The following is a 56,946-nucleotide window of genomic DNA, read 5'->3' on the forward strand; positions in this document are numbered from 1 at the left end:
TGGTGTCCTTTTTGTTTACTTTAATATCAGAAAATTGCGTGCAAAAAATAATAAGCATGGTCCTTACCGTTAAAACGTTGGTAAGGACCATGCTTATATTAATTTACTGGGGTTTTGTCCCAGCCTCCATTACCTATCAAAAACCACTCTCGTACTGGCAATCATATCATGTAATCCTTGTTTCTCTTCGGTAAACCCAACAATAATATAGAGAACCATTAGGATGGAAAACACACGATAAATAAATCGTCCAATGACCTCCCTGAAAAAGACGTCGCTCCATTTGAGAGATTGTTCATCCTCACGAATTACTCTAATTCCTAAGATCATCTTTCCTAATGTTTGCCCAAAAAATTTCGTCATGAAAAGAAAATAGGCAAAGTAGACAATTGACGCGATTACCCCTGTTACAGTCCATAATCCAATGCTAATGGCAATTCCATCATTCACAAATTTAAAGGGAGACAGCAAAATACCATTCAAACTGGAGATAACCACTATATCTAAGACATATGCCCAAAATCGCATCCAAAAGCCGGCAAAACGTTGCTCCGAACTGGATGCAGCATGTTGATAACTTAAACTTGCTTCGCTCATCGTTGGCCCTCCTTAATTTGAGTATAGGTACATTGCTCTTGGTGTATTTGATTCTTGGACTATCTGTAGCATATTAACCAATTCCTGATCTTTACCAAATAAGCTTTGAACAGACATTCCTAAAAATTGCTCAAAACCAACAGCATTATTATATCGAACCACTTTTGCATTCGTTAGCCCTAGATCTTCCTTCATGATTTCAATTGTATCCTCTAATGTTCCAAGCTCATCAACTAATCCATTTTCTTTTGCCTGGCTACCAGTGTATACCCGACCATCACCAAGCTCCCGAACTTGATTTTCTGACATATCCCTACCATCCACAATCACCTGAACAAAGTCGGCATACATATCATCAATCATTGCCTGCAATAGTTCTCTTTCATCATCCGTCATTTCACGGAAAGTAGACATGATATCCTTGTACTCACCACTTTTAATAGTATTAAATTCAATGCCAAGTTTATCTGTTAATCCAGACAGATCATAGCCTTGCATAATGACACCAATTGAACCAGTCAAAGTCGCTGGATGAGCAAAGATTTTATCTGCAGGGGCTGAAATGTAATAGCCACCAGATGCAGCCGTATTACCCATTGATACATATACAGGCTTTTCCGTTTCTTCTTGGACCTCTACGATTTTATCATGTATTTCCGCGCTCTCTACGACTCCACCACCAGGTGTATTGACTCGAAGAATGATACCATCGACACTTGGGTCACTGCCAGCCTCTTCAATCATCTCTAAAAATTTTCGATGGTTATAGGATGTAGTATTTAAAAGCGTACTTGGTGTTGTATCTTGAATCACACCATCCAGCTGTAATACTACAATTTTTCCATTTGTTCCTGTTTCCACTACCTCTTCTTTAAATTTACTTTCTGGAAAAGCAAACAACTGTTCAAAATTTGTACTTGCAACACTTGTTACGAGCTGAAACCCTGTGGAAAGGATAAATAATACTACTGCCACAAGTAGCGCAAACCAGCGTTTCTTATTCATGAAAAAACCTCCTGTTATTACCAAATTATGTTTAACAAAAGAATACACTATTTGAGTTTGGATATCTAATTATTGTGCAATGAATAAGGTTAAAATTTCACTTAATAAAAAGAAGATACAGCGACTGTTTAGCTGTATCTCCCCTAGTAGTTGATCTAAAAATATAAGGTAGTAGGTTTTTTCTTTTGTGTCCGTTTCACTTTCGGTGGGTAATATCCTCGCTCAAAAATTCTACCCTTTGTAATCTGACATTGCTTCAAAAAGGCATCAATCGAATCGGATTCTACGGATTCCATTGCTTTTTGCATTACCTTTGCCGCAACACGTGCATCCTCTAATGCATTATGGTGATTTAAAGCGAAGCCATGATGAGCTGCCAGTGTGTTTAACTTATGATTTTCTAGCTCTGGCCAGACGTGCTTGGCAATGTTGGCTGTACAAAGATAATCTAATTCCGGATATGTCATGCTGCCTCTATCCAATGATTGACGAATGACACTCATATCAAAGCTTGCATTATGCGCGACAACCAGATTACCTGATAAGTAGGTTTCTAATGTTGGCCAAATCTCAGAGAACGTCCTAGCATCCAATACATCTTCTTCTACAATACCGTGTACACGTACATTAAATGGATTAAAATAAGTTTCCGGATTGATTAAACTATAATATTCATCTAGTATTTCCTTCTCATCGGCAATCACAATCCCGACGGCACAAGGACTATGACGCTTTTCATTCGCTGTCTCAAAATCGATCGAAACAAAATTCATATTAGACATTCCTTTATTTATAACGTTACACCTATCATAACATGGCAAGCATCTTACTGTAATATAAAATGATAAGCACTATCCCTTATAACAATCCTACCATTTTCAACCCATGTAGAATTCCATCTTCATCAACAGACTTGGTCACAAATTTAGCAGCGTTCTTGGCTTCTTCCACTCCATTTCCCATCGCGACACTATTAGGAATTTTGGTAAGCATTTCTACATCATTTAACCCATCACCAAATGCATATCTGTTTTCCTCAGGAATATGTAATTTCTCCATTACTTTTTCAATTCCATATGCTTTCGATCCACCTTTCGGCAATATATCGGTACTTAAGCGATGCCAGCGGACAAAGTCAAACTCTGGGAATGCATCTATGTACTGCTGCTCTTCCTCTTCCACACAAAATAAAAGCGACTGGAAAATAGCATTATCCTCATAGTAATGTGGATTATAGCTAGGCAAGCCAATTTTTAATTCACTAATACTTTCCGTTATATGTGGATGTTCTGATACATTAGCATTCATACCGTCAGGATCCATAAAGAGAACTGGATGCCCATTAGCTAAAGCTTGATCGGTCAGGTTCTTTAATGTGGGCATCTGTAAAGAGTTCGTGTAGACTTCCTCTTCTTCAACTACGACATATTGCCCGTTATAGCTAACATACGTGTTGATCCCTAATTCTTTCAATAGATTTTTAAACATAAATGGTCCACGCCCTGTTGCAATGGCGACAATATGCCCTTTTCTTTGTAACTCCTGAATTGCTTCCTTCGTCGAACGTGGTAATTTCTTCTCGTGATCTAATAATGTACCGTCTATATCAAAAAATACAATACTTTGTTGGGACATGGTGATAGATCTCCTTTTAAGTGAATTTTATTCTACTTTCATTCTAACCATTGAAAGGCTTTACAAGTCAACAAATATAGAGAAGCTTGTGGGTTTGGTAATTTTGTGTGGGGGGGGGGCGCGGTTTCCGGGGGCTTTTGCGCGACTTCTTGGAGTTTTGTGCGCGGCTTCTGGGTTCTCGCGCGATTTTTTGGGATTCCCACGCGATTTCTTGGCATTCTCGCGCGAATTTCGGGGATTCCCGCGCGATTCTGGGTTTCCGCGCGACCTCTCGGGATTTTCGCGCGACTTCTTGGGTTTTTCGCGCGACCTCTTGGGATTTTCGCGCGACCTCTTGGGTTTTTCGCGCGACCTCTGGGTTCTCGCGCGATTTCTCGACTTCCCCGCGCGAATTTCAGGGATTCCCGCGCGAACTCCGGAATTCCCGCGCGATTTCTCACCTTCCTCGCGCGACTTCCAAACATTCCCGCGCGAACTCCGCACCCACTCCCCAACAACCAACACTCCCTCATTCACCTCTAAAACAAATTAATCCCACTTCTTCATCCGCTCGATCACATGCTTTTTAAATTTTGTTACGAGTGTCTTTTTTCCTTCTGATGATTTCTGCTTTTGCCATTCATTGTAGCTAGCTATCGTTATTAAAATTGATCCAGCGATTAATAGATAACCCCACCATGGTAGGTTACCCCAGTATGGTCTTGTTTGCATTAGCACGTTGAATAAGAGTACGCCTGCGCCTACAAAGAAAAAGGACTTTATTTGATAGATCATACCTGCAATGAGTGATGCCAAGGATAGTGCCCCGATGATTAAGGCATCATATATTGTGTTGCTCGCTAAGCCGTCCTGTACTAGTAAAAGTGCTACGATGACTAGTACGGCCCACTGAATATAGTTCGCTACTTCTTTCTTTTCCTTCAGGACGGATTTTCTTAGAACAATAACGACTAAGATCCAAGGTAGTACATAGCATTCTCTTTCGAATAATGGCGCGATTTCTATGTGACCTAGCAGTGCATAATATGGTTGTAGTGCAAAGACAAAAGCAGCAAATGTGATCCATGTTGCAGAAATGTCTGCCACACGGTTTCGATTAAGTAGTAATCCAGTGACGATTAAGACACCTGGAAGAAGCTTGAAAGCTAACTGATCCGTGAAAATGCTGAACTGATATACATTAAGGCATGCAAGAAATCCTATGAACGTATACCAATCTAGTTTAAATTGTTTTGTCTCTAATTGATAAAGCGTTGGATAGATTATCCGGCCGACTATTAATCCCACCACAGCAAATGAAGCATAAATGTATGGCTTATATGCTAGCATCTCGGGTGTATTTCCGAAATTTATCGTCCCTACGTATAGCAATAATAATGGGAGAATGGTTAATATATCCCATTTCATACGGTGTAACACGTACATGACAAGTGCTCCAAATAAGAGGGTTATTCCAAACGAGATAGCATCATGGGAATAGCTCATCACAAAGCCGAAGATACCGATACTAGAGAACGGAATAAAATAATAGGCAATTCGTTTTTTCCATTCGCTATCTCCAATCATCCAACCTACAAACAACAACAGACTAACGATGAAATACGTGTAAATATAGTCAAGATTCCAGTCCCATTTGGAAAGGGCTAATGGAAGGGAAATCCAGAATGTCGTCCAGCCTGCATAGAAAAATGTTTTCCGTTGCCATTCCTTCTTAACCAATGTAACGGTAATCCCATAGATAGCCGTTGCTAGTAGAAATGCCCATAATGCATCTGCTCCATTAATAATGCTCGTAAGAATTAACGCTAATGGCAAGTAAATTTGCCCCACCCAGTGAAAAGCTCGTTGCATTAGGAAATCCTTTTTACCGCTAACGAATCCAACACCTAGTAGCAATATCGTTCCTAATATCCATTCGAACCATTCGAACACTTCTGGAATTGTGGCTATCCTCTCATGAATAATATGCAGAAGATGGAAATAGAAAAATAGAGAAAAGCTGGCAAGGACATAGGGAATAGCAGTCCAGCTTGTTTTCCGGTATAGCAAATAAGCCATTGCTATTCCACCCAATGTAATCAACGCACTAGTCACTGGCTCCAGTGTTAAGCTCCCTAGCATACCAATTCCATAGAACAATTGGGCAAGATAAAAACTACTCTCTGCGAACTTCTTCTGATTCATCGTTTTCCAACTATAGCTACCGGCTAAAACGACTATACTACCGAGTACGATTCCCATAGTTAGAAAAGCATCCTCAAGGTATGGTGCATCTTGTCGTGCAACATGACTATATAAAACGGTAACGGCTAATCCTAATGCTACCCCATGCAACCATGGTGCCATCTGTAGCAAATGCGTACGTGTTTCATACGTATTCATGACAATCGCCAATCCAGCAAGGAAGAATAGCATAATACTTAGCTCAAGGCTTTCGAACATAACAAAGCTTGCGAATAAACAAAAAATCATCGCAATACTACTCACATCACGCGTACTATTCTTCATTGGCTGCCAAAGTGATATGTTTATGAGACAACCACCTAGCATATAAAAAAGATAGGCCAATATAAATCCAGGAAGAATAATAGATTCATAACCAATCCACTCTTGACCTAGTAAAGTAAGCTGATACAAAGCACTTACTAAGAAAATAGGACTTAAATAATGGAATAGCTTATTCGTAACAAGTGAAGCAAGGTAAGCAAAATGAAGTGCCATAATAACATAGGCAAGAAATAAAACAAGTGAGCCCTCGCCTGCTCTTATCATTAGCCCTTCAAAGGTAATATATATAAATGCTAGAACTGAGACGACCGCACTCGTAACTTGAAATATTTTCTGTAAAGATCCTGCATCCTTCATCAGCTTTGGTAAAACGATGAAAAATACCCCTAACAATGCATAAGCTATCTCGCCAACACCTGCCAATATTGAGTTTTCCACTAGCTGGTAGCCACCATAAACGACCATAGCTGTAAACACGAAATGATAGGATTGGTGCTTGGTAACAAATATCATCGAAAAGTAGATAACTGCAGTTACTAATAAATTAAAGCTATACATCCATGCTTGATCATAGAACATGAGCATGAATAAGGTAGATAGGATGAGATTTGCTTGTATAAATGGAATGAATTCCGTAATAAAAGGCTTTAATCGCTTCTTCTCCTTTAGCAACCGATAACCGATGATTAAAGCAGCATTGTATACCATGATCCCTAGATAAAAAACATCTACCGGTACGTATAACGCTGCTAGCAAAAGACCGACGAACACACTAATTGCTATATACGAAAACCAGACAAAAAGACGGGATGATTGCGTAAAAGCAAAGTAAGTATATATAGGGAGAATGAATAAAGTTCCGATTGCCCCCAATAAAAATTTCCCCTCTCCAGAAAAGGAGAAATAACTTCCAAATAGCTCAAAATAGCCGACAGATACAACGATAATTGGTAAAAACAAGCTACCTAACACAAGAAATGCAAATGCTGTTTTCGTTATTTGGAGAATTCTGCTAGTTAAGCCTGCCAATCCATAAAACAAAATAGCAACCGTTGAGATTAGTCCTGTTTTCGCCCAAGCACCAAGTGTATCCCATGTACTCGTCGCAAGAACTAATCCCCCTAAAAGTAATAGGATTACACCGAGATTCAAGCCCCAGGTAATATTCCGATCCCTCACCTGTTTTTCTGATAACGTCTTCTTCTCTTTCGTAATCGGCTTCGATTGAACGGCTTCGTTTTTCGGCGCTAAGCTTGTAGGTTGAGGGGTGATGGTGACTGTTGGTTCTTTCTTTGGCTGTCCCTGCTTTACCGTTTCCTGCCTGATTTGGTTCACTCGTGATATAGTTTGATAATATTTTGTATGTGCCTGGACAATTTTGGCTGCGACATTCATATTGATGTATCGCGCCTTCACTAATTGATGAAGTTCCTCGCGAACGATTTCTCTCTTTTCATCCGGACTAAGTTGTGTCATAGAACACCCACCTTTTGGTTTCGATATACTCATCATACCAATAACGACTAATGGAATCATTATAATTTTTTAATATATAGAAAATTATAGCTTGACATACTCTTTGGAGCGATGTAGAGTGAATAGTAACAATTAAATGACCGATTCTTATCCAGAGAGGTGGAGGGACTGGCCCTTTGAAGCCTCGGCAGCGGACTCATTTTGAGTACTGTGCCAATTCCAGTAGCATTTGCTAGAAGATAAGAAGAGCACCTAACCTAAATTTGTTTAGCCTCTTCTTATTTATGAGAAGAGGTTTTTTGATTGTTTACTAAATAAATGAGGTGAGGAAATGACAAACGAAATCCGGAACAACACGAATGACGTATTAAAAGCAATGGAACAATTAAAGGAAAAAGAGTGGGTGGACCTAACGCATGCCTTTGGTCCCGATTCACCACACTTTTCTGCATTTGAAGCAGCGGAATTTAAAACCTTATTTACCCATGATGATGGTTTCTTTGCGCAAAGCTTTACCTTCCCCGGGCAATATGGTACACACCTGGATGCACCAATCCATTTTGTACGGGATAGAAGATATCTAGCGGATTTAGACTTAAAAGAGCTTGTGTTACCTCTTGTAGTCATTGATAAATCAAAGGAAGCAGCTACGGATAACGACTTTACGCTATCTACAAGCGACATTCTAGCTTTTGAAGCAGAGCATGGTCTAATTGAAGCAGGAAGCTTTGTCGCGCTGAGAACCGATTGGAGTAAACGTTGGCCTGATCACGCTTTATTCGAAAATAAAGATGAAGATGGCAATGCCCATGCACCAGGTTGGGGACTAAATGCCCTGAAATTCCTATTTGAAGAACGTCAAATCAAAGCTATCGGCCATGAAACGTTTGATACAGATTCTGCGGTCGATTACCGAAAAAATGGAGCACTAGTAGGCGAATATTATGTGCTGGACCAGGATACTTACCAAATAGAGCTGCTTACTAATCTAGATAAGGTACCTGCTAAGGGCGCCGTTATCTTTAACATCGTTCCAAAAGCAAAAGGAGCATCCGGATTCCCCGTACGATCTTTTGCGTTATTACCATAGAAAATTTAAAGTAATAAAACTAGAAGCAAATCCCACTATAATCAAAAAGAAAGAAGGAATTAACATGACTACGAAAACATTTCAAGCGCCATTTCGAGCTGACCATGTAGGGAGCTTACTACGCCCGGAAAATCTATTAAAAGCAAGAGAAGACTATAAGAATGGCAATATTTCCAAAGCAGAACTAAGAGAAGTAGAGAATAAGGAACTACAGCGTATCGTGGATAAACAAATTGAAGTCGGGCTGGAGCTAGTGACCGATGGAGAATTTCGTCGCTCATGGTGGCATATTGATTTTCTTGAAAATCTAAATGGATTTGAAGGCTATGTGCCGGAAAGAGGCATTAAGTTTCAAGGCGTGGAAACAGAACCATATGATGTTCGCAATATCGGCAAGATCTCCTTTAATGAGGATCATCCATTCCTTGAAGACTTTAAATTATTTAATGAAATAGTAGCTGGACGTGCCGTTGCCAAGCAAACCATTCCTAGTCCTAACCAATTATTCCATCGTGGTATTCGAAACACGGCGGTTTATCCTACTGTCGAGGAATATGCGAAGGATGTTATCCAAGCCTACCGGGATGCGTTAAAGGCCTTTTACGATATCGGTGTCCGATATATACAATTAGACGATGTTTATATTACTGGTCTGAATGCAGATAGTCTAGTAGCATATGAGCCTGAACTCTCCCGTGAGGAATTAATTGAGCTATCCCTTCATGTCGTCAACAGTGTATTAGAGGATAAACCAGATGATTTATATGTTACCACCCATCTCTGTCGGGGAAACTATGAATCTAGATGGGCATTTGAAGGTAGCTATGCACAGATTGCACCAACATTATTTGCAAAAGAAAAGGTGAATGGATTTTTCCTAGAGTATGATGACGAGCGGTCTGGTGATTTCAAGCCATTAAATTACATCCCTAAAGGTGGCGCATGTGTTGTATTAGGTCTTGTTACTTCAAAGTTTGGTGAATTGGAAGATAAAGAAGAAATTAAGCGTCGTATTCAAGAAGCCAGTCGCTATGTGCCGCTGGATCAGCTTGCATTAAGTCCACAGTGTGGCTTTTCTTCTACTCATCATGGAAATAAGTTAACGGAAGAACAGCAATGGGCGAAATTGAAGTTTATTGTGGATATTACGAAAGAGGTATGGGGATAAAATAGGGGGACTCTCCCCCCTATTTATTCTTCTGCATAAACTCCAATACTTGCTCACTTGTCGGCATACCAGCTTGTGCTCCTATTTTTGTAACGGATAATCCGGCAGCCGCATTGGCAAATTGGATAGCTGCTTCTCGGGTTGCTCCCCCGCCGATTAGAACGGCAAGTGCACCATTAAAGGTATCCCCTGCTCCAGTTGTATCCTGTACGGAAACCGAATAGGCCGGCACTAGTATTTCTTCCTTCTGATCAACATATAGCGTTCCCTCTGAACCTTTCGTGATGATGAGCTTGTCCTGAAGTCCTTCAGGTGAAATCTCGGAGAACATCTCCTTTGCTTCCCCTTCATTCGGTGTAATAAAAGTAGCCGCTTGATATACTTCTTCCGGCAGCTGTTGATAAGGAGCTGGATTGACAATAACCGGAACTTCGAATCGGTGTGCTAAGCTTGTAACATAAAAAATGGTTTCTATTGGAATTTCTAACTGTAGCAGTACCACATCACTATTCTTAATTTGTTCCTCATATTTCGCTACCATATCTTTGGTTACATGTGAATTTGCTCCTGGTGCCACGATAATCCGATTATCTTGCTCTGCTAATATAATTGTTGCTGTACCGGTAGCAATTCCTTCTTTTATCTCAACACCTGTTGTATCAATTCCTTCTCTCTGCAGATTCTCTCGTAAGCTTTTTCCAAAGGTGTCATCTCCCACCGCTCCAATTAATTGCACGGTAGCGCCTAGTCTTGCAGCTGCGACTGCCTGATTGGCTCCCTTACCACCAGGGTAGGTGGCAAAGTTTTTCCCCATTACGGTTTCTCCCTTTTCTGGTACTCGATCAGTGGTAACCGTTAGATCCATATTAATGCTTCCCACTACTGTAACGATTGTTGATTTATTCATGGTAATCCCCCTTGATTTGTTGAAATAAATAAAAAACTATAAAATATTTTCTAGAACTTTGGTAAAATGTAAGAAAATGAATTAGATATTTTTTCAGGAGGCGCCTCTATGTGGTTTTGGATTATTTTGATTATCGTGCTATTAATTGTACTTGAAGAGGGCTTATATTTTCTTTCTAATCGCCTTGCCTTTACTAAACAACCGAAGGAACAATTAAATGATAACCCAGAAGAGAACGTAACAGCAAGAATCCGCCGACGTTTTAGAAGAAAGCATTAGGTTCATCCTGATGTTTTTTTAGCAAATAGGAAAGCATACGAAAGGAGTAGTTTATGTTAAACGATTATCAACTAATGCGCATCCCCGGTCCAACCCCAATCCCACCAAGTGTTCAACGAGCTATGACAAAACCGATGATCGGCCATCGTGACCAAGAGACAAAAGATTTACTGAAGCATATCAAGCCGAAATTAAGGAAGTTATTTGGTACTAAGGAAGACGTAGCTATCGTTGCTGGTTCTGGTACATCAGGTATGGAAGCTGCAGTCGTTAATACCGTAACTCCTGGTGATGAAGTCCTTGTCGTGGTTACTGGGGCTTTCGGTGACCGCTTTGTCAAAATTTGTGAAGCTTATAACCTGCACGTACATAGGTTGGATTACCCTTGGGGAGTGGCGCTTCACCCTGAAGAGATTCAAGACTATCTACTGCACCACCCGTTTATTAAAGCTGTTTTTGCCACTCACTGTGAAACGTCTACAGGTGTTTTAAATCCTATCCAAGAACTCGCTGCTTCTATAAAGGAAGTCACAGATGCCCTATTCATTGTAGACGGTGTATCTAGTATTGGCGGAGTGGAAATGAACATGGACGAATGGCAAATCGATGTATGTGTAACAGGCTCCCAAAAAGCATTGATGCTCCCACCAGGACTCGTATTCATAGCAGCCAGTAAGAATGCTTGGAACAAGATCGAACATAATCAGCACCCACGCTTTTATCTAGACCTTAGAAAATACCGAGATAACCAGCAACTTGACTCCACACCATTCACACCCGCGATTTCCTTATTATATGGTCTAGAACAATCACTTCAATTACTTGAATCAGAAGGTCTTGCTAATGTTTGGAAAAGACATCAGCTCATGAAACAGATGACTCGAGCTGCTTTTGAAGCGCACGGAATTCCATTGTTGACTAATGATACAGATGCTTCCCCAACCGTAACAGCAATTCAGCCATTTAACTTTCACCCAGATAACGTAAGACAATTGGTCAAAAAGGAGTTCGGCCTTGTGCTTGCAGGTGGACAACAGCAGTTAAAAGGGAAGATTTTTCGCATTGGCCATATGGGCTACTGTACACCAGCAGATATTTTACAGACGATTAGCTGTATCGAATTAGGATTGGCTAAGCTTGGTATCCTATACAATGTCGGAATTGGAGTCAATGCCGCTCAACTTGTATACTTAAGAGGAGGAAGCCCATGAAGAAATATAATCTATTAATCTCTGATCCTTTAAGTGAAGATGGCATAAGACCACTCCAAGAAGCTTCCCATATTCATATGGTGATGAATCCAAACTGGAATACAGAACAGCTGCTAGAAAACATCGGCGCATTTGATGCCCTTATCGTTCGAAGCCAAACCCAAGTAACGAGGGAGTTAATGGAGCGTGCTAGCAATCTCAAAATTATCGGTCGTGCAGGTGTCGGTGTGGATAATATTGCGATGGAAGCCGCCACTGAACATGGCATTATAGTTGTCAATGCACCAAATGGCAATACGAATTCGGCTGCTGAGCATACGATGGCTATGTTAATGGCACTAGCACGAAAGATCCCCCAAGCCTACCTTGCTTTAAAACAGCAAAAGTGGGATCGTAAATCCTATATTGGCGTCGAGCTTAAAAATAAAACACTTGGCATTATTGGACTAGGACGCATTGGAGCAGAAGTTGCTTACCGTGCAAGAGGACAACGAATGAATGTTATCGCATATGACCCTTTTCTAACGAAAGAAAAAGCAGAGAAAATGGGGATTGAGTATGGCAGCCTCGATGATGTCCTACGAATTGCGGATTTCATTACTGTTCATACCCCATTATTAAAAGAGACTAGGCATCTACTAAATAAGGAAGCCTTTCACAAAATGAAACCTGGCGTGCAAATTATTAATTGTGCCCGTGGTGGGATTATTGATGAGGACGCATTATATGATGCGATAGTTTCCAAAAAAGTAGCAGGTGCTGCCTTAGACGTGCTGGAGGAAGAGCCCTTCTTGAACCATAAATTACTGGAGCTAAATGAGGTTATTGCTACACCACATCTTGGAGCAAGTACAATCGAAGCACAAGAAAATGTCGCCATCGATGTTAGTCAAGATATCTTACGGTACTTTAATGGCGACCCTGTCAGAAATCCTGTCAACATGCCATCCCTTGACAATGAGCTACTGCGAAAGGTGGAACCGTATTTTCCAATCTGTGAAAAGCTTGGAGAATTTCTTATTTATTTGACCGATGAAGTAGTCGAGGAAATAACTATTACCTATACCGGAGACCTTATAAAGCATGACCTCTCCCCACTAAGCAGGAAAGTCGTAAAAGGTATGCTGAAGCGCCATCTTGGAACCCATGTTAATGAAGTTAACGCCCTTTATCTCGCGAAGAAAAGAGGCATTGAAATTCACGAAAGTAAAACCTATACGAAAAAAGGATTTTCCAACTTGATTACGGTAAAGATGAAAACTAAAAACGGAACTCGCAGTGTCGCTGGAACTGTACTTAGTGGGTTAGGTCCGCGTATTGTTAAAGTCGATCATTACCGTGTCGATATCACCCCTTTAGGTCATATCATTGTTATCTACCATACGGACCAGCCTGGTGTCATTGGAAAGATGGGTAGCCTATTAGCCAAGCATGAGGTCAATATCGCTACTATGCAGGTGGATCGGTCTAATATAGGCGGGGATGCGATCATGATGCTAACAGTGGATAAACATGTCCATGATCAGGTGTTGCAAGAGCTCCTGCAGCTTCGGGAGATTCACCAAGTTAGAATAATCGATTTATAACGATATGTAAGCTTGGTTTAGACAAAATGATGTAAAAAGACAAAATAGTGTATAGATAACTGGGTGAGCCTCCTTTTTCCACTACATAGGCTCACCCATGTTTAATTTCTGCTAGATTCCGAGCAATATTTTAGATCTAGCAGCATGCTTGCCTCATCATACATCGGCACGAGCTTTTCCTTTGGATATGCTGTCCATAAGTGGAATAAGCTCTGTAAGATTCTTAATCTCATAGGTTGGTAGAATATCTGTCGCCTCCAGTCCGTTCCGGTTAATCCATACATTCCTCATTCCTACTCGATTTGCCCCTAGTATATCCGTGTTCAAATTATCCCCAACCATGATGGCATCATCACTTGTTATTCCAATACTTTCTAGTACATATGTAAAGATGGACGGATCTGGCTTGCCAATACCGAAGTCTCCTGAGATAAACACACGAGTAACGTATTGCTCTAATTGTGGTGATAACGCAAGCTTAGTTCGTTGTAGAGAAGGTGCACCGTTTGTTAGCATGTACAACTCGTAATTAGCTTTTAACGCTTCCAAGACCGCATAGGTATCCGCATAAACAAAGGGCACATTCTTCCGGTGCTCTGGGAAGGCCTTTGCTAATTCCCTTGCGAACTCCTCATCCTTTATACCAATAGACTGTAAAGCCTTTGTCCACACTTGAAACTGGTATTCGGGTGCGATATGATGTAAAGTTTGAAACTCTTCAAAGGGATCATCAAATGTTCCCCAAAGCCCCTCAAACGGATTAATTCCTATTTTTTTCGCGAAGGCATATGTCTCATATGCCTTGTAACGCTCCCGTGCAATGTCACGTACTTTCGCTTCCAATGCTTCCGGATTGATGTCGTATTTCTCGGCAGCTTGTTCACATGTTGCCCGCATCGCTTCCTGAATACTTCTTTTATCATCTAATAACGTATCATCCAAATCGAAAATAATCGCTTTTACCACTGGCACACCTACTCCTTTTCTTTTAAGTTTAACATAATGGGAAGAACGAGGGATTATGGGATCTGTTACCTTTTTTCCTCATCCTTTGTTAATAAGGGCATTGAGGCGTGGCGTCGGTTACCTTCTTACACTGTTTCTTTCAATTAAGGGAACTGATCCGCCTTCTCTGTTACCTTTTTAACTGTTTCTTCCGCATTTAGGGCACTGAGCGGATCCCTCTGTTACCTTTTTGGCTGCTCCTTCCGCATTTAGGTCACCGAGGAGCGCTCTCTGTTACCTTTTTCACTGCTTCCTCCGCATTTAGGTCACTGAGCGGATCCCTCTATTACCTTTTTTTGCTGCTTCTTACCCATTTAGGTCACTGAGCGGATCCCTCTGTTACCTTTTTCAGGGCTTCCTTCGCATTTAGGTCACTGAGGTAGGCTCTCAGTTACCTTTTTGGCTGTTTCTTCCATATTTAGGTCACTGAGAGATGCTCTCTGTTACCTTTTTCACTGCTTCCTCCACATTTCGGTCACTGAGGGACTCTCTCTGTTACCTTTTTGGCTGCTTCGTGTACTGATCCGTCTACTAAAAAACGCCAAGACAGGCTTTCTTGTCTTGACGTTATCTTTTATTGATAAATCTCGTAATTTCGCCCGGTTTGTGCGCCTTCCACACTTTTCCGGTAAAAAGTTGCAACTTTACTAGCTGGTACTGGTGTAAAGCCTACAAAGAATTTCTCTAGTCTCGAAAATGATTCTTCTACAATGGTTGGACTGACACTGTTGATGCGAATTCCTCTTGGCATTTCAATCGCTGCTGCTTTTACGAAGGCTTTTACTCCGCCATTAGCCATGGCAGCGGATGCTCCCATGCGAATCGGGTCATCCATCATTACACCTGTAGTTAATGTGAAGCTACCACCATCATTTACATAATCTAAACCTAGTAGGACTAAATTAATTTGCCCTTTTAATTTACTTTCTAACCCGCGTTCATTCAGCTCAGGAGTTAGCTCCGATACAGAAGCGAAATTGGCGCCTCCAGCGGCATTCACGACTGCATCGACTTTTCCGATTTTTTCATACATAGCTTTAATACTGTCTGGCGATGTATTATCCACTGATACATCTAACCCATTTCGTCCAGCACGAATTAGATCATGATGTTCTAACGCCTTACAAATCTCACTCCCAATTGTTCCACTGGCACCAACTACTAAAATCCTCATCGGCATATCCCCTTTTTGGACTTTAAAAATCTCCATACTTATTACTATGATGGACAGTTTGTAAACTATTCCACTCCATTTTCAACGATGGAAAATCGAACACGCTCACAGTCTATTTCTGCCATTGCACCATATGGTAAAATAAACCTTGGTTCTGTGTGACCGAAGCTAAGGTTATATAGTACAGGTAAATCCTCTCGATTATACTCCTTCAAGACCGTCTGGATTACTTCCTGATATTCGGTATAGAATCTTTCATCCTTGGGCTTTGCTATGATCATACCATTTATACTAGCTAAAATTCCTTGCGCCCCATAATTTCGAAGCCAGTAACGTAACAGGTTCGGATCAGGTTTTTCTTCTGAGGTTTCTAAGAATAGAATACTGTTGTCAAAATTGTCTAAGCCTGGCCAAATGCTCGTACCTTTCGCAAATTCCAATACTTCTACACATCCACCTATTAACCGGCCTTGAACGACTCCTTCTCCTTGTAAAACCTCATAGCCGGAATTCGGATGCATCTTCCGTTTCCTCTCGTTATGCCCTTCCTCCCAAGCAAGAAACTCACTCGTCCATTCCGGCGGAGGTAAAATCTCACCTATAGGCGCACTAGAAAATAATGTACGCTGTACCATTTCGATCGTATAAGAATGCATTTCTACATTTTCTGCAAAGTCTGTTAAAATAGCTGGTCCGTAGAATGAGGAAATTCCCGCTTTATAACAGAATAAATGAGTAATCGTTGAATCAGAATATCCCATGAAAATCTTCGGGTTCTGGCGAATTAGCTCAAAATCAATATAAGGTAATAACCGAATACTATCATCTCCACCAATATTCGAAATAATTCCTTTAATCTCTTTATGCTGAAATGCGGTCATCAAATCTTCTGCCCGTGCTTCTGGGTTTTCATAAATATATTGGCTTCCCTTTAAACTATTTGGCATCGGTACCACCTCAAGACCAAATATCTCCTCTAATCGTTTCACACCTTGCTCGTATCGCCAGGCTATAGCTTGGTCCCCGGCACCACCCCAGGATAAGCTCACGGTGGCGATTTTATCTCCTTTTTGTAGCTTTTTAGGTTTTATGACCATACTTCCACCTCCCTACTCTCTACTATTCGCCGTGAAGTAGCCATACTCCTTCTAAACAAACAAAAACCCCAGAGGATTCAATTCCCCTGGGGTAGAATTATTCACCTGCTTTAGCTCTTCCTGGGTGATGATACTTGATAAAGAAAGTTAGAACTAATCCTACTGCCGCTATAATTCCAGCTACAGAAAACGCCACATTAACCCCATGAATCACGCCATTGACCCCCTCTTCTGGGATGGCGCTACTTGTCATAATTGTAACAAGTAATGCGGTACCAATAGCACCTGCCATTTGACGAAGTGTATTATTCATTGCGGTACCATGTGGTAGCATTTCACTAGAAAGCTGGTTTAATCCTGCTGTTGTAACTGGCATCATCACCATCGCTATTCCAAGCATGCGAACCGCTTGAACGGATGCGATGTACGTGAAGGTTGTTTCTGAATTTAATACAGCTAGCATAAATGTGGTTACCGTAATGAGCAATAGACCGATTAAGGATAACCACTTTGCACCAAAACGGTCAAACAATCGTCCTGTAACAGGGTTCATTACCCCCATAATGAGGGCACCTGGTAAAATAGCCAATCCAGATTGCATAGGGGAGAATCCTAACATATCCTGCATTAATAATGGTAGAATAACGGCTCCACCGATCATGGCAAGAAATACGGTCATCCCAAGCACGGTTGTTAGAGTAAAGATTTTCTCTTTAAAAATCCGGAATTCTAAAATTGGCGTATCTAGCTTAAGCTGTCGTAAAATAAACCAAGTCAGGATAGCCGCGCCAAGAACTATCGATAACAATACTTCAGCGCTATGCCAACCACTCGAACCGGCAGTACTAAATCCGTATAATAAACCACCAAACCCGAGTGTTGATAATACGATTGATAAGATGTCGACCTTAGGAAATGTTTGCTTCGTCACACTCACTAGTACAAAATACGCTAACACAATATCAATAATCACAATAGGAAGTACAACATAAAATAAACTTCGCCAAGGGTAATGCTCAATTAAATATCCAGATAAAGTTGGTCCAATTGCCGGAGCAAAGGAAATGATTAACCCGAACAAGCCCATCGCTGAACCTCTTTTTTCAATAGGAAAAATGAGAAACATGATGGTTTGCATGAGTGGCATCATAATACCTGCCCCTGCTGCTTGAAGCACCCTTCCGACCAGTAATGTGAGGAACTCCGGCGCAATCGTACAAATTAACGTACCTAAAGCAAAGGAACCCATTGCTAAAAGAAATAAGGTTCTCGTTGAAAACCGAGCAATTAAAAACGCCGTAATGGGAATCATAATTCCATTCACCAATAAAAAAATGGACTGTAACCACTGAACGGTATTATCATCGATATTTAAATCCTCTTTGATGACAGGCAATGCTGTAACTAACAAGGTCTGATTTAAAATAGCAACAAATGTCCCTGTTAATAAAACAATTAGTAGTGGACCCTTTCGTATATTCTCTACCGAATCCACTTCATGGTGATGATGAACCATTTGGCAGCCTTCTTTCTCACTAATCTCTTATTATTGATACCACAAGTTCGGATTTTTATGTCCACTTCTCTCGTTAGATTTATTTCCATATCCTTCTACATGTTCGTAGCCATCATTATAACAAATAATACTTCTGGTTACGAATTAATTTTATTCAGAGAAGATTCCAATTATAATAAAAGAAAAAAAGAGGGGACTTTATTTAACAATGTGTCTAATCCTTTTCCAATTACAAGAACACCCAACCTATAAGCTAGTTCTAGCAGCAAACCGGGATGAGTCCTATGAGCGTCCTACGTTACCCGCACATTTTTGGGAAGACCAACCAGATGTTTTAGCCGGTAGAGATTTAGTACAGATGGGAACATGGCTCGGCATTTCTCGGAATGGTCGAATTGCAGCCCTTACTAATTATCGTGACCCGGCACATATGAATCCGGGAAAAACATCACGAGGTCATATCGTATCCAATTATTTAACAGGCGATGAATCCTCCCATGACTATATCCACCAACTACGTCATAAAAAGGAGGCTTTTGTTGGCTTTAATGTGCTTGTCGGAGATGGGGATCATCTAGCGTATTATAACAATATTGAAGATCAAATCACGTCACTTTCACCTGGTGTACATGGTTTAAGCAATCATTTTCTCAATACACCTTGGCCGAAAGTAGAAAATGGTAAGAAGCGATTACATCATTATTTGCAACAAACAGAAGTCGTGCAGACAAATGACTTATTTCAGATTCTTACTGATGCCGAAGAAGCAGAGGAATCCTTGCTTCCAGATACCGGTATTGGGCTGGAATTAGAGAAGAAGCTATCACCTATGTTTATTAACATGCCAGGATATGGTACGCGTTGTTCGACTGTGCTTACAATTGATTACGATAATCGGGTTTCCTTTTCAGAAAGAACATTTGAAGCGGGAGAATTTATAGATGAGGTTCATGTTCAATTTCAACTAAATAGCTAGAGAATTTCATTTTCTCGTTACCTTACACTCATTTCCGGAATAAGATACATTAAAGGCTTTATAATGGGTAGGTATAGCCAATGAATGACAACAATCAGGAATTATTTGGTACATGGATACAGGCGATAGGCACATTAATTGATGCAAGTAGTAGTACTCCCTACTATGAATTAAATGAAAAGTCCCAATCCGATCTCATTATCATTGGAAATGTCATGCAAGCAACCGGAAATGGCTTGATTATTGATACGGGAGAAGAATTTAGTATAGAACAGATTGGTGGAGTGATTGAATCCCTAGGGAACATAATCGTTGTTGCGGCAATTTTATTCGAATTAGATGATAAAGCAGAGATAGAATTGTCGATTAAGGGTCATCTACTTCAAGCTTTAGGAAGCCTTTTATCACCTTTTTATCTAACAGGGGATGACAAGGCATTCGATAAGGATGAAGTGCTTGTCAATTTTGATGCTATTCTCCAAGCAATCGGTAGTATCATGCAAGCCTGGGCCGGATTTCAAGCCCTTCATGCTAAAGAAGGTGAAAAGATTGATTCACTTGGCGGTTGGATACAAGCTAGTGGAGCAGTTCTTCAGGCTTTAGTCGTTAGTAAAAATCAATTTGAATTGGATAGCGAGAGAAAGTAATGCAAAAGCCCAGGACTTCACCCCGGGCTTTTACTATTCCTACTGCACTCCCATCATATCCCATGCCGTTATAATGCCAATTAATTTCTCACTTCTCTCCCCATTCTCTGTAATGAGCAGGGCATCCACTCGATTTCCTTTTTCCATATTATCCTTAAATAACTCAATGGCTTCATATATAGTCGCATGCTTTGCAATAAACTCATGATTGTTATCCTTCTGATAAGGCATAATTTGTTCGATTGCCACTTCTGTAATCGGTGTCTCATTATTTTCCGCTAACCATTTCGTTATCCCATTTTCTGTGACTAAGCCTATAAAATTCGCCCCATCGTAGATTGGAAATTTCGAATATCCCTTCTCCTTAACTGCCTGTAATAAACTGGATAAGGAATCTTCTTTATCAAACGTATGTACCTCTTTTTTAAACTGAGGAATGACAAGCTTTGGCTTCGTAATCTCCGCTTCTATCCTCTCGATTTGTTCCACTATGGAATCATGTGGCTCTGCTATTACCTGAACCGCGTCCACTCGATTATGAACAATCGCATTTCTTAGCTCCGCAAACTCTAATAAATCATCTTTATATCGCCTGATAACGGCATTATACTTTGTCAACATGCGGACAGCCTTGGAAAACCCAATCCCTTTATGACTATCTAGCTCACTATCTAATGCCTTATCTATTCTATTAAATGAGGTAATAAATCGATCTGAGTTTCTTGGCATAATACAATCTCCTTTATATCAAAGAAAATAAGCAATGCGGTTTAGGATATTTTCGTTCCATTTGCAACAGTTTCATCAGGAGCAAGTAGAATAACATCATCCTCGGTAGGGACGCCACCAAGCACTAATACTTCTGATTTAAATCCCGCAATCCTTCTCGGGGGAAAATTAACTACCGCAACAACTTGGCGCCCGACAAGCTTTTCAGGACTGTAGCGCTTGGTAATTTGTGCGGAGGATTGTTTCATTCCTAGTTCACCAAAATCAATTTCAAGCTTAATCGCTGGTTTCCTTGCTTCTGGGAAGTCCTCTGCCTTTAAAATAGTTCCTACTCGTAAATCAAGCTTCATAAAATCTTCTATTGTAGCCATATTCAAACCCCCATAAACTAATAATCCCCCATGTCATTACACGTGTACATGGAGGCTTTTTCTCGAGTTGCAGTATCATCTATTATGACTATTTTACAAGAGCTTATACTTTTGTCAAAGTAATTTATACTATTTAAGGGAATCGTAAGCATGTATTCTTTATTTTACGTTAAAAATATTATATCCTAGTAGTTGTGTAGGTTTAATTTCAAGGGGGATTTATTATGACATTAAATAAAGCATTAACCCTAGCAGGTTCTGATACAAGTGGTGGAGCAGGAATTCAAGCAGATCTTAAAACATTCCAAGAACATGGTGTGTATGGAATGAATGCTTTAACATCGATCGTAACGATGGAACCGAATGGATGGAATCATAATGTAACCACAATTGATGTAGATGTGGTGGAAAAACAATTAGAAACCGTACTATCAGTCGGAATCGATGCCATGAAGTCAGGCATGCTCGGTACGGTTGATATTATAGAGCTTGGTGCGAAGAAAATTAATGAGCACCAAATTGATAAATATGTACTGGACCCAGTTATGGTATGTAAAGGTGAGGATGAGCTTCTTCTTCCGGAAAATACCGATGCAATGCGTGAAGTATTACTTCCAGTATCTTTAGTGACAACACCTAACCTATTTGAAGCTTGGCAGTTAGCACAAACTTCTGGTCCGATTAAAACAATTGATGATATGAAGGAAGCTGCGACTAAGATTTATGAGCTTGGTGCGAAGAATGTTGTCATTAAAGGTGGACGTGCAATTCAACACGAAAATGCAGTGGATCTATTCTTTGATGGAAAAGATTTCACACTACTTGAAAGTGAAAAAATTGATACGACGTATAACCATGGTGCTGGTTGTACATTTGCAGCTGCGATTACAGCTAATTTAGCAAATGGTCAATCGGTAAAAGATGCGGTTACAAATGCGAAGAAATTTGTTTCTGCTGCAATTAAACATGGCTGGAGATTAAATGAGTATGTTGGCCCTGTCATGCATGGTGCGTATCATAAGTTTGAGGCGAATAATTAATAAGCCATATTTTATTTGGCTAAAAATGAAAGAGATTGGGACAAAAGAAATTATCTTAAAGTAAAAACCGAATGATGAGCAAAGACCACGCTCCGGAAATATACTTCGCTTTCACTTCCAGTACAGGGGCGACATCTGCTCGATAAAACCATCGCAGTGTCTACCTTGTACTTTATCACAGCATAAGTGCGACATCTGCTCGAAAAAACCTCGCAGTGTCTACTTTACCGCCGGGCGGCTGGTGAGCCTCCTCGTGCTACTTCTTTAGGGGTCTCAACCGTGCCCTTTCCTCCCGCAGGAGTCTACGTATATTTCCGGAGCTAGTATGGTGTATCATTCGGTTTTACATTTAATTCTTTTCGTTATGTCCCAATCTCTTATTTTTTCACTTCACTAATCCCTCGATGATTACCAGCGCTTCTAAGCTTCTTTCTCCATCATGATTGGTACTGGTTTCTTTGATGGTAGCATGTTAAAAAGAATGTTTAATACGATTGCGGTAATACTTCCTGCTACAATCCCATTACTAGTAATAATTTGGATACTTTCTGGTAATTTTGCAAATAATTCTGGTACTACCGTAACACCAAGTCCCATTCCTATGGAACAAGCCACGATCATAGAATTACCAGTTGATTTCGAGATTTCTTTACTTATCATGTTAATTCCTTGAGAAATAACCATGCCAAACATCGCAATACTTGCCCCACCTAATACAGCATTTGGAATAATAGTAGCCAATGCTGCAATCTTCGGTACTAGTCCTAAAGCAATTAAAATAACGCCAGCTACTACAATAACTTTTCTTGTCTTAACCCCAGTAATTTGCACGAGCCCTACGTTTTGTGAAAATGTCGTATACTGTAGTGCATTAAACAAACCACCAAGGAAAATAGCTAATCCTTCCGCACGATACCCTTTAGATAGATCTTTTTCTGTAATTTTTTTCTCTGTAATATCACTTAATGCAAAATAGACTCCTGTAGATTCTACTAGCGAAACTAACGCCACTAATGTGAGGGTTAGAATTGGTGCCCATTCGAATGATGGTGTACCGAAATAGAATAGCTCTGGTAAATGATAATAGGACGCTTCTTTTACCACTGTAAAATCTACTTTCCCCAGCATAGCCGCGATTATCGTTCCACCGACTAAACCGATTAAAATAGAAATAGAGCGCAGATAGCCTTTTGTAAAACGATACATGAGGATAATAAAAACTAATGTGCCAAATCCTAATGCAATGTTAAGCATGGAACCAAAATCTTCTGCATCCTGCCCTCCACCAAGGTTGTTTATCGCAACTGGAATTAACGTGACCCCAATAATCGTTACAACGGTTCCTGTTACAATTGGTGGGAATAAACGCACAAGCTTCCCAAAAATTCCACTGACTAATACAACAATCAAACCGGAGGCGATAATAGCGCCATACATCGCATTAATCCCATACTGACTCCCAATCGCAATCATTGGTCCCACTGCAGTAAACGTACACCCAAGAACAACCGGTAAGCCAATCCCGAAGAACCGGTTCGAGGCGACCTGAAATAAGGTTGCTACCCCACACATTAAAATATCAATCGCAACTAAATAGGTGAGCTGCTCTGGTGTTAGACCAAGTGACGAACCGACAATAAGTGGAACTAAAATTGCCCCCGCATACATTGCTAATACATGTTGAATACCTAGTGTTGCTGTCTTCATCCACTATTCCTCCCGAAAGGTAATTTGCTTATTTGCTAATGAATCAATGATAGCTAACGATTCAACACGAATACCCTGTTCTCTTAGCATATCACCACCAGGCTGAAACCCTTTTTCAATCACACTACCGATCCCTGCTAGTGTGCTTCCTGCTTGCTTAACAATGTCCACTAATCCTAGCGCTGCTTGTCCATTCGCAAGAAAGTCATCCAATACCAATACCACATCCTCATCGAGTAAATAATCCTTGGAAACTGAAATTTCATTCGTTTCCCCTTTGGTGAAAGAATGTACTTTGGCGATTAGTAAATTATCTACTAAGGTTAATGACTTTCGCTTTCGTGCAAACACAACCGGAACATGTAACTGAAGGCCTGCCATCACAGCAGGTGCAATCCCTGATGACTCAATGGTTAAGATTTTCGTAATCCCTTCTCCTTGAAATCGCTCCGCAAATTCTTTACCAATTTGCTCCATTAAGAAAGGGTCAATTTGATGATTTAAGAACGCATCTACTTTTAATACCTCATCGGACAATGCCTTCCCTTTTTCTATAATGGCTTGTTTCAGTAGATTCATAGACTTCTTTCCTTTCTGTTTAAAGCTAATGAAAAGTATTTTCCTATCAAAAAAGCTCGAAAACATTACTATGAAAAAAGTAATGTTTTCGAGCTAAAGGCTTGTCGAAAAATAGAATAAATATCCATTCATGTCCTGAATGCATATCATCCGGCTACTTTTCATAGTCAGCTCATTTACGGTAAGCTGGTAGAAACTTGCGAGCCATATCCCCGCGATTATATGAAAATAATATGAAATTGTTTATTAGTATACGAACAATTTTCGACAAAATCAATAGTAAATTTAAAATTAAAAGATTCAGATTTTAACAGATGACTTCAATGATAATGCTTGCATGGCTAGCAAAGCCTTTACTATCACACTTTCTCCTTATTCATCATTAACTATAGGTAAGAAAAGGAGAGGTCGTAATATGATTAGTGTTGACGTGATCATCTCTGGAATTATCGCTTTTGCATCGACCAACTTAGATGACTTAATCGTCCTGATGTCTTTATATTCCATGAGAAATAGTACCTTTAAAACTCATCATATCGTGATTGGTCAATATTTAGGGATTGGTCTATTAACATGCGTTAGTATCATCGCTGCTTTTGGTCTCCTACTGTTTCCCGAACACTGGATTGGTCTATTAGGACTTATTCCCATATTCATCGGAGTTCATATGTTCATGAATAATTTTCGGAATGCTAAATCAAGCGTAGTTGAAGGAGAAAAAGCAGTATTAAAGCTTCACCTAAGGAACTCTTTTTTTAATAATACTTTTCTAGTAGCGAGCATTACCATTGCAAATGGTGGGGACAATATTGGTATATATATCCCTTTCTTTGCGTTGTATTCTCTCTCCCAAATACTCGTCATTGTCGTTATCTTCAGTATCCTTATTGCGGTTTGGTGTTATATTGGCTTCAGATTAGCAACACTACCTATGATTAAAAAAGCCGTTGAAGAATACGGTGGCATCGTTATCCCATTTGTGTTTATCGGGATTGGAATTCATGTGATTGTCTCAAGCGGGACTTGGGAACACTTTCTTAGCAGATTGTAAACCGTAGGCATAAGAAAAAACTCCCACATTCGCTAACACTCTAGTGAATGTGGGAGTTTTCGAAACAGCCGTCTACTATCCATACCGCTTCCACACTTTCCGATAATCTACCCGACCATGATGATCCAACTCCAAATGGACATATTCACTATTCTTTGGCTGGTAGATCGTGTGCGAGCGATGTGTTAGAAAATAGAGAATGTGGGCTTCTTTTAAATATTCTTCAAGCTCAACATATACTTTCCAGCGAGAGAGATCATCAGGAAGCATCCTAATCCTCTCAATATACGAATGTACGGTTCTCTTTGTTTCCTCATCCAAAGAAGGGAAAACCGCTAATTCATTCGATTGCATCAACATGATTAAGGATAGTAATTTATCTTCAGATAGTGCAATGCCACCTACCACAACATCATATTTCATTAAAACATCCGGTTTGCATAGGTCTTTCACATTTAGAATATCAATGGTTGAAGCAATCCCTACACGTTTCAATTGTTCCTGAAAAATCAGTGCCTCCCTTTCATGATTTACCCCATCCCGGATTTCTTGAGCCGCAATGGTAAGGGTGATTTTCCCGTTAACATTAGTGGAGCAAGGTAGGCTTTCATCCTCGTCTTTTGCCATGCTCCGATAAGATAGAAAGCTATGTGCTACCATTTCATTCTCGAGACAAAACTCAGTTGGATTGATTAACTGACAAATCTGTTTTCTAACATGAATTTCCTTCATCAATGCACGGTTACAGTTTAATATAATAAAATCTGCTCCTTCTTCCACTTCCGTGTGTTCTTGCCATGATTCATCTGGTGCTCGTAAAAGAAGTGGATGAGGTGCTTCAGGTTGGAAATCATTTGTTTTAATCATTTCAATTCGATCAAGCCAAGGTCGTTCACGGTAATAGTCTGGAAATATATCGAGGCGTACCAGATTCTCGTCATGAACGGTCAATCGGTATGGACCAGAGCCTATTGGGTTCGTACGAAAATGGGATTCATCATCTAAAATCAATTCCATTGGAACGATCGATAGCTTCATCCCCGATAAATAACGAGGGAATAAATAGTCTACTTGATCTAAATGGAAAATAACGACATACGGATTAGGTGTATGAATCTCCTTGATTACCCTCATAATGACATGATTTTGAGGCAATCTTCCAATCGTATCCATTACATCTTTGCTAGTCAGCTCCCGACCATGGTGAAAACGGACACCCTTATTTAGATAAAATGTCCACCTTTTCCCATCATCTGACTCCCAATTCCTTGCAATTCTTGGTAGTAATGTTTCTGATTGAGCATCATATTCTACCAATCTATCAAATATTTGTTGGACTATATGGCTATCATGCCTGGAAAAAATATTCAATGGATCTAATGATAGATTGGTTTCGTAAAAAGGATAGCGTAATACATCTAGTTCTTCTTTTTCCTCTGTTTTCTTGAGGATTCCTAAATCTGCTTCAAACCATTGATTAAATAAATCTTGATACGTATGTAATGACCTCGCAAGTTCAAAGGCTGCACGATACTTTCCATCAACGGCGAGCTTTTTAGCCTCCTGAAATAATAACTGCTCTTCAGACAGGAGAATGGTGAGCTGAGGCTTCTTACCTCTCCCCTTATGGACATCCCACTTGATATCTCCCTGCTCCTGAAGTGACTTCATAACCGTTTTCGTATGTCTTTCACTACAATTTAACAAGTTAGCTAGATCCGCTATTGTCGTTTCCACTGGTGTAGCTAGCTTAAAATAGTTCATTAACACTTTTAAATGGTCCCGATATTTCATCCGTACCTCCTGGAAATCCTTCCCTTTTCTACCACTATAGCATTCTAACCAAAAAAGGTGAACTAATATTATTCTTTTTCTCACTTTTTATTCACCTTTTAAGAAGTTACGATTGTTTTTATGAAAGGGGTATGTAAATGGAAGCTCAAGCAATAAAACAACCAAAAGAACAAGCCTCACTTTGGCGTAATAGAAATTTCTTACTGATTTGGGGAGGCAATGCAATTTCTCACTTCGGCTTACAAATGTATACGCTAGCCATTCCACTATTAATCTATCAGCTTACACAATCTGCACTAGCTATGAGTACCATGCGAGCAATCGAGTTCTTTCCCAATATTATTATCGGCATGATCGCTGGGGTGTTAGTGGACCGATTTAATCGAAAAAGAATGCTTCAGTGGACAAGTCTCATTCAAGTTATGGCAATGGCCTTTATTGTTATCTTACTTTTTACAAACACGATTATGGTATGGCATTTATATGTATTTGGTTTTGTCCTTTCGTGTGCTGGGTATACATTTGGGAATGCGAATCATTCCACGATCCCGCAAATCGTCTCTAGGGAGCAGCTAACTTCTGCGAATGCAAAGCTCACCTTTGTTAGTACCTTAATAAGTATTATTGGTCCAGGTATCGCAGGAGCATTACTCGTTTTATTTTCCTTTACTTCCACATTAGCCATCTATACTTGCTGTTTATTGATTCTTTTTGCTTGCATGTGCTTCATGCAGATACCGATTAACCCGCAAAATACGGAACAAAGTAAAAGCTTTGGGAAGGAGATGAAGGAAGGCATTGATGAGTTGATACGGAATAAAATATTGTTAACACCGACCATTACCGTTTTGTTTATCAATTTTGCCTCAAGCCTTGTAATTGGGGTGCTAGTCTTTTATGTCACCGATCAGTTAGGTGCAACAGAAGATCAGATTGGACTTATGTTCTCCATTTCTGCCATCGGTGGGTTACTTGGTGCATCCGTTGTTAGCTGGGTTCGGAAAAAATGGGGTCGGGGTAATATTTACACGTTTTGTTTAGTATTTGATATTGTCAGCATGTTCAGCTTAATTATAGCACCCTCCTGGTGGACCATCGGTATTGCGTTAGGTATACGTACGTTTTCCACAACAATTTCTAATATTGTATACTTTACGATACGCCAGGAATTCACTCCGAATCATTTATTAGGTCGAGTTGCTGGAACATCGTCCATGCTAATGAAGCTAACCTTACCGCTCGGTTTAACGATTTCTGGATTATGGGCAGAATGGCTACCGATACCGATTTTATTTGCTATTTCTGGAACAATTATCTTGATTCTATTTGTTCGATTGTATTTTCATCCATTTCGAAAGTTGGTATAGAGTCAAGTTTGGAATCATAACTATCTAGCAAAAAAACGTCCAAGCGTAACATAGACCTTCCCTCTTGAACCGAAGAAGTTTGCAAGTAAACTTCTTCAGTTCAACCTACTTATCTACCAAAGGAAAGGAACATAACTTCAGCGATACACTGCACTAAGTTGTTTCAAAGGTGACTACTTTCCCAACGTGGTCTACTGAATCTTTGTTACCGAATGATTCAGGAAGCCCCTACCTCTTGTAGCTTCTCATTAATTTGTTTCAAATGATGGACATCATGCCGTAAAAATATCTTGGTAAAACTTTCTGTAGTAAATTGTCTTTTTCCTTTTCCAATGGTAAATTTCACATCTTCTCCAATGTCTAACATGCTTTTGATGAGTTGTTTGCGAGTGATAACAAAGAGGTCGATGATGGATTCTACGGATTGGCCTGTTAAATAGGAAAGGCCTTCTTCATTATGTGTATCATGGTCTGGAAACTCCCGTAGCTTTGCAGCTTGAGCCATGTGTGGGACCATTTCTTCTAGATTAAACTTATCCCAATAATATAAATGCCCGATAATTTCTCTTATTGACCATTTATCCTCACGAATTGGATTGGTTAAGAAAGAATCCTTCTGAGCCTTTAAAGCAAGTACCTTCGTTATCGTTTCTTCAAATTGCTGATATGTTTTCTTCATCCTCTTCCCCCCTATTAGATATATTATCTAGTATGCTACTGGATAAGCCGCTACCTCACAAGTAAGAGCTAATTCTTCCTTGTCTCTAACAATCTTTAACTGCACAGTTTGGTTGATCGCTTTACTGTTTACGAGTCTTTCAAAAGATTCATAGCCTAATACTTGTTCCCCATCCAATTCGATTACAATATCCCCTGCTAACAAACCCGCTTTGGCTGCATTAGAACCCTCTATTACGCTAACAATCTTAGTCCCTCCACCTACCATAGATGTATGGGTAACACCAATCCATGTTTGCCAAAAGTGTTGCCGATTATCCTGACCTGATTCATAAACCGCTTTCAAATTTGTTAAAAATTGCCCTGTTCCAAATAACATATTTTCTTTCGATGCTACGTCCATCTCGTTAATAAATGATGCTCGGTATTCGATACTCACTTTAATCCCGTTTTCTACTTTTTCTAGCTCCGTAATCGTAGTAAAATCTCCGTCTAAGCTTTGTAAAACAAAACGATTCATTGCCTCGATTTCCGTATACATTCCTTCTGAGGTTGCTCCCCATCCATGATTCATATATCCCTTCCCACCGACACGGAAGTCAATATTCGCTCCTTTCGTATACCAGCGGTTAAGATGTTCTGACTTCGTCAATGCATCCCAAACCTTTTCAAGTGGAGCATCTACTATTATTTCTCTTTTTACAGAATCTTGTACTCTAGCCATCCTTCATTTCTCCCTTTTCTACATATTTTTTCAAGCTAGCAAGCTGATCATCTAGTAGATCTCCGATGTAATGAAGCATTTCATGAAATGCCTGTTGTAACATATCACGGTTTAGGGTATACAGTCGGTATTTCCCTTGCACTGTTACGGTAATGATTTCTTCTTCCAACAGGATTGTTAAATGCTTCTTAATAGCTGGCTGAGAGATATCAAATGCTTCGACTATCTCCTTTTGTGTCAGGCTCTTATCTTTCAGTAGCTTCATTATCTCCCGTCTTGTCGAATCACTTAAAGCACGATAAACATCTGGCATCGTATCCCTCACCTCGAACATATAACCTAATGGTTATATTTAGTGTATCAGAAAAGGATTGAAAGCGTCAACCACATTGATAAATAATATAAAGAAACGATGGATTCAATATATGACAGAATAGCGCTCTACCGATTGGAGGATAGAGTAAAATGAAACTTGCTCCATAAGCCAAGTTTCATTTCTTAAGGGCTATAACCAATGTTTCGGTATATGTAGTGTAGCGGGTAGTTTCGTTCTAGTATCACCTTTAGCAGAATCAATCTGTGCTTGGGTGAGAAAAATACTCGACACTAAATTAGCACCACTAAAAAAATTCCATATGTGGCTTAGATTCCTTGTAATAAGCAATCCTATCCGATAATGTCCCCGTATGAAACTCAAATTTATGGCCGTCAGGATCGGTAAAATAAATCGACTTCTTATCACGAATATCTCGTTTTCTTCCTGGCAATATCGTTACATGTAGATCGGAAAGCTTTTTATAATAGGTCTCAAAGTCCTTCTCATCAATGGAAAAGGCAATATGGGTATAGGACTGATGAATCTCGTTACGGGGTATATCCTTTTCTTCATTTAATGCTAGCCATAAACCATTTAGGTCAAAATAAGCCGTCGTTCTGCCTTTAACGAGTAGCTTAGCATCGAAAACTTGTTCATAAAATGTAATCGACCGCTCTAAATCAGAAACGGAAAATAACACATGATTGATTCCTGACAGTTTCATCTTATTTCTCCTTTATCATCACAATGAATTTCATCTCACCACGATGGAACGCTCTAACTTTTACAAAACCAAATTTCTCATAAAGTCGGATTGCCCGCTTATTAAAATCTGCCACGGTAAGTCGCAAGCATTGGGGGGTCGTAGAAATGTCTTCCAAAATATAAGCGAAAAACGGTGTCCCGAATCCCTTTCCCGTTAAGTCTGGATGCATTCCTAACCCTATATCGACACATTCACGTTCATACGCCCCTACCTCATTTCCGGCAGGTACTTGTGCATCTTTTCCCGTACAATAAAAGCCCACCACCCTATCCTTAGATAGGATCGCTTTATAGGAGCTACTAGTTAATTCGATGATTGCATCACCTGAAAGCACATTATTATAGAGATCATACGGCTTCTCATATTTCCATTCCAAAATTTTAATTGCATAATGATCTGTCATTTTACTCGTCGTCAGCTCCACGTTGTCCCCTCACTTCTATAAGGTTAGCACCATATATTCCTCATCCAGATAAACATTTTTTACTTTTAATGCTTTCTCCTCTATTCCAAATGTTTCAAACCCTAAACGCTTATAAAGTGCCTTTGCCTCATGATTAACTGTCACAACCGCAATATTTATCCTCGTGATTCCTTCAATTTGCTTGGCTTGATTAATCGCCGCTTCCAGAAGTGCTTTTCCAACTCCCTTACCTCGATGGGAAGGAGTCACATATACCGCAAAAATATTCGCTTTATGCTGCAATTTGCGCTTCGTTTCTGGAACTAGTGACACTACTCCGACTAATTTCCCATTATCAAAAGCACCAAAATTATAGTGCTTCTGCTGAAATCTTTCCTCATAATGCTGAATTGGTCTGTCCTTCTCTTCCTCGAAACTTGCTGAAAAGGCCTCTGGGTTTTCTTGCAATGCCTCTAGGCGCAGCTCGGCATATGACTTAGCATCAGCAGGCTCTAGTATTCGAATCATGACGATCCACCCTCCAAATAATGTTCCTACTCTATAATTCTAGTTTTAACTCCAAAATCCTTTAATAGATTTTAATTCGTATTGGAAATATAAAAGCGCCCCTGTTGATATACTTCAGGATTTGCAGGGGCGCTTCAGGATATGAAAGGTATCTTTCAGGATGTAAAGAGCTTAGCTTCAGGATTTCCCTACAGCACTTCAGGATTTTAAGCAAGACGCTCGTAGTAGCTTAACCTAAGCTACTCAAATGCTCATGCACAAGCTTCCAGTTCCCATTGGAATCTTTGATAAAAACATTTGTAGCTCGCCCACTACCTTGTACAAACTTCCCATTTGCATATCCCTCATATTGATATGTATAAATACAAGTTGCTGTATTTTCCTCAGCTACAATCCATTCTATGTCTGTCGCACGGTACACTTCATCTTTAATCGTCTCCCATGCTTGTTCGAAATAGGCTTGAATCTCTGCAATAGATCGACATGTTTTATCAGAAAACCAATATACTGCATCATCTGCTAACAGTATGCTTACTTGCTGAAAATCATGTGTATTGGTTGCAGCAATATATGCTTCTAATGCTTGCTCATACCCCATTCTCTTTAGACCTCCACCTTCTCCATATCATGTAAATAGCGATGCACTAGTTGCACGATTTGGTTGATTTCATGTTTTCGTTCTGTTTTTGCAAATGTTTGCTTTAAGGATAACAGAACACTTTCAATTAAAAATTCCCTTGGACTATTTGAGGTTATCTCTTCCTTGAGAAACGTTAAATAGGCTAGGGTTTCTCCGTCTGCATGAACGATAAGCTGATCAATATCCTGTAGTAGAATGTCGAGCCTATCATTCGGGGGAATGTCATCTAGCTCTACTGAGAGCCAATTGTAATCAAAAAATGTCTCTCCTGATTCGACCTGTTCTAGAATAGCAGGCTTCAAGCGTTTTATAATAAACCGGATAACCCTTTCCGCCTCCAGTTCTTTGCTCGCTCCCATGTTCCACACATAAAGAAAATGATGGATCATCCCTGAAAGCATGACAGATTGATCGAAGGCATAATCCGGAATGCCTGGGGTATACACTTCACGAAGGCGCATGGCCAACCACTGCAATTCTGAACGAAATTGCTGGTTCACGTATTTCGTAATCTCTAGTTTGTCTACCTCCATCACACTATCGATTAACGCATGTATATGATACTTTCTTGTCATATCAATTCGAACAGCTACTTGTTTGATGAACACCTCTTCATCCTGTTTGTCTTTTCCTATGGCAAGCTCCATACGCTTTTGCTTGCCTTCCGCCTCTATGAATTCGATAATTGCTAATAAGCAATCCTTTTTAGAGGCAAAATAATTGTAGAAGGTTCCTTTGGAGATTTCAGCTTCATCAATGATGTCTTGTATACTAGTTGCCTGATACCCCTTTTCGATAAACAATCGATGCGCGGTGTCTAATACCTTCTTCTTTCGTTTCGTTATATTCAATTTAATCACCTAATTAATACGTTAGTATAGTTTCATTTAACTACAAGATTAGCCTTTTTTCAATAAACGGCAAAAGTGGAAATCTTTTCTTTACACTCTATTTACTAACAGGATGCAGATGAGACAAAAGATTTTTCTCAAAGGAAAAACCGAATGATGAGCAAGGGCCACGCTCCGGAAATATACTTCGCTTTCCGCGGGCGGCTGCCTGAGCCAGGCTACTACTTGATAATCTTCCTTGCTGCCTTGCACCGAGGAAGCCCGCTTCGTAGCTTTGCTAGTAGACAGGTGCATCCGGGGTCTCACCGATGCCTATCCTCCCGCAGGAGTCTACGTATATTTCCGGAGCTAGTAACTTGTATTACTTTGCTTCACATAAAATTCTGTTAGTTATATCACATTCCCTATTCGATATAGAAAGTAGGTAAAGTTCATGACAAATTCGATTAACCAGGAACAGAAAGCGCCTTATGGAATTATTGCCATTCTATTTCTTGGTGCCTTTGTAGCGATATTAAATGAACCCTTTTTAAATGTTGCATTACCCTCTATTATGGATGAATTTAGTGTAAGTCCTGCTACAGTGCAGTGGTTAGCCACTGGTTATATGTTAATTAATGGCATTCTAATTCCTGCTAGTGCATTTTTCATCCAGCGGTTTACGAATCGACATAAGAATAAAGAAACCCCTCACTTGCATGGGCAAGGAGGGGTTTTTAATTATAGCTAAACAGGACATTTCCATCCCGATCAATCACATCAAATGTAATCGAATATGTATCTTCAAATTCCTCTGGTAACAAATCAACAAAAATATGCTTTTTATTAATTTCTACCTGATTTTCATGTAATGTACCATCATCATTTTTAATTTTATACGTAACATGCTCTGCCTTTGGATAATGAAAAATACCGCCCCAGACGAGATTGATTGGTTCATCTGTATTCTCACCTATTGTATCCAAATGGACAAATTCGGATTTCCGACCGATATCAACAGCTACGTTAAACATTTCTGTCTTGTCTAGCTCATACCGATTAAATTTCGTTACTTCATATGTGGTTCTGTAAATATAAAAATCACCATTACTATCTTTGGAAAGAAATATAACGACCCCGACATCATCATTCTGATATAAGATCTCCGGTTTATCATATTTTCCAAACTCACTTTTACTAATCGCATCATAAAGAGTCTGAGATGAACACCCAACTAAAACCACAACGATGAACACCAAGATTGCTACTAACTTTCTCATTTTCTCCTCCCTGATACAAGACTTTTCTGTATAACCAGCACAATTCCATATGAAATATGGGAAAATTAGGATTTCATAATAGTATTCCAAATAATGCTCTTATATATAGACGTATTTGCAGGCGAAAAGGTTTCAAATTTTTGGAAAACAATTTAAAAAATCATATTTTTCCTCTGCTATAGCAATTGGGTCGTTATTAATTCACTTTCTAGTCTTATGAAATAGGAAGTGATCAGTACTCACTTCACTCCTTCTAGTAATGAGAGCTTTTTCCGTTCAAACTTTATTACGTCACTATTCTGATAGGTAAAGTGGTGCTCATATACGTTCTCATCCTGTAACAATTCAGATAAGAAATAGGATAAATTAGCAACACCGGTGTTCTCTGGGTGAAAAATCCAGTCGATTTTCTTCCAATCTAAGATTCCTTCAGCAGTTTTTATTGGTGTAGAGTATGGATAAGACTCTGGTACCTCTCCTACAAATGCATACATTCCACCGGTATAGGCGTTATCTACATCCCATGTTACTAATCCTTTAAACTGAATCTCCTCTAATACGATTCCCGTTTCTTCATGGATTTCCCTTAGAATACATGTCTCTGGAGATTCGCCCTTTTCTAGCTTCCCACCAACACCATTCCAGCTACCCATCCAGGAAGATTTCTCGCGGTTTAATAATAGAATTTCGTCACCACGCTGGATAAATCCGATTGTATATGGAAGCATTGCTATCTTCTCCTCACCTTAATGTTCAAGTTCCCTCCCCATGATAACATACGACTTACCATTTTCATTAGGAACAAAATTATCACGAATGCTAATCCAGCCTAATTTTTCATACAGTGTCCGTGCAGGAAGGTTATCCATTTGCGTAGTTAAGATAGCTGTTTCATTCATGACCTGCCCTGTTATCTCTGACAATATTGCTTCTCCAATTTTATTCCCCCTAAATGCCGGGTCGACTGCTAATTCAACTAATTCAAAGCAGTCTGCCAACCATCGTTTCTGTTCTGTAGTTGAAAGAGACTTTTTTAGAATGTCGTGATAATATTGCCCCTCCATGGAGGTGTATCCATAAGCTAAGCTAATAATTTCTTCACCAGCACTTGCTACAATTCCGCGAAACCCTGGGTAGGTGGCATGTCGTTTAAAACGGATTAGAAACTCCTCCGCACTTGTTCCCCAAATTTTACTATAAAGGCGAGCAATATGATTTATCTCCGGCTCATTAAACAGGATATTCCGAATCTCTATCATCATTTTTTCAACTCCTGTAGTTTGATCACCCCTCGTTCGATACATGTCTCAACATAGCCAACCATCTGTAAAAACGTAAAGACGCTTAATTCGGCATCGACATGTTCTTGCGGATAATCCATATCGCCTTTCAAATAAGGGATGAAGTTTTCGACATCGCTTACTTTTACTTCCTGCAAATCATGAATATGTTCAAGGGTCAGGTTATCTAATATACTAGCGTTTATATTGTACTGTTCAAGTAATTTTGCATTTAACAGACGAAAATCGCCATGATATTGTTCAAGGAGTGTCTGATCTTGATCCATGCGATTTTTTAGCCAACTAAAGTAAAAACCGTTCATCCAGACATCATCAGCTATTAAATGGGTGTAGTATCCTAATACATAGTCTGTTCGCTCGGGATATTGTTGCAAGAATGTATCGAATTCAATCGTAGTCGAATAATCCTTCTCCGAGCCCTTAAAAAAATGCGACTTATTTTTCGGATATACCGCATCAGGTGCAACTCCTCCGAGTAGAAAAGCCATCTGATTGTTAATCCCCATTTCCTCTGCGATTCTTTTGGCAATGATGAAGTGCATGATTCTAGATCCCATATAACCACTCCTTTATTGGCTTGTCTTCTCTAAAAATTGTTCTACAATTAGATTATATAGTTTAGGCTGTTGCATATGAGGCAGATGACCTGCAAAAGGTATGACGGAAACATGAATACCCTGGAGCTGTTTTGGGTATTCTACTGCACCAATCACCTCGAGTGGATTCTCCTCCCCAACTAGCAACATAGTTGGCATTTGTAAGCTTGATAAATCCCCTGTCTCCTGAAATGGATACCAATCCTCCGATTGAAAATCTTTTAATAAATTCAGCCAATCACCTTCATGGATTTCATTAAAATAATCTATGGCATCTTTGCTATTTGCTATTGTGTTTTCTCGATCCGTATCCTCTTTATTTAATTCTGCCCAGTTATCCGGTTTATGTGGCATAATCCCAGATAAGGTTAAGCTTTTAACCTTATCTGGATAACGCTTCGCAAAGACTAATCCAACCATTGCACCCAAAGAGCTACCTACAATATGAGCATTTTCAATCGTCAGATGCTCGAAGGTTTCCTTCAAATCAACTGCTGCGTTTTCAAAGTAATTTTTCACATGATTTGTCACAGACTTTCCATGCCCACGTAAATCAACCTGAATGACCCGATACCTTTGACTAAAATATTTCTTTTGTATCTGAAAATCAGTTTCACTTGTTTGCAGTCCTTGGTGAAGAAACAGGATCGCGTCACCTGTTCCAGTTGAAACGGTATGTAAAATCATCGCCTATATTTCTCCTTTCTGATAAGTAATGGATACGGGGTGTTTTGGTAATGACAGGGTGTGAAGTACTTCCATTGCATAGCTACTAGTTGTATCGAATTCTCCCTCTACATACTGGTAGCCGCTGCTCAGAGCATACTCAAGCTGCTTCACAACTAGCGATGGGATGATAGCAATACTTGGCTCATCGAATGCACCACACCAACCTAATTCCACCATGTCATCCCTCTCTGCTTCATGTAGAAAGGAATAGGCCAGAATTTTTTCTTCGTTCGGGTCTAAGCAGACAAAGCTACCTGAAGATAGTAAATCCTCAGGATATGTAAGATTTCTCCATTTAGTAAGTTCCATTGTTACGACTGGATTTACAAGATGAGTTTCCTCATAGTTTCTTTTTACGAGCGCTACAAGCTGATTGGCTAGCTTAGCATGAGGAGTTACTTCATCTAGAGGTTTGACCACCTGATTAGTCGGAATAGCGAAACTAGCATGATCCTTTAATACGTTAATTCTCGGTAAATAGGTTTTTCGGATAATCGTGAACAGATTGTCCAGATAAAAAGCATGTAACCGATCGTTCTCATCCACTATGGTTTGTAAGGGATAATCTTGTTGTTCAAGATGCCTTTCTAACTCTGCAAGTAAAGCTTTAGCAGCCTCCGTATGATGAGCCATACAAGTAAAATAGGTACAATTCGGATGGAAGCTACTTTTCCAAGCCATTATCATGCCGTTTATTTCTCCCTGACTGTAAACCAAAAAGACATGCTTATAGGTAGAGTGTCTTATTCGGTGTAATATCTCGCTATCCTCATCCAATGCGGTGATAAAATTTATCAACTGTAATTCATCGGACGGCTGATAGCTTTTCAGTTTATATGTCATCTGTTATACCCCTTCTGTATTCATGAATACAATTCGAAAGCCATCTGGGTCATCGATAGTGACTCCACGTTCCTTCCAATATAGGTTCTCTGGCTCGACTTCCGGGTAGCCCATCTGTTCAAGTCTATTTTTCAATACGAGAATCTCAGCCTGATTGGGAATATAAAATACTAGTAAATTATCCTTCGTTGGCGCTGGACATGGAGAGCCATCGACATGCTTGGTAAACTCGAGATGATAGGAAGCATCTGGAATGCCTATGATAACTCCTGTATGGCCTCTATGCCCTTCAAATTCCGTTATCCGCTGAAGCCCTAATCCTTGCTCATAGAAACGAATGACCTCGTCAAATTTATCGGTTGGCCTTGCAATTCGAACTTGTACTGCTGTAAAATGAGTGAATTTCATTTCTTCCCCCTAAGCAAAACTATCTCCTGAAACGATATGCCAGTGAAGATGCTTCGATTCTTGATACTCTCCTAGGTTCGTGATGACTCTACAAGCACCATATTCATTCTCTACTTCACGTGCAACCTGTTGAATAACCTCTAATAAATCATGCAATATTTCTTTATCCTCTTCGTCTATCCTAGTTAATGATGGGATATGCTTCTTTGGAATAGCAACTATATGGACCGGGTAGAACGGACGCGTATGATAATAAGCTAAAACACGATCTGTCTCGCAAACCTTATCCACCTTTGTCTTCCCACTGAGTACCTCTTCACAATAGAAATCATGCATATGAACTCCCCCAGGCTATAAAAAATATAAATTTTATAAACATTATAACATTTACTATGATAGGATAGAGACTAAAAGGGAGAGTTTTTCCATAGAGATTGTAAAAAATCCGTGAATCCAAGCCATTTATTAATCGTCAAGTATGTACCAAATCAACTAATTTAGTCAGTATCATGGAATATTGGGGTGAAGTTTAATGAAAACAGAGGTATTAATTATTGGTGGGGGACCAGCAGGAGTAGAAGCTGCACTTGTGGCAAGTCATTATTCCAATCAGGTGACACTCGTTTCCAATACTGCAGTTGGCGATTGGAAGGCAGGCTATACGAATATCTTTTTAGAACAAATAGAGGAAATCAACAGAACACGTTCCTTTTCCAATCCTAAATTTCATCGTATTTACCAGGATTGGCTAGCCCATCAGCAGGACTTATTACAGAAAGCAAATGTTCAACTGGTACATGGTCAGGCATCCTTCCTAAATGAAAGAACCATCAATGTTATTACCCCTTCGAATCATGAATTCTTGCTTACCAGTGAAAAAATAATTATTGCTAATGGGTCTCGTCCTATATTCCCAGAAAACATGAAACCTAATGGACGAAATATATTTTCCTATCAAAATCTAATGGAGATGAACAGTCTCCCTGCTTCTATTATCATTATTGGAGACAGTCCAATCGGCTATGAGGCTGTGAATTTATTTAGACAATTAGCGGTTAAGGTGACTTGGTTACTTCCTGAACAGGAAAACCCATTATTGGATGACGATATCATTAGCTACATGCACGCCCTTTATCAAGATTCTGGGGTAATAATTGAACGAGGGCCTTGGATAACCGAGATACGTGATGGAAATAGCAGTGTTACAGCGATTCGTCAAGACGGTGAAATCTTTGAAGCTGAAGCAGCATTTCTTACTTTAGGTTTTCGTTCCAATCTGGACACATTGGCAATAGAGAATGCTAATCTACTGCTTAATAACAATGGAAGTGTGGATTGCAATATGCTAGGTCAGACAGCTAGGGAATCCATTTACATTGTTGGTGATGCAGAAGGAGCGAATTCCTTAACTGCAGTACAAGCGAAAGCGATGGCAAGAGCGGCGGCATTACATGCGGTAGGACAGGATACTGTAATTCCAGACATCCTTCCTTTTTCATTTAATGAAAATCCTCAAATTGCGACAATCGGTGAATTTCGAGCAGATGGAGAGGATCTAGATTTCCTTAAAACACCTTATCATACGAAGAACTTTAAAGCCTTCATGGCCAATCAGCGGGAAGGATTTCTCAAGATTGTTTGGGATAGACAGCATGTGATTAAAGGGGCATCCTGTATTGGTCATCAGGCAAAGGATATCATTGCATTAATTGGATGGATGATTCAGCATCATCTCACCATAGAGGATGCGGAGCGTTTCATTGGGCCACACCCGTCTGCTGCTGAATTACTAGTTAGTACATTGAGAGAAGTAAAATTTGAGTAACATTTATAGAACTATCAAAGGGATCGATATCATCATCGTTTCCCTTTTTCTAACTTATGATCTACCGGACTACAATTAGTGGAATATATTCGTATAAAGCATCCAACTTGTCACAAAATAAACTCAAAGCATGTATCTTTTTATTTTGGAGGATTACGATGGGTAAAGACCAATATTGGGATGAAATATATAACGTTCGTGATAAGCTAAACGCTGATTTAATTTCCTATTGGAAAGAATTCTCTTTTCTAGATGATTGGCAATTTTGGCTTGTGCTTGCTTTATTAGTATTGCCATTAGTGTTGTTATATGTTTATGTAGATCGGACTCGGATATTTGAAATATTATTTTTTGGTTTTTGTGTACATATGCTGTGGACGTATACAGATACGTTATTAGGCTTTACTTCTTTATTCGTCCATCAATATTTTATCGTTCCCCTTTTGCCATACGCTTTAAGTATGACATCATCCGTATTACCTGTTGGCTATCTTTTCGTCTATCAATATGCTACAAATCACGGTAAAAATTTTTATCTGTATGCCATATTGGTTAGTGCTGTATTTGCCTTTGTATTTTTACCAATCGAGGATTTTATGGGACTGTCTGAGTTTAACAAAGGGATGAATATGTTTTACCTTTTTCTTATCGATTTAGCGATTGCATTTCTATCTTATTGGCTGACATTGTTTGTTAAGCGATTAAGTAAGGAAAGATAAAGAAAGGTTCGAATCGTACAGCTAGCAGTGTTGTACGATTTTTTTATTGGGAAAGATACTCCATTCATACTGTTTTTTGCGAATTTTGTGGTAATATTGTAGTAAAGAGAAGCTAAAGGAGTAGAACATGACATTCGAAAATGGACAAGAATATGATGATCCGATTTTATATGATAAAGAAAATGAATCCTATGTACAGGAACTTCCCTATTTATTAAAATGGGCAGAAAAAACAAACGGTCCTATTATTGATTTAGCGTGTGGAACGGGAAGAATGACCATTCCATTAGCAAAGAATGGCCATAGATTGATTGGAGTGGATATACATAAAGGCATGCTACAGGAAGCGGTCAAGAAATCAACGAAGCTTGGTTTGACTATCGAGTGGATGGAACAAGATTGTACGAAACTGAATTTAAACGTAACAAGCTCGTTCATCTATTCTGTTGGTAATTCATTTCAGCATTTCCTTACCAATGAAGAACAAGATCAATTCCTATCCTCCGTTAACAAGCATTTAGAACGAGATGGTGTGTTTATCTTTGGTACCCGTTTTCCAAGTACTGAAGAATTATTGCAGCCAAGTACAGAAGAGTATTGGAGAACGTATACGGATGAAGAAACTGGAACTATTGTCGATGTGTATACGATTAGTCACTATGATGCACTGGAGCAAATCCAAGACTATACGACGATTAGACGGTATAAAAAAGCTAGCTTAGCGATTGTCGATGAGAAGCGAACTAATATACGTTTGCGATATGTTTTTCCTAAAGAAATGGAACGACTTTTAGCACGGCACGGATTTGAGATCGTTCATGTATATCAGGATTGGAAGGAAACGCCGATAACGAATGATAGTTATGGGATGGTTTATGTTTGTAGGAAGGTCTAATTTTGCGGGTTCACTAGCGATATCGAACTAACTCTAAGATCGAAGGCGTGATTTCTGTCTGTCGTGCTATTGTTTTACTGCAGAGGTATTTCTTATGCTGTAGAGGGATGAGCAACCAAATGCAAGGTAGGGCTGCATGCTTTTTTCGAAGATATATTGTTTATACTGTTCAAACATGCAGGGAGACATGGAGATGCCTTTCTCTAGGCACGTGTCATCCCTGCATTGTTAAGCTGTCATTGGCCTTTTTGTTAGTTCGTGGATGGTGTGGTAGCTATGTTTCTGGAGTTGGGGTGGTATTCGTTCGGACTGAACAGCTGCCTGCAAGGACTGTCACCCGCCAAAAAGGCTTCACATCGTTCACACTCGTTATGGTATGATTCGATTACTTCTCCTTCACTTCTAAGGCGTATGCTACTATTTCTTGATGAATGTCAGGCATATTGTAATAGTTCGCTATCTCCGTTGTAGAGACAAAAACCCTTCTACCGGACTCATCGTTTGCCTCAAACGGATGGGTCTTCGTTATATCCATTCGATAGAATAATTGATAGCCAACAATGGGATACTTACTAGTTTCAGACCATGTTGGATTCTCATGATGATCTATTTCTACCGCTCCTAAAAACAGTAAGTCGCCTTCCACATACCCTTCTTCCATCACTTCTCGTTGTAAGCATTGCTCTGGTGTTTCTCCTTGTTCCAGGTGGCCTCCGGGTATATCCCAGCCACGATGATTTAAGTCAACCAACATTACCTTTTCATCCTTAAAGCAAAATCCGTGAATACTCGTCACAAGTTCTATTGGAGGAGTAAAATCCTTTTTCCATGTTAATTTAACAGTTGCTTCTCCCCAGGTAACATAGTAAGCAGTCATTCTAGTTCTCCTTCAACCGAGTCATGAAGTAAGATTTTGCCATGTAATAAGCACTTGCGGTAAATAGCTGATTAATTTCCCCACTTGAAATCATCTTTTCCATTTCTTCAATATCAATCAAATGAATATCAATGAATTCTGTCGGGTCCAAGTCTTGTTCGAATGCTTGATACGCATCAAGAAATAGGAAGGTGATTACCTTATTCGTCTGTGTTGCAGGATTAACATAGAATTCTCCTAGTTTAATAGGCCTGGAATCGGAGATATATCCCGTTTCTTCTCGCACCTCTCGGATAATTGCCTCTCGAGGCGACTCATTTGCCTCTGCCTTTCCCGCGGGAACCTCTAAGAAGAAGTCTTGAGCGGCATGTCGATATTGCCTTACTAGTACCAAATGCTGGTCCTTTGTTAAGACAACCGCATTAACCCAATCATCATATTCATTGACATAATAGGAATCAATCAATTGTCCATCTGGTAGTACTAATTTATCCTTCCTTAAATTTCCAAATGGGGATTTAAACACATAATCCGATGCAACCTTTCTCCATTTTTCCACTGTAATCACCTCTAATAGCACTTTTTTAACTTCTCTTCTTAAAATAGTTCTATAGTATTATTTCGACATAGTTTTTAATATTCCTGCAAATAAAATATGCACTAGCCCGCACCTCTTTAGCCCACCACCATATAATGCTATGGGGGTTGAAAGGAGGTTATAAGCCCATATGAAGAAACAAGAGCTTTTCACCCTAACATGCTTGATATTCCTCATTGCCATTCCCCTATTCATCTATTTCGCCTATTTTTCTAATACCACTGATGAGGCAGAAGATCCAGATACAGAAGAGCGTGAAGATGAGGACCGTAATGATGGGGACGGGGACGGGGATGGTGACGATAATGATAATGGAGCTGAGAACGATAACAGTAATGAACTGCATTGGGGAGTTGACTCTGCAACCTATACGGATGACGATTTCTATGCCTGTGTAGTAGATAATTTTGGTGAACCAGTAGTGTGGGGACGTTATCTAGGCGAGAAGGAAGGCGTTTCAGAAGGCTTAGATGCGGATGAAGTTCAGCTACTACATGATAACGATATTCAGATTCTCGTTATCTATAATCATGTAGAAGATGCTCGCGGGTATGATAACGGTGTCTCCCATGCAGAGGAAGCCATCGCGATGGCACAGGAAATGGAGATTCCTGAGGGCGTTGCTATATTCGTCGATATCGAGCCGGAATACCCTGTTGACGCAGCATTCATGGAGGGTTGGTACGAAATAATGGCTGACTCCAACTATGAACCCGGGGTATATGGTGTGTTTGATGAAGAGAGCGAGCTCCTAAATGCATACAATTCCATGGAACAAGAAATTCAAGAAAACACGATTGTTTGGACAGCTTATCCGCAAGAAGAAATCACCACAAAAGAAGATGCCCCAGAATATAATCCTCAAGGGCCAGAAAACGCCAAAGTCTACGGTTGGCAATACGCTATCGACTCAGAAACATGTAATATTGATACAAATCTATTCGAAGATAATATGCTAGATTATCTTTGGTAGGTAGAAGCGGGCTAGGTGCCCGCTTTTTTGGGTGGACGTGCTTTTGGGGTGGGGGGGTTGCTTGGGGGGAGTGCCTCCTTTTGAACGGGGGCTTTTTGGGTTGAGCACCTCCATCCGGGTGGGGGGGGTGCTTGGGGTGAACGCCTCCTCCCAGGGGGGCGCTTTGCTTGGAGTGAGCATCTCCTCCCGGGTTGAGGCGTTTCTCTTTGAGATGAGTGCCTCCATCCAGGCGGGTTGACATATTCTTCAGGATTCGGGCGCCCTCTTTCAGGATTTGAGCTCCTCCTTTCGATTTTCGCACTCCATAGATACCGCGCTTCCTTGATATTTTGCGCGCTCTCTTCAGGGGATGCGCCGCTCCTTGCCAAGTAAAAAAACCAATCCCAACTTAGGACTGGTCTACTTTATTTTTCTGGAGAGATGGTGGGCAGGCGTAGTTATATGCTTTAATCTTTTTATTAATTTCTTTAACTAGTTTGCGGCGTTCTTTTCCTTCTACTTCTGGTAAGCTTTCTTTCAGTCGATCAATTTCGTTTGCTAATTCGACCCAGTGTGGAAGGATATGGTTGTCTTTTAGTGTTTTGTACATTTGAGCTTCGGATGGGTTGAGGTAATTTGGACCTAGGTCTAATCGTTTCCCTTTGCCTGGGAGGTTGTCGAAGTCTCCTTCTGCCTCTGCACGTTTTACAATCTCTGTCATATGGTCGGTGTATTGAACTGGGGCGTCTTTCTCATACTTTCTCCGGCGCCATTCCGGCTTTAGTAAGGACAATACATTGGCATCATGGGATTGATTATTTTGGAAAAGGTAGCCGCGAAGGACGCCCTCATGGGTAAAACCTGCTTTTTCTAGCAATTTATTAGAAGCATCGTTCGCTGGGAAGGTAATCGCTCCAACACGATGGAGCCCCATTTCCACGAAGCAATACTCTAATACATTATTCAATGCTTCTGATAGAATCCCCTTACGCCAATAATTTGGATGTAACTCGAAACCGACTTCAGCTCTTTTCATCACAGAGGAATAATTATGTATGCCGATGGTCCCGATAAATGAACCGGTCTCCTTCCAAACGATTCCCCACCGTATCCCGCGTCCACTGTGAAATATCATGTGAAAATGATCGATCATTTCTTGTGCTTCTCCCAAAGACACCATACTCTCTCTACCATAGTATCTCGTTACATCATCTCTCGATAGCACATCAAAAATTGCTTGATCATACTGATGATCAATCTCTACTAGTTGCAGTCTTTTCGTATATCGTATAGGAAACTTTTCCATCGGTTCACTCTCCCACCTGGTTTATCCTCGATTTCTTATAGCATTACTATTCGATTTCCAACAGGGAAAATCCTGCAAAATGCCTTGGTTAATTCCAGTAATTTGGATCACTCATGCGAATCTCCTCTACCATATCATCTAAGTCAGATGGTGTTATAAAGTAGATAGGGTAGTCTTTTTGGGCTCGTTTTGCTTCCTCATAAAAGAACTTTATGCTTCCTGGATACTCTTCATCGAGTAACAGAAGACAGCCATCACTTTTTTCAACAAGCCATTTATTCTTGGCACGGAATTGGTATGGTCCCTTATAATCTCCCTTGTACAAGGCTTGATAAAAATCAGCTAGCATCGTTACTTCCTCATACTTAAGCTTTAAATCCTCTGGCCAACGTTCATCTTGATTTTCAAAGGGCGGGATAATCGCAAGTTGAATGTCGTAGTGATCTTTTAAATCTAAGACAATCTCCGCAGTCCATAGCTCGACACCCATTTGACCGGAAATGAGAATCCACTCTAATCCTTCTTCAATAAAGCCAATTATCCGTTTCTCTATTGCTGCCTTGATAATATGGATTTTCGGATCGTTTTCCTTGAAGATATTGATTTCTCTTGGTTTGTATCCTGTCACCATTAGTGTTTTCATGTATGCACATCCTTTAATGAACACTGGTCTTTAATACCATTCTGCATGAACTCATCCTAACTTGTCCAATAAACGACCTATCCATGACATCGTGTGGACGCGCTCACTTTTCCATTACCAAACATAAAATAATGAGCCAGCAACGCTGCTAGCTCATCATTCATTCTTTCTACATTAGCACTTAGGTTTCTTACCCCAACCTGGGCCTGCTCCATAGCCTGGTCCAGCGCCTGGGGTGTATGCTCCTGCTACTTGACCTGGTGCTGCTCCAGGAGCTCCCCAAGGTCCTGCTCCCGTGCCTGGTCCAACTCCCATTCCTGGGCCTGCTCCCATTCCCGGGCCTGCTCCCATGCCAGGGTCAAAAGCTCCTGCAACCTGACCTGGTGCTGGGCCTGGACCCATACCTGGTCCTGCTGGGACGTTAAACGAACCTCCATACATATCTACACTATTTACTGTATTTTGAACAGAAGTTGAGTGTGGGAATACATGTTGATTCTTTATCAGGTGATGATTCATCACTGTCGTATGAGAGGGATGAACATGTTGAACCGTTTCTTCCGTACAATGATGCACTACATTGTGCTTAGTAGGATGAACAACACATTTTGGACATCCACAATTGTGTCTGTGTCTCATGACTTTACCCCTTTCTTGTGATAAGTTCACTAATAACCTATGACAAGTGAGGAGTACATGTATCAGACACTAACCTATTTATGAGAAAAAAGTTTAGTAAAACCCTTTCTGACAGGGATAACGACTGGTTCCAAATTAAGTTACTTTTTCTTCCATACTGTATACCAGGTTTTAATTTGTTCATTTGGTTCGGAACCAATTTCGAGCTGTAATGACTCTTGAAGCGATGAATAACATTCGGCTACCGCTATTCTATCTTGTTGTTTGGCATACATTTTCATTAATTCAAAATACGCCTCTTCATTATGCTTATCTAATTGAATGATCATGTTTTGAACTACCCCCACTTAACCTCCTTGCAGGATGTTTGAAGTGGGGGATTCTTGGGAACAGAGCGTACTTGTTCGTGGTATTTCTTAACTAACAGCGGTTTCTCTTCTTTACCAAGCTATCCCCGTAGTCCCTACGGTTTTATAGGTTGTTTAAGCCGAAGCTACGATTCGTAATCCTTCAGCTAGAATATTTTTACTTGCATTGACATCTCGATCATGATGCGTGTGACAGGCTGGACACGTCCATTCCCTTACCGCAAGCGACTTCTTGCCAGTGTGATGTCCACAAGCAGAACATCGTTGACTAGATGGGAAGCCCCTACTTATTTTCACCAGGGTTTTACCATACCAATCCGCTTTGTACTGTAATTTCGTCACAAAACTAGACCATGATACGTCAGCGATAGATTTCGCTAGTTTATGATTGCGCAACATTCCTTTCGTGTTCAAGTCTTCGATACAGATGACATCGTGGTTTTTGATGATGGCTGTACTTAACTTATTCAGGAAGTCGGCACGTTGATTCAGCACTCTTTCATACAATCTTGCAACGTAGCGTTTTTGTTTTTGATAGTTTTTGGCATCGAGTAAGTTGATTCCGTTGTTTCTCGCATGCAAAGCACGTCTGGATAGTTTGCGTTGTTCTCGTTTTAACTTCTTTTCCATGTTGGAAGTAAACTTGTTATTGTCAATCTTGCTACCATCAGAAAGAATCGCAAAGTCCGTGATGCCTAAGTCGATTCCGATAGCGGATTCTGTTTTTGCTAATGGTTGTATGTCTGTTTCTGCCAGTATAGAGATGAAATATTTTCCGCTTGGATTACGTCTTACCGTAGCATTGATGATACGACCATGTACTTCACGGCTTTTGGCAAAGCGAACGAGCCCTAATTTAGGTAGTTTGATTTTGTTCCCTTCCATGGAGATATTTCCGTTGGTCTGCTTCGTTGTGTAGGATTGAACCGGATGCTTTTTGGACTTAAATCGCGGGGCTTTGTTTTGCTTTTGGAAGAATCTGGAGAAGGCATCAGAGAGGTTTCGGAGGGAAGATTGGACTGCGATGCTGTCTACTTCTTTTAACCAGCTTAATTCCTTTTTCAATTGAGGTAGTTGAGCAGAACAAGCGTTATACGTCAGTCCTTTTCCGGTTTGTTTGTAAGTGTCGTTCCATTTTACTAAAAAATGGTTGAAGATAAAACGAGAACAGCCAATGGTTTTCGCAATCTGTCTTTTCTGTTCATTTGTTGGATAGATACGGAATTTGTAGGCTTTTTTGATAAGCATTGCTTTCACCTCTCTCTGTATCAGATACCTTATTATACCATATGTTGCATGGTGGATAGGTCATTTCAGGGAAGAATGGAAGCACTTGAATAGTCGGACAAGAGATGGCAATTCATCTCCCACCTACTCATTTCCCATTCCTTGAGGTGGGAGTCATCTCGCCTATTGATGATAAATAAGCAAGATTGTGCTATAAGTTAGAAGCCACTTTAGAAATGGCTTCTTCAGGAATACATATAATAGCAGCATTCCTACTGGAAATGGGGTTAACACGATGAGCCAGATAGGCGCACCAAATGCCTCGGTAAGGGCACCAAGGGTTACAACAGCGGTACCGATAACAAACGCCTTCCAGAGTGCTATACCATTTTTCACTACATGACTCCCCACGTAATAAGACAAGGATGTAAGGGTAACAGATAATAGATAACTTATAAAATAGCTCATTTTACACACTCCATTTTTTCGATTTAGACGGATCTCGTTACTATATATTATCAAGATACCGTAGTGTGGTAGGTGAGACTACTGTCGGTGGTCATGATATGGCTAAATGGAGTGTGACTTGAGTAATTTTATTTTCTTACTTAGTAGGAATGCTAACCTACAAAGTATAGAAAGCTAATAAGGATAAAATAATTAATTTCTAATGCAGCATAGGGAACGTAGGGAAAATATACAAAGTAGGACATGCGCCCTAAATTAAATAAGATGCACCCATCCTACGTGAACATGTGCCCAATACCAAAGATCATGGACCCTTCTTGTGAGAACATAAGCCCAAAGTGGAGGTAGATGCGACCGACACGGGAGAGGATGTGCCCTAAACCGAAGAACATGTGCCCAATTTATAACAAGATGCTCCCTGTCTGCGTGCACATGAGCCCAATACCGAAAAAAATGTACCCAAAGCCAAAAAATTATAACCCCAGCCTATTCCTTCCCACACTCATAGCAACGCTTGTCCGAATCATCATCGCCATACATTCGTAGTTCCTTTTCCTCGCCACATACAATACAAGGTTCAACGTAAATTTGCGGAAGGACACCCGCTTCCGCTAGGGGCACCCATTCCGATTCGTATAAAGCTTTGGTCATTCCATAATCGATAAAGATAAGCTTGTTATCTGCATTTAAACCATAATTACTACTATCTCGTAAATCAAAACTATCAAACACGGTATCTAATAGGTGTAGCACCTCTCCATACTTTGGTGGTAATAGAGACTGATCCTTCTCTAAGTCAATTTCAAAGGACTGGCCAGCTCTTGTTTCCACTTGCTTATAGTATTTTTGAATTGAAATTGCTTCGTCCACATAATACGTTTCGGCAAATAATTCAGCTAGACCACGTTCTTCCATTACCTGATAGATGTCATACTCTGCTTTGGATTGTTGATAACCAATTGGATGAAGATTTACCTTGATGACATAATCCAATACACGATATGCCTTTCTCGTGGAGCCAATTCCGATAAAACTATCCTTATTACAATAGTGCTTCCAGTTATGAACTAGCTCTTTTAGCATATCCTCTCTTTGTATCCTGCCACCAAGCAACTCTAGCTTTTGCTGGTCTTTCTTATTTTTCTTTGTCCTTCGATATCCGTCCTGTAATGATTGATGATAGACCTTCAGGTAATCGGTTAGACTTAACATGTAGAATCGCGCCCCATGATGATTTGTTATCTCTAAGCTGGAGTAGTCTACACCAGCGAAAGGCTTTAAATCTTCAATATAAGCAATCCCAACGTTAACCGAGTCTTTCTTAAATTCATGCTCATTCTCGTCTACTAATTGGTAGCCTATACTCGCTAAGGTTGATTGAAGTTCCTGCCACCTCTCCTGTAAAAAGACCTGGGGCACTAGAATATCAATATCCTCTGGATTAAGCTTATAATTGGTCGCTCTTTGCAATCCAAGCGAACCATACAAGACAGGGGTAATGGATAACCTCTGATTTAACACCCCCGTAACCTTCAAAAACTCCTCATATAACTCCATAATGTCATCCCTCTACGCAAGAACCTTCCCTAAATCATTCCATTCATAGGTTAATAGATTCAATTCTACTCCCGCCATTTTAATTTTCTCCGTTTTCGCTAGCGTAGCACCATAGCGTTCATAAAAATAACGGCTGCTGTTTGCCTCTAACACTTCCACAAACACCTTCTTATAGCCTAGCTGCTGTAAATGCTGGAAAAGCTGGGTAAGTAGTTTGATTCCAATTCCCATCCCTTGGTATTCTTCTAGCAAATAAATCGACGTAATGTCTCCGGAGTTCGGAACATGATTATCCTCTCTCTTCCCACAATCAGCGAATCCAACAATTTCTCCTTCATCCGTTTCCGCTACCAATACATAATTATCTTCTCGAGCAATATTGTTCTTCCATAGTTCTGTGCGCTTCTCATAGGATAAATTATTCAAGAATGACTCCGGGAGAATTTTTCGATAGGTTGTTCTCCAACTATCAACATGGACTTTGGCAATACCTGCTGCATCTGAAATTACTGCTTTTCTAATTTTCACGGGAACCCCTCTTTCTATTTTGCTATTCTTATACCAGTTTAAATACCCTTTATCTGAAAATACATACGACTATTATAACAATTTCTCACCACTTTTGTTTGTCTATACAGAATTTTTCTAATGTTAGTTACCTATACATATGATAAGATTAACTATAAATGCACGGGAGAGGATAGCTTGTTTTCATTTGATGTGGATGGTGAAATTACCTTAGGGTTATTAGATAAGCGTAATGCCGAAGAACTGTTGCATTTAATAAATTATTCTCGTGATGAATTACGAGAATGGCTAGGGTGGATCGATAGTACGACTACGATTCATCATTCGATACAATTTATCGAAGCGAATTGGGCTATATTTGAGGAACGAAGTGGATTAATAGTAGGGATATTTTACCGTGGGCGACTTGCTGGGATGGTTGGCTTTAATACCATTGACTGGGTGAACCGTATTGGCATTATTGGCTACTGGCTAGGGAGTCCTTTCCAAGGATACGGGATTATGACAAGATCAGTAACGGCCATGATCGATTATGGCTTTAACCAGCTAAACTTAAATCGAATTGAAATACGAGCAGGCTTTGAAAATGTCAAAAGCCGGGCAATACCCGAGCGATTAGGCTTCCAAATAGAAGGAAGGATTCGCCAAGGAGAATGGTTGTATGACCATTATGTAGACCTCGTCCTATACGGGATGCTCGCATCGGAATGGGACTATTAAGGAGAAATTAGTATGAAGTTTTACCTTGCATCTGGATTGGAAAATAGAAAGCTAGTCCAATATGTTCGCGATCGTCTCTTACAGGCGGGGCATCATCAGATATATGACTGGACGAAAAATGAACGGGCAACAACTGAAACTAAGTTGCGCGATATTGGTACTGCTGAATGGAAAGCAGTTATGGAAAGTGATGTTGTGTTGGTGCTTCTTCCTGGTGGAAAGGGGACACACACGGAGCTTGGGATAGCACTTGGCATGCAGAAGGAGATTCATCTGTATTCCAAGGAAAAAATAAACCCGGCTACAGCTACGACCTTTTACTATGTAGACGGTATTCAGCATCATAATGGGAGCATTGATTCCTTTATCGATGCTATCGTATCAATCGAGAAATAGATAGAGACGGAGGAAATAGAGTGACAACGATATATCTAGTACGACATGGGGAAACAAATTGGAATGCGGAAAAAAGAATGCAAGGTCAAACCGACATACCGCTAAATGATAAAGGTGAACAGCAGGCAACACTTTGTGGTGCTGCACTAAAGCCGGAAGATTATGATGTAGTGATTTCTAGTCAATTACAACGAGCAAAGCGAACAGCAGAGATCATCAATCAGTACTTAGGGCTTCCTTTTGAAGTGATGGAGGATTTTGCGGAACGTCACTTTGGTGATGCTGAGGGACTAACATTTGATGAGCGTAATGAGCTTTATCCTGATCATGAGTATCCGAATCAGGAGGAATTAGAAGCTTTCTCCACAAGAGTAATGAATGGCTTGGAAAAGGTTCGCCAAAAGCATCCGAATAAACGGGTATTGTTAGTTGCCCATGGTGCTGTTATTTATCGTATCCTATCCAATCTTTCCGAGACGGAACTCAATCTTTCCGGAAGAAAAATTGAGAATACGAGCATCTCCACGATTTATTGGCAGGATAGTAACTGGGTAATCCAGGATTATAATCGAATCGATCATTTAAAACAAATAACGAAGGCTTAACTTATTGGAGTGAATCCTATGAAATATACTAATTCCCTAGAAGGAATAACGGAAGAAATGTTGCAGGGGTTCTTTGTCGACTGGCCCAACCCACCTAGTCCGAAGACCCATTTAAGCTTGTTAGAAAAAAATAGTCATGTCGTGATAGCAATTGATGAGGAGCAAAATCAGGTGGTTGGTTTTATTACCGCCATTAGTGATGGCATTCTTTCCGCTTATATTCCGCTTCTTGAAGTTCTACCTGCATACAAAGCGAAGGGGATTGGCACCAAATTGGTGGAGCACATGCTAAGTGATTTAAACCATCTTTATATGATTGATTTAGCATGTGACGATGACCTAGTCCCTTATTATGAGCGATTCGGGATGCAAAAGTCTACCGCTATGATACTACGAAACTATGGCCGTCAGTCTGGTAGTTAACGGTATGAGAACTTTTCTATGACAACAGAATTAAAATTACGCCCACTCGCTTTAGCTGATTACGACACGGTCCTTCGCTGGAGTAGGGATGATATATTTTGCTCTTTTAATGGATGGGCGCTTCACCGGGACCCAGAGGAATTATATCAGTGGTGGAGGCATTGTGTGGACGGGAATACGAATAAATTTGTTCGCCTAGGGGTGACGTGGCAGGACCAGCTCATTGGTTACGCAGATTTGGCCAAAATTGCGGACAATGCGGCGGAATTAGGAATTGCTATCGGAGAGCGTCGTTTATGGGGAAAGGGACTTGGGTATCATGCCTGTAGGAAGATGATCGATTATGGTTCTGAGAACTTCGGGATTACGACGTTTTATGCAGAATCCCACGAATCCAATACCCGTTCTCGCAAAATGCTGGAGCGACTAGGGTTTAAAGAAATTAGTAGAATTGGTACGGATAGCTATTTAGGTGTGGATACCCAACTAATTCAATATCAATTAAAGTAGAGCCAGGACCTGATATGGGTCACTGGTTTTTTAGTTTTTACGAATATATGTTCTTGTTTTTGCTTTGAAACTAGTTTATAATTAATAATAGAAAATTTCTGAAAAGTGGTGTTTCCCATGAAAAATATCCTATCCGAAGATGCGTTACTAGAAGAAATATTGGATACCGTCCGCTCCCGGTTTCCTATCGACTTCTTCCAGGCTGAACCGATTAAACGAGGTTGGTTAAATTTAAAATGGAAAGTCCACACCGATCAAGGGGAGTTTCTACTCAAGCAGTATAACAAAGACCGATTGAAAAAGTATTCGATTCCGCAGCTCAAACAAATTTTCACCCAACAAAACCGTCTCCATCACCTTGGCTTCCCTTGTCCCGAATTAGTTTCAAATCAGGATGAGGTCTTCTTCCAAACATCAAGTGGCGAACAATTTATCATGATGGAATTCTGTTCAGGTCAGTTAGCTTCACCCGGTAAGTTAACCGATGAGCAACTATACTATTTAGGATTTTACACAGGAAAAATGCATTCCTTATTAAACGATGGGAGTTTACCTCCTAAAGCAAAACCCGTTTTCCTCCCTCCTACTAAAGAAGAACGGATTACCTATTGGAATAAGATATATGAGGAAATTGATCAAGCTAAGAAAATAGCACTCTTACCGATCATAGAGAAACAATTGAAGTTGACGGAAGCTTTTCCATTGGATCAGCTTCAGCTTGATTCTATAGGCTGGTGTCACCGCGATTTATGGGTAGATAATCTATTATTCCAAGATAGTCATCTGTCTGCAATACTTGATTTTGACCGAATGGACGTTGACCATCTTCTATTGGAAGTCGGACGGGCTGTTCTCTCTGGGGCATTGGATGACGATTCGCTTCGTATCGACGGCGTAAAAGCCTTTGTCCAAGGGTATGGCCATTTCTATCCGACTGGAGTTCGGTTTATTACGGATGCCTTAATATTAGTATGGTACTTAGAGAGTGAATGGTGGTTGGATGCAAAGATGGATGTTCGTCAAGGTCCACCGAAACGATTTATACAGGAAATGTTCTGGCTTTCCGAACATCTTCTGGAGTTAGATGAGATGTTAGAAGGAATATAGCATTCCCATTTCCCGGGAAATATCGACATACGTTGTCGAATCAGAAAGGAAAGGAAGTTACGCTAATGTATACATTTTTTCAATATAATTGGCAGGTTCGGGATGAGTGGTTTACCTGGTGTGAACAACTCACTAAAGAAGAACTTTTAAAAGAACGGATTGGGGGACATCACAATATCCTCCATACGTTATTACATATTATCGATGTGGAATATAGCTGGGTCCGTGCGATGCAACAAAAGGAGGATATCCCGTTGGATTTCAGCAGCTACGGGGAAGTTCATCAGGTTAGAGAATTATCTCACCAACGTCGGGATGAAATAAAGGGCTTTTTACAATCCGATGAGGCAATCTCTCATGAACGTGTTACAGCGCCTTGGATGGAAGGTAGTTTTACACGCAATGAAATTCTCCATCATATTATTGCACATGAAATTCATCATATCGGCCAGCTATCGATCTGGGCTAGAGAGCTCAATCTGAAGCCTGTGTCGGCCAATGTGATTTTTCGGGGATTATTTAAGGAGGAAAGAGCAACATGATGATAAAAACGAGTGATGACGTAAATCTACATGTTGAACGAGAAGGAACTGGCATGCCATGTCTATATCTTCATGGCGGGCCTGGATATTGGAGTAAATCCTTTCAGCATCTTGCAGGGGATTTACTACATAAGGATCTAAAGCTAGTCTATTTAGATCAACGAGGGTGCGGACGGTCTGACTTAGCAGAGAATGGAGATTATACATTGGACCGGCTACTCCTGGATTTGGAGGAGGTCCGATTGGAGCTACAAATAAAAGAATGGTATGTGATGGGGCATTCCTTTGGAGCATTGCTCGCCATGAACTATGCACTGAAATACCCTAATGCAGTGAAAGGGATTATTCTTTCTAATGGGACATTGCATATGAAGGAATCCTTTGCACATCAGATTCAGAAAGGACGGGAACTACTTGGGCTAGAGCAGGACAGCATTAATGCCGAGGAATATCGTACCCCCGATTTAGTAGATACGTTCTTTTCCACCGTCATGCAATTAATGGAGGAGAATCTATTTTATATGCTTCAATATCAGTCTATTGCGGATAAGGAAAAAATGGATGAAATAGATGCTCAATTAGACACCCAACCAGATTTCCAGCAGCATATTTTTTCTTCTGAGGAGTATTTTCAAGACTTTAAAAAGCTTACACCACTCATAGCTAAACCTGTACTAGTATTATCGGGGAAATATGATCATGCGATTGGACCGGACCATCAAGAGGGGTTTGATTTTAAAGATGCGATTTTTCAACCATTAGATAGTGGACACCATCCATATCTTGATTGTCCAGAAGAATTTAAGAAGGCTGTTATAGGATTTGTTACGGCTTCAAAATAGGGATTATGACTAAGTATCGAGCATCTCCTTTAGAGGTTCAAGGCAATGGAACACCTATAACCCTAGGTACTAGTGCAGTAAACAGGACATACTTTACTAGTACCTAGTAGCTAACATGATCCCCTGGGATTTCTACACGTTATCCTTTTCTTAGCGATAAGATGTTCAAAATGAATCGTCCTCCAAAGCTCATCGTCAACAATCCGAACGTAATGTAAAAGAGTGATTTATTAACATCCTGATTTTCTAGAAAGGCTACATAGATGATACCTACTACTGAAACGATAAAAAGTAAACAATTAAAAAAAGTGGCTAACACCGTAAACTTAGTCGAGCTGTTATTTTCAGCTACCATATGACAACCTCCTATTCCGTAAAGAAATTCCATCTACTACTAGTCTAAACGATTAAAGAATGGTTTGAAACTATTTTGATAGTATTTCTCTGATTCCCTCGGGTCATGGGAAAAGCTTAGCGCGACCACGTAGCGACGTATGGACTAGACTTAACTGTAGCGATAAAGGATACCCGGTGACTAGAGGAAACAGATGTTGACTTATCGTACGGAGGTGGGGGAAGTCTTGCTAGTCAGAAGTGACCGGAGCTAGACCGCTTTGACTTTATACTATCTTACCTTGTAAA

Annotated in this window: 64 protein-coding genes, 2 pseudogenes and 2 riboswitches; of the genes and pseudogenes, 23 read left to right on the plus strand and 43 right to left on the minus strand. The window is 40.1% G+C overall.

Translation table 11 applies throughout. The features are described from left to right. Window positions 1–129 precede the first annotated feature (129 nt). The 5 genes from AAIB49_RS08530 to AAIB49_RS08550 all read right to left on the minus strand — a co-directional run bounded on the left by AAIB49_RS08530 (window position 130) and on the right by AAIB49_RS08550 (window position 7,221). Window positions 130–597 (minus strand): RDD family protein, encoded by a 468-nt coding sequence (locus tag AAIB49_RS08530; protein WP_339216149.1) that lies wholly within the window; start codon window positions 595–597, stop codon window positions 130–132. A 12-nt stretch (window positions 598–609) separates the two neighbouring features. Further along, complete coding sequence (sppA, locus tag AAIB49_RS08535) at window positions 610–1,602, minus strand: signal peptide peptidase SppA (protein ID WP_339216151.1); 993 nt, start codon at window positions 1,600–1,602, stop codon at window positions 610–612. A gap of 155 nt (window positions 1,603–1,757) precedes the next feature. Then, on the minus strand, window positions 1,758–2,375 hold the full coding sequence (locus AAIB49_RS08540) for a 3'-5' exonuclease (protein WP_339216153.1): 618 nt from the start codon (window positions 2,373–2,375) through the stop codon (window positions 1,758–1,760). A gap of 85 nt (window positions 2,376–2,460) precedes the next feature. Continuing rightward, on the minus strand, window positions 2,461–3,237 hold the full coding sequence (locus tag AAIB49_RS08545; protein ID WP_343457810.1) for a Cof-type HAD-IIB family hydrolase: 777 nt from the start codon (window positions 3,235–3,237) through the stop codon (window positions 2,461–2,463). 528 nt (window positions 3,238–3,765) lie between these two features. Next, complete coding sequence (locus tag AAIB49_RS08550) at window positions 3,766–7,221, minus strand: hypothetical protein (protein WP_343457811.1); 3,456 nt, start codon at window positions 7,219–7,221, stop codon at window positions 3,766–3,768. A gap of 144 nt (window positions 7,222–7,365) precedes the next feature. Next, window positions 7,366–7,467: riboswitch (SAM riboswitch) on the plus strand. An 85-nt stretch (window positions 7,468–7,552) separates the two neighbouring features. On the opposite strand from AAIB49_RS08550, the gene AAIB49_RS08555 reads away from it, so the two are divergent. Both AAIB49_RS08555 and AAIB49_RS08560 read left to right on the plus strand, forming a co-directional pair. Beyond that, window positions 7,553–8,311: a cyclase family protein gene (locus AAIB49_RS08555; protein ID WP_343457812.1), complete on the plus strand. Its 759-nt coding sequence runs from the start codon at window positions 7,553–7,555 to the stop codon at window positions 8,309–8,311. A gap of 64 nt (window positions 8,312–8,375) precedes the next feature. Beyond that, a complete protein-coding gene (locus AAIB49_RS08560) occupies window positions 8,376–9,479 on the plus strand; it encodes a 5-methyltetrahydropteroyltriglutamate--homocysteine S-methyltransferase (RefSeq protein ID WP_343457813.1) in 1,104 nt (367 codons plus the stop codon). A gap of 19 nt (window positions 9,480–9,498) precedes the next feature. Here AAIB49_RS08560 and rbsK read toward each other — a convergent pair whose 3' ends face one another. Continuing rightward, window positions 9,499–10,386, minus strand: coding sequence for a ribokinase (gene rbsK, locus AAIB49_RS08565; protein ID WP_343457814.1), 888 nt, complete (start codon window positions 10,384–10,386; stop codon window positions 9,499–9,501). Between the two features lie 108 nt (window positions 10,387–10,494). Here rbsK and AAIB49_RS08570 point away from each other — a divergent pair, with 108 nt between their 5' ends. From AAIB49_RS08570 to serA, 3 genes are read left to right on the plus strand one after another with little or no spacing between them, the layout of a single operon-like run. Beyond that, complete coding sequence (locus AAIB49_RS08570) at window positions 10,495–10,665, plus strand: hypothetical protein (RefSeq protein WP_339216167.1); 171 nt, start codon at window positions 10,495–10,497, stop codon at window positions 10,663–10,665. A gap of 53 nt (window positions 10,666–10,718) precedes the next feature. Further along, window positions 10,719–11,876, plus strand: coding sequence for a pyridoxal-phosphate-dependent aminotransferase family protein (locus tag AAIB49_RS08575; protein WP_343457815.1), 1,158 nt, complete (start codon window positions 10,719–10,721; stop codon window positions 11,874–11,876). Further along, window positions 11,873–13,462 (plus strand): phosphoglycerate dehydrogenase, encoded by a 1,590-nt coding sequence (serA, locus tag AAIB49_RS08580; RefSeq protein ID WP_343457816.1) that lies wholly within the window; start codon window positions 11,873–11,875, stop codon window positions 13,460–13,462. Before AAIB49_RS08575 ends, serA begins: the two co-directional genes overlap by 4 nt. A gap of 156 nt (window positions 13,463–13,618) precedes the next feature. Here serA and AAIB49_RS08585 read toward each other — a convergent pair whose 3' ends face one another. The 4 genes from AAIB49_RS08585 to AAIB49_RS08600 all read right to left on the minus strand — a co-directional run bounded on the left by AAIB49_RS08585 (window position 13,619) and on the right by AAIB49_RS08600 (window position 18,254). Continuing rightward, window positions 13,619–14,428: an HAD family hydrolase gene (locus tag AAIB49_RS08585; RefSeq protein ID WP_343457817.1), complete on the minus strand. Its 810-nt coding sequence runs from the start codon at window positions 14,426–14,428 to the stop codon at window positions 13,619–13,621. Window positions 14,429–15,041: 613 nt separating this feature from the next. Continuing rightward, complete coding sequence (locus AAIB49_RS08590) at window positions 15,042–15,641, minus strand: short chain dehydrogenase (protein WP_343457818.1); 600 nt, start codon at window positions 15,639–15,641, stop codon at window positions 15,042–15,044. A 65-nt stretch (window positions 15,642–15,706) separates the two neighbouring features. Further along, window positions 15,707–16,738, minus strand: a complete 1,032-nt coding sequence (locus AAIB49_RS08595; protein ID WP_343457819.1) for a S66 family peptidase — start codon at window positions 16,736–16,738, stop codon at window positions 15,707–15,709. Window positions 16,739–16,835: 97 nt separating this feature from the next. Continuing rightward, window positions 16,836–18,254, minus strand: a complete 1,419-nt coding sequence (locus tag AAIB49_RS08600) for a DHA2 family efflux MFS transporter permease subunit (protein ID WP_343457820.1) — start codon at window positions 18,252–18,254, stop codon at window positions 16,836–16,838. A 208-nt stretch (window positions 18,255–18,462) separates the two neighbouring features. Between AAIB49_RS08600 and AAIB49_RS08605 the strand changes: the two genes are divergently transcribed. Beyond that, a complete protein-coding gene (locus AAIB49_RS08605) occupies window positions 18,463–19,230 on the plus strand; it encodes an NRDE family protein (RefSeq protein WP_343457821.1) in 768 nt (255 codons plus the stop codon). A gap of 80 nt (window positions 19,231–19,310) precedes the next feature. Then, complete coding sequence (locus tag AAIB49_RS08610; RefSeq protein ID WP_343457822.1) at window positions 19,311–19,877, plus strand: DUF6944 family repetitive protein; 567 nt, start codon at window positions 19,311–19,313, stop codon at window positions 19,875–19,877. Window positions 19,878–19,916: 39 nt separating this feature from the next. Here AAIB49_RS08610 and AAIB49_RS08615 read toward each other — a convergent pair whose 3' ends face one another. Next, window positions 19,917–20,606, minus strand: coding sequence for a CBS domain-containing protein (locus tag AAIB49_RS08615; RefSeq protein WP_339216184.1), 690 nt, complete (start codon window positions 20,604–20,606; stop codon window positions 19,917–19,919). A 41-nt stretch (window positions 20,607–20,647) separates the two neighbouring features. Further along, on the minus strand, window positions 20,648–20,977 hold the full coding sequence (gene csaA, locus AAIB49_RS08620) for a chaperone CsaA (protein ID WP_339216186.1): 330 nt from the start codon (window positions 20,975–20,977) through the stop codon (window positions 20,648–20,650). Window positions 20,978–21,201: 224 nt separating this feature from the next. Here csaA and pdxK point away from each other — a divergent pair, with 224 nt between their 5' ends. Then, window positions 21,202–22,017, plus strand: coding sequence for a pyridoxine/pyridoxal/pyridoxamine kinase (pdxK, locus tag AAIB49_RS08625; protein ID WP_339216188.1), 816 nt, complete (start codon window positions 21,202–21,204; stop codon window positions 22,015–22,017). A gap of 420 nt (window positions 22,018–22,437) precedes the next feature. Here the strand turns inward: pdxK and AAIB49_RS08630 are convergent, their stop codons facing one another. Beyond that, a complete protein-coding gene (locus AAIB49_RS08630; RefSeq protein WP_343457823.1) occupies window positions 22,438–23,724 on the minus strand; it encodes a nucleobase:cation symporter-2 family protein in 1,287 nt (428 codons plus the stop codon). 3 nt (window positions 23,725–23,727) lie between these two features. Next, entirely contained in the window at window positions 23,728–24,303 is a 576-nt protein-coding gene (locus AAIB49_RS08635; protein WP_339216192.1) for a xanthine phosphoribosyltransferase, read from the minus strand. A 144-nt stretch (window positions 24,304–24,447) separates the two neighbouring features. Continuing rightward, window positions 24,448–24,549: riboswitch (purine riboswitch) on the minus strand. A gap of 169 nt (window positions 24,550–24,718) precedes the next feature. Here AAIB49_RS08635 and AAIB49_RS08640 point away from each other — a divergent pair. Beyond that, window positions 24,719–25,354 (plus strand): cadmium resistance transporter, encoded by a 636-nt coding sequence (locus tag AAIB49_RS08640; protein WP_343457824.1) that lies wholly within the window; start codon window positions 24,719–24,721, stop codon window positions 25,352–25,354. A gap of 75 nt (window positions 25,355–25,429) precedes the next feature. Here the strand turns inward: AAIB49_RS08640 and AAIB49_RS08645 are convergent, their stop codons facing one another. Then, entirely contained in the window at window positions 25,430–27,148 is a 1,719-nt protein-coding gene (locus AAIB49_RS08645; RefSeq protein ID WP_343457825.1) for an ABC transporter substrate-binding protein, read from the minus strand. Between the two features lie 137 nt (window positions 27,149–27,285). Here AAIB49_RS08645 and AAIB49_RS08650 point away from each other — a divergent pair, with 137 nt between their 5' ends. Then, window positions 27,286–28,515, plus strand: a complete 1,230-nt coding sequence (locus AAIB49_RS08650; protein WP_339216198.1) for an MFS transporter — start codon at window positions 27,286–27,288, stop codon at window positions 28,513–28,515. A gap of 217 nt (window positions 28,516–28,732) precedes the next feature. Here the strand turns inward: AAIB49_RS08650 and AAIB49_RS08655 are convergent, their stop codons facing one another. From AAIB49_RS08655 to AAIB49_RS08690, 9 genes and pseudogenes are all read right to left on the minus strand, one after another. Beyond that, entirely contained in the window at window positions 28,733–29,194 is a 462-nt protein-coding gene (locus AAIB49_RS08655; protein WP_343457826.1) for a DinB family protein, read from the minus strand. Window positions 29,195–29,221: 27 nt separating this feature from the next. Beyond that, entirely contained in the window at window positions 29,222–29,917 is a 696-nt protein-coding gene (locus tag AAIB49_RS08660) for an SRPBCC domain-containing protein (RefSeq protein WP_339216202.1), read from the minus strand. Continuing rightward, window positions 29,910–30,230 (minus strand): metalloregulator ArsR/SmtB family transcription factor, encoded by a 321-nt coding sequence (locus AAIB49_RS08665; RefSeq protein WP_339216204.1) that lies wholly within the window; start codon window positions 30,228–30,230, stop codon window positions 29,910–29,912. The genes AAIB49_RS08660 and AAIB49_RS08665 overlap by 8 nt, the downstream gene beginning before the upstream one ends. Before the next feature lie 192 nt (window positions 30,231–30,422). Continuing rightward, window positions 30,423–30,539: pseudogene (locus tag AAIB49_RS19985) on the minus strand (pentapeptide repeat-containing protein); the annotation flags it as partial. Then, window positions 30,538–30,957: a FosM family fosfomycin resistance protein gene (gene fosM / locus AAIB49_RS08670; RefSeq protein WP_339216206.1), complete on the minus strand. Its 420-nt coding sequence runs from the start codon at window positions 30,955–30,957 to the stop codon at window positions 30,538–30,540. The gene fosM and the pseudogene AAIB49_RS19985, both read right to left, overlap by 2 nt. 1 nt (window position 30,958) lies before the next feature. Next, a complete protein-coding gene (locus tag AAIB49_RS08675) occupies window positions 30,959–31,423 on the minus strand; it encodes a GNAT family N-acetyltransferase (protein ID WP_343457827.1) in 465 nt (154 codons plus the stop codon). A gap of 15 nt (window positions 31,424–31,438) precedes the next feature. Beyond that, a complete protein-coding gene (locus AAIB49_RS08680) occupies window positions 31,439–31,930 on the minus strand; it encodes a GNAT family N-acetyltransferase (RefSeq protein ID WP_343457828.1) in 492 nt (163 codons plus the stop codon). Between the two features lie 229 nt (window positions 31,931–32,159). Then, entirely contained in the window at window positions 32,160–32,528 is a 369-nt protein-coding gene (locus AAIB49_RS08685) for a YybH family protein (protein ID WP_339216212.1), read from the minus strand. A 5-nt stretch (window positions 32,529–32,533) separates the two neighbouring features. Then, the gene (locus AAIB49_RS08690; protein WP_339216214.1) at window positions 32,534–33,421 is read right to left on the minus strand and encodes a TetR/AcrR family transcriptional regulator; all 888 of its coding nucleotides are present in this window, start codon (window positions 33,419–33,421) and stop codon (window positions 32,534–32,536) included. Between the two features lie 433 nt (window positions 33,422–33,854). Here AAIB49_RS08690 and AAIB49_RS08695 point away from each other — a divergent pair. Further along, window positions 33,855–34,091: pseudogene (locus AAIB49_RS08695) on the plus strand (MFS transporter); the annotation flags it as partial. A 46-nt stretch (window positions 34,092–34,137) separates the two neighbouring features. Here AAIB49_RS08695 and AAIB49_RS08700 read toward each other — a convergent pair. From AAIB49_RS08700 to AAIB49_RS08735, 8 genes are all read right to left on the minus strand, one after another. After that, on the minus strand, window positions 34,138–34,680 hold the full coding sequence (locus AAIB49_RS08700; RefSeq protein WP_343457829.1) for a hypothetical protein: 543 nt from the start codon (window positions 34,678–34,680) through the stop codon (window positions 34,138–34,140). A gap of 239 nt (window positions 34,681–34,919) precedes the next feature. After that, complete coding sequence (locus tag AAIB49_RS08705; protein ID WP_343457830.1) at window positions 34,920–35,408, minus strand: NUDIX hydrolase; 489 nt, start codon at window positions 35,406–35,408, stop codon at window positions 34,920–34,922. A gap of 18 nt (window positions 35,409–35,426) precedes the next feature. Next, window positions 35,427–35,942, minus strand: a complete 516-nt coding sequence (locus tag AAIB49_RS08710; RefSeq protein WP_343457831.1) for a GNAT family N-acetyltransferase — start codon at window positions 35,940–35,942, stop codon at window positions 35,427–35,429. Further along, window positions 35,939–36,538, minus strand: a complete 600-nt coding sequence (locus AAIB49_RS08715) for a zinc dependent phospholipase C family protein (protein WP_339216222.1) — start codon at window positions 36,536–36,538, stop codon at window positions 35,939–35,941. The genes AAIB49_RS08710 and AAIB49_RS08715 overlap by 4 nt, the downstream gene beginning before the upstream one ends. Before the next feature lie 12 nt (window positions 36,539–36,550). Continuing rightward, the gene (locus AAIB49_RS08720; protein ID WP_343457832.1) at window positions 36,551–37,264 is read right to left on the minus strand and encodes an alpha/beta fold hydrolase; all 714 of its coding nucleotides are present in this window, start codon (window positions 37,262–37,264) and stop codon (window positions 36,551–36,553) included. Window positions 37,265–37,267: 3 nt separating this feature from the next. Continuing rightward, window positions 37,268–38,149 carry a GNAT family protein gene (locus AAIB49_RS08725; protein WP_343457833.1) on the minus strand — a complete coding sequence of 294 codons (882 nt, stop codon included), beginning with the start codon at window positions 38,147–38,149 and terminating at the stop codon, window positions 37,268–37,270. Window positions 38,150–38,152: 3 nt separating this feature from the next. Beyond that, window positions 38,153–38,557 carry a VOC family protein gene (locus AAIB49_RS08730; RefSeq protein WP_343457834.1) on the minus strand — a complete coding sequence of 135 codons (405 nt, stop codon included), beginning with the start codon at window positions 38,555–38,557 and terminating at the stop codon, window positions 38,153–38,155. A gap of 9 nt (window positions 38,558–38,566) precedes the next feature. Further along, on the minus strand, window positions 38,567–38,893 hold the full coding sequence (locus tag AAIB49_RS08735; protein WP_343457835.1) for an HIT domain-containing protein: 327 nt from the start codon (window positions 38,891–38,893) through the stop codon (window positions 38,567–38,569). A gap of 196 nt (window positions 38,894–39,089) precedes the next feature. Here AAIB49_RS08735 and AAIB49_RS08740 point away from each other — a divergent pair, with 196 nt between their 5' ends. From AAIB49_RS08740 to AAIB49_RS08750, 3 genes are all read left to right on the plus strand, one after another. Continuing rightward, a complete protein-coding gene (locus tag AAIB49_RS08740; RefSeq protein WP_339216230.1) occupies window positions 39,090–40,382 on the plus strand; it encodes an FAD-dependent oxidoreductase in 1,293 nt (430 codons plus the stop codon). Between the two features lie 158 nt (window positions 40,383–40,540). Next, on the plus strand, window positions 40,541–41,101 hold the full coding sequence (locus AAIB49_RS08745) for a hypothetical protein (RefSeq protein ID WP_343457836.1): 561 nt from the start codon (window positions 40,541–40,543) through the stop codon (window positions 41,099–41,101). Between the two features lie 127 nt (window positions 41,102–41,228). Next, entirely contained in the window at window positions 41,229–41,996 is a 768-nt protein-coding gene (locus AAIB49_RS08750) for a class I SAM-dependent methyltransferase (protein WP_343457837.1), read from the plus strand. A gap of 385 nt (window positions 41,997–42,381) precedes the next feature. On the opposite strand, the gene AAIB49_RS08755 is transcribed toward AAIB49_RS08750, so the two are convergent. Then, window positions 42,382–42,873 (minus strand): NUDIX hydrolase, encoded by a 492-nt coding sequence (locus AAIB49_RS08755; protein WP_343457838.1) that lies wholly within the window; start codon window positions 42,871–42,873, stop codon window positions 42,382–42,384. A 1-nt stretch (window position 42,874) separates the two neighbouring features. After that, window positions 42,875–43,453 carry an NUDIX hydrolase gene (locus AAIB49_RS08760; RefSeq protein WP_343457839.1) on the minus strand — a complete coding sequence of 193 codons (579 nt, stop codon included), beginning with the start codon at window positions 43,451–43,453 and terminating at the stop codon, window positions 42,875–42,877. 148 nt (window positions 43,454–43,601) lie between these two features. On the opposite strand from AAIB49_RS08760, the gene AAIB49_RS08765 reads away from it, so the two are divergent. Then, window positions 43,602–44,444: a glycoside hydrolase domain-containing protein gene (locus AAIB49_RS08765; RefSeq protein WP_339216240.1), complete on the plus strand. Its 843-nt coding sequence runs from the start codon at window positions 43,602–43,604 to the stop codon at window positions 44,442–44,444. A 388-nt stretch (window positions 44,445–44,832) separates the two neighbouring features. On the opposite strand, the gene AAIB49_RS08770 is transcribed toward AAIB49_RS08765, so the two are convergent. From AAIB49_RS08770 to AAIB49_RS08805, 8 genes are all read right to left on the minus strand, one after another. Continuing rightward, on the minus strand, window positions 44,833–45,729 hold the full coding sequence (locus tag AAIB49_RS08770; RefSeq protein WP_339216242.1) for a GNAT family N-acetyltransferase: 897 nt from the start codon (window positions 45,727–45,729) through the stop codon (window positions 44,833–44,835). A gap of 88 nt (window positions 45,730–45,817) precedes the next feature. Then, entirely contained in the window at window positions 45,818–46,372 is a 555-nt protein-coding gene (locus AAIB49_RS08775; protein WP_343457840.1) for an SLOG family protein, read from the minus strand. Between the two features lie 174 nt (window positions 46,373–46,546). Continuing rightward, entirely contained in the window at window positions 46,547–47,011 is a 465-nt protein-coding gene (locus tag AAIB49_RS08780) for a CotD family spore coat protein (protein WP_343457841.1), read from the minus strand. A gap of 140 nt (window positions 47,012–47,151) precedes the next feature. Next, window positions 47,152–47,358, minus strand: a complete 207-nt coding sequence (locus tag AAIB49_RS08785; RefSeq protein WP_343457842.1) for a bacterial transcriptional activator domain-containing protein — start codon at window positions 47,356–47,358, stop codon at window positions 47,152–47,154. Window positions 47,359–47,493: 135 nt separating this feature from the next. Further along, window positions 47,494–48,627, minus strand: coding sequence for an IS200/IS605 family element RNA-guided endonuclease TnpB (gene tnpB, locus AAIB49_RS08790; protein WP_343457843.1), 1,134 nt, complete (start codon window positions 48,625–48,627; stop codon window positions 47,494–47,496). Between the two features lie 162 nt (window positions 48,628–48,789). After that, entirely contained in the window at window positions 48,790–49,074 is a 285-nt protein-coding gene (locus tag AAIB49_RS08795) for a hypothetical protein (RefSeq protein ID WP_343457844.1), read from the minus strand. Window positions 49,075–49,560: 486 nt separating this feature from the next. Further along, on the minus strand, window positions 49,561–50,631 hold the full coding sequence (locus tag AAIB49_RS08800) for a hypothetical protein (protein WP_343457845.1): 1,071 nt from the start codon (window positions 50,629–50,631) through the stop codon (window positions 49,561–49,563). Between the two features lie 12 nt (window positions 50,632–50,643). Continuing rightward, window positions 50,644–51,159, minus strand: a complete 516-nt coding sequence (locus tag AAIB49_RS08805; protein ID WP_343457846.1) for a GNAT family N-acetyltransferase — start codon at window positions 51,157–51,159, stop codon at window positions 50,644–50,646. A gap of 177 nt (window positions 51,160–51,336) precedes the next feature. On the opposite strand from AAIB49_RS08805, the gene AAIB49_RS08810 reads away from it, so the two are divergent. The 8 genes from AAIB49_RS08810 (at window position 51,337) to AAIB49_RS08845 (ending at window position 56,304) form a co-directional block, all read left to right on the plus strand. Continuing rightward, on the plus strand, window positions 51,337–51,879 hold the full coding sequence (locus AAIB49_RS08810; RefSeq protein WP_186871181.1) for a GNAT family N-acetyltransferase: 543 nt from the start codon (window positions 51,337–51,339) through the stop codon (window positions 51,877–51,879). A gap of 12 nt (window positions 51,880–51,891) precedes the next feature. After that, window positions 51,892–52,275, plus strand: coding sequence for a nucleoside 2-deoxyribosyltransferase (locus AAIB49_RS08815; RefSeq protein WP_343457847.1), 384 nt, complete (start codon window positions 51,892–51,894; stop codon window positions 52,273–52,275). Between the two features lie 20 nt (window positions 52,276–52,295). Then, complete coding sequence (locus AAIB49_RS08820; protein ID WP_339217710.1) at window positions 52,296–52,880, plus strand: histidine phosphatase family protein; 585 nt, start codon at window positions 52,296–52,298, stop codon at window positions 52,878–52,880. A gap of 18 nt (window positions 52,881–52,898) precedes the next feature. After that, window positions 52,899–53,303, plus strand: coding sequence for a GNAT family N-acetyltransferase (locus AAIB49_RS08825; protein WP_343457848.1), 405 nt, complete (start codon window positions 52,899–52,901; stop codon window positions 53,301–53,303). A gap of 18 nt (window positions 53,304–53,321) precedes the next feature. After that, window positions 53,322–53,813 (plus strand): GNAT family N-acetyltransferase, encoded by a 492-nt coding sequence (locus tag AAIB49_RS08830; RefSeq protein ID WP_343457849.1) that lies wholly within the window; start codon window positions 53,322–53,324, stop codon window positions 53,811–53,813. Between the two features lie 117 nt (window positions 53,814–53,930). Then, window positions 53,931–54,920 carry a phosphotransferase gene (locus AAIB49_RS08835; protein ID WP_343457850.1) on the plus strand — a complete coding sequence of 330 codons (990 nt, stop codon included), beginning with the start codon at window positions 53,931–53,933 and terminating at the stop codon, window positions 54,918–54,920. A gap of 65 nt (window positions 54,921–54,985) precedes the next feature. Next, window positions 54,986–55,462, plus strand: coding sequence for a DinB family protein (locus tag AAIB49_RS08840; RefSeq protein WP_343457851.1), 477 nt, complete (start codon window positions 54,986–54,988; stop codon window positions 55,460–55,462). After that, on the plus strand, window positions 55,459–56,304 hold the full coding sequence (locus tag AAIB49_RS08845) for an alpha/beta fold hydrolase (protein WP_343457852.1): 846 nt from the start codon (window positions 55,459–55,461) through the stop codon (window positions 56,302–56,304). The genes AAIB49_RS08840 and AAIB49_RS08845 overlap by 4 nt, the downstream gene beginning before the upstream one ends. Window positions 56,305–56,443: 139 nt before the next feature. On the opposite strand, the gene AAIB49_RS08850 is transcribed toward AAIB49_RS08845, so the two are convergent. After that, a complete protein-coding gene (locus tag AAIB49_RS08850; protein ID WP_339217704.1) occupies window positions 56,444–56,659 on the minus strand; it encodes a hypothetical protein in 216 nt (71 codons plus the stop codon). Window positions 56,660–56,946 lie beyond the last annotated feature (287 nt).

Source organism: Ornithinibacillus proteolyticus, assembly GCF_039581225.1.
Classification (GTDB): Bacteria; Bacillota; Bacilli; order Bacillales; family Amphibacillaceae; genus Ornithinibacillus; species Ornithinibacillus massiliensis.

Excerpts from the sequence above, each read along its gene's own strand:
- AAIB49_RS08530 (WP_339216149.1), bottom strand. The coding sequence starts at position 597 with ATGAGCGAAGCAAGTTTAAGTTATCAACATGCTGCATCCAGTTCGGAG.
- sppA (WP_339216151.1), bottom strand. The coding sequence starts at position 1,602 with ATGAATAAGAAACGCTGGTTTGCGCTACTTGTGGCAGTAGTATTATTT.
- AAIB49_RS08540 (WP_339216153.1), bottom strand. The coding sequence starts at position 2,375 with ATGAATTTTGTTTCGATCGATTTTGAGACAGCGAATGAAAAGCGTCAT.
- AAIB49_RS08545 (WP_343457810.1), bottom strand. The coding sequence starts at position 3,237 with ATGTCCCAACAAAGTATTGTATTTTTTGATATAGACGGTACATTATTA.
- AAIB49_RS08550 (WP_343457811.1), bottom strand. The coding sequence starts at position 7,221 with ATGACACAACTTAGTCCGGATGAAAAGAGAGAAATCGTTCGCGAGGAA.
- AAIB49_RS08555 (WP_343457812.1), top strand. The coding sequence starts at position 7,553 with ATGACAAACGAAATCCGGAACAACACGAATGACGTATTAAAAGCAATG.
- AAIB49_RS08560 (WP_343457813.1), top strand. The coding sequence starts at position 8,376 with ATGACTACGAAAACATTTCAAGCGCCATTTCGAGCTGACCATGTAGGG.
- rbsK (WP_343457814.1), bottom strand. The coding sequence starts at position 10,386 with ATGAATAAATCAACAATCGTTACAGTAGTGGGAAGCATTAATATGGAT.
- AAIB49_RS08570 (WP_339216167.1), top strand. The coding sequence starts at position 10,495 with ATGTGGTTTTGGATTATTTTGATTATCGTGCTATTAATTGTACTTGAA.
- AAIB49_RS08575 (WP_343457815.1), top strand. The coding sequence starts at position 10,719 with ATGTTAAACGATTATCAACTAATGCGCATCCCCGGTCCAACCCCAATC.
- serA (WP_343457816.1), top strand. The coding sequence starts at position 11,873 with ATGAAGAAATATAATCTATTAATCTCTGATCCTTTAAGTGAAGATGGC.
- AAIB49_RS08590 (WP_343457818.1), bottom strand. The coding sequence starts at position 15,641 with ATGAGGATTTTAGTAGTTGGTGCCAGTGGAACAATTGGGAGTGAGATT.
- AAIB49_RS08595 (WP_343457819.1), bottom strand. The coding sequence starts at position 16,738 with ATGGTCATAAAACCTAAAAAGCTACAAAAAGGAGATAAAATCGCCACC.
- AAIB49_RS08600 (WP_343457820.1), bottom strand. The coding sequence starts at position 18,254 with ATGGTTCATCATCACCATGAAGTGGATTCGGTAGAGAATATACGAAAG.
- AAIB49_RS08605 (WP_343457821.1), top strand. The coding sequence starts at position 18,463 with ATGTGTCTAATCCTTTTCCAATTACAAGAACACCCAACCTATAAGCTA.
- AAIB49_RS08610 (WP_343457822.1), top strand. The coding sequence starts at position 19,311 with ATGAATGACAACAATCAGGAATTATTTGGTACATGGATACAGGCGATA.
- AAIB49_RS08615 (WP_339216184.1), bottom strand. The coding sequence starts at position 20,606 with ATGCCAAGAAACTCAGATCGATTTATTACCTCATTTAATAGAATAGAT.
- csaA (WP_339216186.1), bottom strand. The coding sequence starts at position 20,977 with ATGGCTACAATAGAAGATTTTATGAAGCTTGATTTACGAGTAGGAACT.
- pdxK (WP_339216188.1), top strand. The coding sequence starts at position 21,202 with ATGACATTAAATAAAGCATTAACCCTAGCAGGTTCTGATACAAGTGGT.
- AAIB49_RS08630 (WP_343457823.1), bottom strand. The coding sequence starts at position 23,724 with ATGAAGACAGCAACACTAGGTATTCAACATGTATTAGCAATGTATGCG.
- AAIB49_RS08635 (WP_339216192.1), bottom strand. The coding sequence starts at position 24,303 with ATGAATCTACTGAAACAAGCCATTATAGAAAAAGGGAAGGCATTGTCC.
- AAIB49_RS08640 (WP_343457824.1), top strand. The coding sequence starts at position 24,719 with ATGATTAGTGTTGACGTGATCATCTCTGGAATTATCGCTTTTGCATCG.
- AAIB49_RS08645 (WP_343457825.1), bottom strand. The coding sequence starts at position 27,148 with ATGAAATATCGGGACCATTTAAAAGTGTTAATGAACTATTTTAAGCTA.
- AAIB49_RS08650 (WP_339216198.1), top strand. The coding sequence starts at position 27,286 with ATGGAAGCTCAAGCAATAAAACAACCAAAAGAACAAGCCTCACTTTGG.
- AAIB49_RS08655 (WP_343457826.1), bottom strand. The coding sequence starts at position 29,194 with ATGAAGAAAACATATCAGCAATTTGAAGAAACGATAACGAAGGTACTT.
- AAIB49_RS08660 (WP_339216202.1), bottom strand. The coding sequence starts at position 29,917 with ATGGCTAGAGTACAAGATTCTGTAAAAAGAGAAATAATAGTAGATGCT.
- AAIB49_RS08665 (WP_339216204.1), bottom strand. The coding sequence starts at position 30,230 with ATGCCAGATGTTTATCGTGCTTTAAGTGATTCGACAAGACGGGAGATA.
- fosM (WP_339216206.1), bottom strand. The coding sequence starts at position 30,957 with ATGAAACTGTCAGGAATCAATCATGTGTTATTTTCCGTTTCTGATTTA.
- AAIB49_RS08680 (WP_343457828.1), bottom strand. The coding sequence starts at position 31,930 with ATGATTCGAATACTAGAGCCTGCTGATGCTAAGTCATATGCCGAGCTG.
- AAIB49_RS08685 (WP_339216212.1), bottom strand. The coding sequence starts at position 32,528 with ATGGGGTATGAGCAAGCATTAGAAGCATATATTGCTGCAACCAATACA.
- AAIB49_RS08700 (WP_343457829.1), bottom strand. The coding sequence starts at position 34,680 with ATGAGAAAGTTAGTAGCAATCTTGGTGTTCATCGTTGTGGTTTTAGTT.
- AAIB49_RS08705 (WP_343457830.1), bottom strand. The coding sequence starts at position 35,408 with ATGCTTCCATATACAATCGGATTTATCCAGCGTGGTGACGAAATTCTA.
- AAIB49_RS08710 (WP_343457831.1), bottom strand. The coding sequence starts at position 35,942 with ATGATGATAGAGATTCGGAATATCCTGTTTAATGAGCCGGAGATAAAT.
- AAIB49_RS08715 (WP_339216222.1), bottom strand. The coding sequence starts at position 36,538 with ATGGGATCTAGAATCATGCACTTCATCATTGCCAAAAGAATCGCAGAG.
- AAIB49_RS08720 (WP_343457832.1), bottom strand. The coding sequence starts at position 37,264 with ATGATTTTACATACCGTTTCAACTGGAACAGGTGACGCGATCCTGTTT.
- AAIB49_RS08725 (WP_343457833.1), bottom strand. The coding sequence starts at position 38,149 with ATGACATATAAACTGAAAAGCTATCAGCCGTCCGATGAATTACAGTTG.
- AAIB49_RS08730 (WP_343457834.1), bottom strand. The coding sequence starts at position 38,557 with ATGAAATTCACTCATTTTACAGCAGTACAAGTTCGAATTGCAAGGCCA.
- AAIB49_RS08735 (WP_343457835.1), bottom strand. The coding sequence starts at position 38,893 with ATGCATGATTTCTATTGTGAAGAGGTACTCAGTGGGAAGACAAAGGTG.
- AAIB49_RS08740 (WP_339216230.1), top strand. The coding sequence starts at position 39,090 with ATGAAAACAGAGGTATTAATTATTGGTGGGGGACCAGCAGGAGTAGAA.
- AAIB49_RS08745 (WP_343457836.1), top strand. The coding sequence starts at position 40,541 with ATGGGTAAAGACCAATATTGGGATGAAATATATAACGTTCGTGATAAG.
- AAIB49_RS08750 (WP_343457837.1), top strand. The coding sequence starts at position 41,229 with ATGACATTCGAAAATGGACAAGAATATGATGATCCGATTTTATATGAT.
- AAIB49_RS08755 (WP_343457838.1), bottom strand. The coding sequence starts at position 42,873 with ATGACTGCTTACTATGTTACCTGGGGAGAAGCAACTGTTAAATTAACA.
- AAIB49_RS08765 (WP_339216240.1), top strand. The coding sequence starts at position 43,602 with ATGAAGAAACAAGAGCTTTTCACCCTAACATGCTTGATATTCCTCATT.
- AAIB49_RS08770 (WP_339216242.1), bottom strand. The coding sequence starts at position 45,729 with ATGGAAAAGTTTCCTATACGATATACGAAAAGACTGCAACTAGTAGAG.
- AAIB49_RS08775 (WP_343457840.1), bottom strand. The coding sequence starts at position 46,372 with ATGAAAACACTAATGGTGACAGGATACAAACCAAGAGAAATCAATATC.
- AAIB49_RS08780 (WP_343457841.1), bottom strand. The coding sequence starts at position 47,011 with ATGAGACACAGACACAATTGTGGATGTCCAAAATGTGTTGTTCATCCT.
- tnpB (WP_343457843.1), bottom strand. The coding sequence starts at position 48,627 with ATGCTTATCAAAAAAGCCTACAAATTCCGTATCTATCCAACAAATGAA.
- AAIB49_RS08795 (WP_343457844.1), bottom strand. The coding sequence starts at position 49,074 with ATGAGCTATTTTATAAGTTATCTATTATCTGTTACCCTTACATCCTTG.
- AAIB49_RS08800 (WP_343457845.1), bottom strand. The coding sequence starts at position 50,631 with ATGGAGTTATATGAGGAGTTTTTGAAGGTTACGGGGGTGTTAAATCAG.
- AAIB49_RS08815 (WP_343457847.1), top strand. The coding sequence starts at position 51,892 with ATGAAGTTTTACCTTGCATCTGGATTGGAAAATAGAAAGCTAGTCCAA.
- AAIB49_RS08825 (WP_343457848.1), top strand. The coding sequence starts at position 52,899 with ATGAAATATACTAATTCCCTAGAAGGAATAACGGAAGAAATGTTGCAG.
- AAIB49_RS08830 (WP_343457849.1), top strand. The coding sequence starts at position 53,322 with ATGACAACAGAATTAAAATTACGCCCACTCGCTTTAGCTGATTACGAC.
- AAIB49_RS08835 (WP_343457850.1), top strand. The coding sequence starts at position 53,931 with ATGAAAAATATCCTATCCGAAGATGCGTTACTAGAAGAAATATTGGAT.
- AAIB49_RS08840 (WP_343457851.1), top strand. The coding sequence starts at position 54,986 with ATGTATACATTTTTTCAATATAATTGGCAGGTTCGGGATGAGTGGTTT.
- AAIB49_RS08845 (WP_343457852.1), top strand. The coding sequence starts at position 55,459 with ATGATGATAAAAACGAGTGATGACGTAAATCTACATGTTGAACGAGAA.
- AAIB49_RS08850 (WP_339217704.1), bottom strand. The coding sequence starts at position 56,659 with ATGGTAGCTGAAAATAACAGCTCGACTAAGTTTACGGTGTTAGCCACT.